Origin of the sequence: Streptomyces sp. NPDC093221 (genome assembly GCF_044753885.1) — a bacterium.
Classification (GTDB): domain Bacteria; phylum Actinomycetota; class Actinomycetes; order Streptomycetales; family Streptomycetaceae; genus Actinacidiphila.
Genome location: NZ_JBIVOA010000001.1, coordinates 398,532 through 454,864 on the forward strand (window position 1 = coordinate 398,532; position 56,333 = coordinate 454,864).

At 70.1% G+C, this 56,333-nt stretch carries 52 protein-coding genes and 3 pseudogenes (2 of these 55 cut by a window edge); 29 read left to right on the plus strand and 26 right to left on the minus strand.

Going from position 1 to position 56,333, the window contains the following annotated elements:
* A protein-coding gene (locus tag ACIQCJ_RS01780) for a DUF6907 domain-containing protein (RefSeq protein ID WP_402710382.1) crosses the window boundary here: on the minus strand, positions 1 to 477 show its 5' portion. It extends 108 nt beyond the left edge of the window; only the first 477 of its 585 coding nucleotides appear in the window; the start codon lies at positions 475 to 477; its stop codon lies beyond the left edge, outside the window.
* Positions 478 to 488: 11 nt separating this feature from the next.
* Positions 489 to 1,016: an ATP-binding protein gene (locus tag ACIQCJ_RS01785; protein ID WP_402710383.1), complete on the minus strand. Its 528-nt coding sequence runs from the start codon at positions 1,014 to 1,016 to the stop codon at positions 489 to 491.
* A gap of 206 nt (positions 1,017 to 1,222) precedes the next feature.
* Between ACIQCJ_RS01785 and ACIQCJ_RS01790 the strand changes: the two genes are divergently transcribed.
* The 3 genes from ACIQCJ_RS01790 (at position 1,223) to ACIQCJ_RS01800 (ending at position 10,195) form a co-directional block, all read left to right on the plus strand.
* A complete protein-coding gene (locus ACIQCJ_RS01790; RefSeq protein WP_402710384.1) occupies positions 1,223 to 2,467 on the plus strand; it encodes an XRE family transcriptional regulator in 1,245 nt (414 codons plus the stop codon).
* Positions 2,458 to 3,000, plus strand: a complete 543-nt coding sequence (locus ACIQCJ_RS01795) for a GNAT family N-acetyltransferase (RefSeq protein ID WP_402710385.1) — start codon at positions 2,458 to 2,460, stop codon at positions 2,998 to 3,000. Before ACIQCJ_RS01790 ends, ACIQCJ_RS01795 begins: the two co-directional genes overlap by 10 nt.
* 313 nt (positions 3,001 to 3,313) lie before the next feature.
* On the plus strand, positions 3,314 to 10,195 hold the full coding sequence (locus tag ACIQCJ_RS01800) for a glycoside hydrolase domain-containing protein (protein WP_402710386.1): 6,882 nt from the start codon (positions 3,314 to 3,316) through the stop codon (positions 10,193 to 10,195).
* A 98-nt stretch (positions 10,196 to 10,293) separates the two neighbouring features.
* Here ACIQCJ_RS01800 and ACIQCJ_RS01805 read toward each other — a convergent pair whose 3' ends face one another.
* The 13 genes from ACIQCJ_RS01805 to ACIQCJ_RS01865 all read right to left on the minus strand — a co-directional run bounded on the left by ACIQCJ_RS01805 (position 10,294) and on the right by ACIQCJ_RS01865 (position 24,914).
* Complete coding sequence (locus ACIQCJ_RS01805) at positions 10,294 to 10,785, minus strand: hypothetical protein (protein WP_355336453.1); 492 nt, start codon at positions 10,783 to 10,785, stop codon at positions 10,294 to 10,296.
* Positions 10,769 to 11,260, minus strand: coding sequence for a sigma-70 family RNA polymerase sigma factor (locus ACIQCJ_RS01810; protein WP_391042400.1), 492 nt, complete (start codon positions 11,258 to 11,260; stop codon positions 10,769 to 10,771). Before ACIQCJ_RS01810 ends, ACIQCJ_RS01805 begins: the two co-directional genes overlap by 17 nt.
* A gap of 244 nt (positions 11,261 to 11,504) precedes the next feature.
* On the minus strand, positions 11,505 to 12,116 hold the full coding sequence (locus ACIQCJ_RS01815) for a class F sortase (protein WP_402710845.1): 612 nt from the start codon (positions 12,114 to 12,116) through the stop codon (positions 11,505 to 11,507).
* Positions 12,117 to 12,292: 176 nt separating this feature from the next.
* Positions 12,293 to 12,664, minus strand: a complete 372-nt coding sequence (locus ACIQCJ_RS01820; RefSeq protein ID WP_355336451.1) for a sortase-dependent protein — start codon at positions 12,662 to 12,664, stop codon at positions 12,293 to 12,295.
* Positions 12,665 to 12,787: 123 nt separating this feature from the next.
* Complete coding sequence (locus ACIQCJ_RS01825; protein ID WP_355336450.1) at positions 12,788 to 13,432, minus strand: dihydrofolate reductase family protein; 645 nt, start codon at positions 13,430 to 13,432, stop codon at positions 12,788 to 12,790.
* Between the two features lie 192 nt (positions 13,433 to 13,624).
* The gene (locus tag ACIQCJ_RS01830) at positions 13,625 to 15,424 is read right to left on the minus strand and encodes a choice-of-anchor P family protein (RefSeq protein WP_402710387.1); all 1,800 of its coding nucleotides are present in this window, start codon (positions 15,422 to 15,424) and stop codon (positions 13,625 to 13,627) included.
* Between the two features lie 463 nt (positions 15,425 to 15,887).
* The gene (locus tag ACIQCJ_RS01835) at positions 15,888 to 16,133 is read right to left on the minus strand and encodes a hypothetical protein (protein WP_402710388.1); all 246 of its coding nucleotides are present in this window, start codon (positions 16,131 to 16,133) and stop codon (positions 15,888 to 15,890) included.
* Between the two features lie 115 nt (positions 16,134 to 16,248).
* The gene (locus ACIQCJ_RS01840) at positions 16,249 to 20,838 is read right to left on the minus strand and encodes a DUF6531 domain-containing protein (RefSeq protein WP_402710389.1); all 4,590 of its coding nucleotides are present in this window, start codon (positions 20,836 to 20,838) and stop codon (positions 16,249 to 16,251) included.
* A 233-nt stretch (positions 20,839 to 21,071) separates the two neighbouring features.
* Positions 21,072 to 21,575, minus strand: coding sequence for a hypothetical protein (locus tag ACIQCJ_RS01845; RefSeq protein WP_401718370.1), 504 nt, complete (start codon positions 21,573 to 21,575; stop codon positions 21,072 to 21,074).
* Positions 21,572 to 22,141, minus strand: a complete 570-nt coding sequence (locus ACIQCJ_RS01850) for a SigE family RNA polymerase sigma factor (RefSeq protein WP_355336418.1) — start codon at positions 22,139 to 22,141, stop codon at positions 21,572 to 21,574. The genes ACIQCJ_RS01845 and ACIQCJ_RS01850 overlap by 4 nt, the downstream gene beginning before the upstream one ends.
* A gap of 99 nt (positions 22,142 to 22,240) precedes the next feature.
* Positions 22,241 to 22,756, minus strand: coding sequence for a hypothetical protein (locus tag ACIQCJ_RS01855; RefSeq protein WP_402710390.1), 516 nt, complete (start codon positions 22,754 to 22,756; stop codon positions 22,241 to 22,243).
* Between the two features lie 122 nt (positions 22,757 to 22,878).
* A complete protein-coding gene (locus tag ACIQCJ_RS01860; RefSeq protein WP_402710846.1) occupies positions 22,879 to 23,889 on the minus strand; it encodes a serine hydrolase domain-containing protein in 1,011 nt (336 codons plus the stop codon).
* A gap of 104 nt (positions 23,890 to 23,993) precedes the next feature.
* Entirely contained in the window at positions 23,994 to 24,914 is a 921-nt protein-coding gene (locus tag ACIQCJ_RS01865) for an IclR family transcriptional regulator (protein ID WP_355335815.1), read from the minus strand.
* A gap of 54 nt (positions 24,915 to 24,968) precedes the next feature.
* On the opposite strand from ACIQCJ_RS01865, the gene ACIQCJ_RS01870 reads away from it, so the two are divergent.
* Genes ACIQCJ_RS01870 through ACIQCJ_RS01890 form a run of 5 tightly spaced genes read left to right on the plus strand, consistent with a single transcriptional unit; the run spans position 24,969 to position 30,163 of the window.
* Positions 24,969 to 26,543 (plus strand): ABC transporter substrate-binding protein, encoded by a 1,575-nt coding sequence (locus ACIQCJ_RS01870; RefSeq protein ID WP_401850989.1) that lies wholly within the window; start codon positions 24,969 to 24,971, stop codon positions 26,541 to 26,543.
* The gene (locus ACIQCJ_RS01875; protein WP_355335820.1) at positions 26,540 to 27,544 is read left to right on the plus strand and encodes an ABC transporter permease; all 1,005 of its coding nucleotides are present in this window, start codon (positions 26,540 to 26,542) and stop codon (positions 27,542 to 27,544) included. The genes ACIQCJ_RS01870 and ACIQCJ_RS01875 overlap by 4 nt, the downstream gene beginning before the upstream one ends.
* Complete coding sequence (locus ACIQCJ_RS01880) at positions 27,541 to 28,449, plus strand: ABC transporter permease (RefSeq protein WP_402710391.1); 909 nt, start codon at positions 27,541 to 27,543, stop codon at positions 28,447 to 28,449. The genes ACIQCJ_RS01875 and ACIQCJ_RS01880 overlap by 4 nt, the downstream gene beginning before the upstream one ends.
* A complete protein-coding gene (locus ACIQCJ_RS01885; RefSeq protein ID WP_402710393.1) occupies positions 28,446 to 29,342 on the plus strand; it encodes an ATP-binding cassette domain-containing protein in 897 nt (298 codons plus the stop codon). The genes ACIQCJ_RS01880 and ACIQCJ_RS01885 overlap by 4 nt, the downstream gene beginning before the upstream one ends.
* A complete protein-coding gene (locus ACIQCJ_RS01890) occupies positions 29,339 to 30,163 on the plus strand; it encodes an ATP-binding cassette domain-containing protein (protein WP_355335829.1) in 825 nt (274 codons plus the stop codon). The genes ACIQCJ_RS01885 and ACIQCJ_RS01890 overlap by 4 nt, the downstream gene beginning before the upstream one ends.
* A 74-nt stretch (positions 30,164 to 30,237) precedes the next feature.
* On the opposite strand, the gene ACIQCJ_RS01895 is transcribed toward ACIQCJ_RS01890, so the two are convergent.
* Positions 30,238 to 31,209 carry an ROK family protein gene (locus ACIQCJ_RS01895; RefSeq protein WP_355335832.1) on the minus strand — a complete coding sequence of 324 codons (972 nt, stop codon included), beginning with the start codon at positions 31,207 to 31,209 and terminating at the stop codon, positions 30,238 to 30,240.
* Positions 31,210 to 31,250: 41 nt separating this feature from the next.
* On the opposite strand from ACIQCJ_RS01895, the pseudogene ACIQCJ_RS01900 reads away from it, so the two are divergent.
* The 3 genes and pseudogenes from ACIQCJ_RS01900 to ACIQCJ_RS01910 form a co-directional block, all read left to right on the plus strand.
* Positions 31,251 to 32,009: pseudogene (locus ACIQCJ_RS01900) on the plus strand (creatininase family protein); the annotation flags it as partial.
* A gap of 139 nt (positions 32,010 to 32,148) precedes the next feature.
* Positions 32,149 to 33,276, plus strand: a complete 1,128-nt coding sequence (locus tag ACIQCJ_RS01905; RefSeq protein WP_355335835.1) for an enolase C-terminal domain-like protein — start codon at positions 32,149 to 32,151, stop codon at positions 33,274 to 33,276.
* Complete coding sequence (locus tag ACIQCJ_RS01910) at positions 33,273 to 33,653, plus strand: Rid family hydrolase (RefSeq protein WP_355335837.1); 381 nt, start codon at positions 33,273 to 33,275, stop codon at positions 33,651 to 33,653. The genes ACIQCJ_RS01905 and ACIQCJ_RS01910 overlap by 4 nt, the downstream gene beginning before the upstream one ends.
* Positions 33,654 to 33,848: 195 nt before the next feature.
* On the opposite strand, the gene ACIQCJ_RS01915 is transcribed toward ACIQCJ_RS01910, so the two are convergent.
* The 4 genes and pseudogenes from ACIQCJ_RS01915 to ACIQCJ_RS01930 all read right to left on the minus strand — a co-directional run bounded on the left by ACIQCJ_RS01915 (position 33,849) and on the right by ACIQCJ_RS01930 (position 39,713).
* Positions 33,849 to 34,574, minus strand: a complete 726-nt coding sequence (locus ACIQCJ_RS01915; protein ID WP_402710394.1) for a hypothetical protein — start codon at positions 34,572 to 34,574, stop codon at positions 33,849 to 33,851.
* A gap of 396 nt (positions 34,575 to 34,970) precedes the next feature.
* Positions 34,971 to 35,091 (minus strand): annotated as a pseudogene (locus ACIQCJ_RS01920) (IS5/IS1182 family transposase); the annotation flags it as partial.
* Between the two features lie 63 nt (positions 35,092 to 35,154).
* Complete coding sequence (locus ACIQCJ_RS01925) at positions 35,155 to 38,397, minus strand: TIR domain-containing protein (RefSeq protein WP_402710395.1); 3,243 nt, start codon at positions 38,395 to 38,397, stop codon at positions 35,155 to 35,157.
* Positions 38,398 to 38,405: 8 nt separating this feature from the next.
* Positions 38,406 to 39,713 (minus strand): helix-turn-helix domain-containing protein, encoded by a 1,308-nt coding sequence (locus ACIQCJ_RS01930; RefSeq protein ID WP_402710396.1) that lies wholly within the window; start codon positions 39,711 to 39,713, stop codon positions 38,406 to 38,408.
* Between the two features lie 251 nt (positions 39,714 to 39,964).
* On the opposite strand from ACIQCJ_RS01930, the gene ACIQCJ_RS01935 reads away from it, so the two are divergent.
* The 12 genes from ACIQCJ_RS01935 to ACIQCJ_RS01990 all read left to right on the plus strand — a co-directional run bounded on the left by ACIQCJ_RS01935 (position 39,965) and on the right by ACIQCJ_RS01990 (position 49,601).
* The gene (locus ACIQCJ_RS01935; RefSeq protein ID WP_402710397.1) at positions 39,965 to 40,978 is read left to right on the plus strand and encodes a hypothetical protein; all 1,014 of its coding nucleotides are present in this window, start codon (positions 39,965 to 39,967) and stop codon (positions 40,976 to 40,978) included.
* Positions 40,978 to 41,532 carry a hypothetical protein gene (locus tag ACIQCJ_RS01940; RefSeq protein ID WP_355335850.1) on the plus strand — a complete coding sequence of 185 codons (555 nt, stop codon included), beginning with the start codon at positions 40,978 to 40,980 and terminating at the stop codon, positions 41,530 to 41,532. The genes ACIQCJ_RS01935 and ACIQCJ_RS01940 overlap by 1 nt, the downstream gene beginning before the upstream one ends.
* Before the next feature lie 92 nt (positions 41,533 to 41,624).
* A complete protein-coding gene (locus ACIQCJ_RS01945) occupies positions 41,625 to 42,248 on the plus strand; it encodes a hypothetical protein (RefSeq protein WP_355335853.1) in 624 nt (207 codons plus the stop codon).
* A gap of 27 nt (positions 42,249 to 42,275) precedes the next feature.
* A complete protein-coding gene (locus ACIQCJ_RS01950; RefSeq protein WP_355335855.1) occupies positions 42,276 to 43,661 on the plus strand; it encodes a hypothetical protein in 1,386 nt (461 codons plus the stop codon).
* On the plus strand, positions 43,658 to 44,461 hold the full coding sequence (locus tag ACIQCJ_RS01955) for a hypothetical protein (protein ID WP_355335857.1): 804 nt from the start codon (positions 43,658 to 43,660) through the stop codon (positions 44,459 to 44,461). Before ACIQCJ_RS01950 ends, ACIQCJ_RS01955 begins: the two co-directional genes overlap by 4 nt.
* Positions 44,458 to 44,979, plus strand: a complete 522-nt coding sequence (locus ACIQCJ_RS01960; protein WP_355335860.1) for a Pycsar system effector family protein — start codon at positions 44,458 to 44,460, stop codon at positions 44,977 to 44,979. The genes ACIQCJ_RS01955 and ACIQCJ_RS01960 overlap by 4 nt, the downstream gene beginning before the upstream one ends.
* A 452-nt stretch (positions 44,980 to 45,431) precedes the next feature.
* Entirely contained in the window at positions 45,432 to 46,127 is a 696-nt protein-coding gene (locus ACIQCJ_RS01965; RefSeq protein ID WP_402710398.1) for a Crp/Fnr family transcriptional regulator, read from the plus strand.
* A gap of 97 nt (positions 46,128 to 46,224) precedes the next feature.
* A complete protein-coding gene (locus tag ACIQCJ_RS01970) occupies positions 46,225 to 47,049 on the plus strand; it encodes a hypothetical protein (protein WP_402710399.1) in 825 nt (274 codons plus the stop codon).
* Between the two features lie 2 nt (positions 47,050 to 47,051).
* A complete protein-coding gene (locus ACIQCJ_RS01975) occupies positions 47,052 to 47,399 on the plus strand; it encodes a hypothetical protein (RefSeq protein WP_402710400.1) in 348 nt (115 codons plus the stop codon).
* Positions 47,399 to 48,154: a hypothetical protein gene (locus ACIQCJ_RS01980; protein WP_355335869.1), complete on the plus strand. Its 756-nt coding sequence runs from the start codon at positions 47,399 to 47,401 to the stop codon at positions 48,152 to 48,154. The genes ACIQCJ_RS01975 and ACIQCJ_RS01980 overlap by 1 nt, the downstream gene beginning before the upstream one ends.
* Complete coding sequence (locus ACIQCJ_RS01985) at positions 48,151 to 48,459, plus strand: helix-turn-helix transcriptional regulator (RefSeq protein ID WP_402710401.1); 309 nt, start codon at positions 48,151 to 48,153, stop codon at positions 48,457 to 48,459. The genes ACIQCJ_RS01980 and ACIQCJ_RS01985 overlap by 4 nt, the downstream gene beginning before the upstream one ends.
* The gene (locus ACIQCJ_RS01990; RefSeq protein ID WP_402710402.1) at positions 48,456 to 49,601 is read left to right on the plus strand and encodes a hypothetical protein; all 1,146 of its coding nucleotides are present in this window, start codon (positions 48,456 to 48,458) and stop codon (positions 49,599 to 49,601) included. Before ACIQCJ_RS01985 ends, ACIQCJ_RS01990 begins: the two co-directional genes overlap by 4 nt.
* Before the next feature lie 20 nt (positions 49,602 to 49,621).
* Here ACIQCJ_RS01990 and ACIQCJ_RS01995 read toward each other — a convergent pair whose 3' ends face one another.
* Both ACIQCJ_RS01995 and ACIQCJ_RS02000 read right to left on the minus strand, forming a co-directional pair.
* The gene (locus ACIQCJ_RS01995) at positions 49,622 to 50,305 is read right to left on the minus strand and encodes a nitroreductase/quinone reductase family protein (protein ID WP_402710403.1); all 684 of its coding nucleotides are present in this window, start codon (positions 50,303 to 50,305) and stop codon (positions 49,622 to 49,624) included.
* A gap of 236 nt (positions 50,306 to 50,541) precedes the next feature.
* A complete protein-coding gene (locus tag ACIQCJ_RS02000; RefSeq protein ID WP_402710404.1) occupies positions 50,542 to 50,673 on the minus strand; it encodes a hypothetical protein in 132 nt (43 codons plus the stop codon).
* Between the two features lie 119 nt (positions 50,674 to 50,792).
* Between ACIQCJ_RS02000 and ACIQCJ_RS02005 the strand changes: the two genes are divergently transcribed.
* Positions 50,793 to 51,221: a MarR family winged helix-turn-helix transcriptional regulator gene (locus ACIQCJ_RS02005; RefSeq protein ID WP_402710405.1), complete on the plus strand. Its 429-nt coding sequence runs from the start codon at positions 50,793 to 50,795 to the stop codon at positions 51,219 to 51,221.
* 301 nt (positions 51,222 to 51,522) lie between these two features.
* On the opposite strand, the gene ACIQCJ_RS02010 is transcribed toward ACIQCJ_RS02005, so the two are convergent.
* The 3 genes from ACIQCJ_RS02010 to ACIQCJ_RS02020 form a co-directional block, all read right to left on the minus strand.
* A complete protein-coding gene (locus ACIQCJ_RS02010) occupies positions 51,523 to 51,915 on the minus strand; it encodes a nuclear transport factor 2 family protein (RefSeq protein WP_402710406.1) in 393 nt (130 codons plus the stop codon).
* Between the two features lie 825 nt (positions 51,916 to 52,740).
* A complete protein-coding gene (locus ACIQCJ_RS02015) occupies positions 52,741 to 53,010 on the minus strand; it encodes a hypothetical protein (RefSeq protein WP_402710407.1) in 270 nt (89 codons plus the stop codon).
* Positions 53,010 to 53,138 (minus strand): hypothetical protein, encoded by a 129-nt coding sequence (locus ACIQCJ_RS02020; protein ID WP_402710408.1) that lies wholly within the window; start codon positions 53,136 to 53,138, stop codon positions 53,010 to 53,012. Before ACIQCJ_RS02020 ends, ACIQCJ_RS02015 begins: the two co-directional genes overlap by 1 nt.
* Before the next feature lie 260 nt (positions 53,139 to 53,398).
* Here ACIQCJ_RS02020 and ACIQCJ_RS02025 point away from each other — a divergent pair, with 260 nt between their 5' ends.
* Together ACIQCJ_RS02025 and ACIQCJ_RS02030 are read left to right on the plus strand one after the other, a co-directional pair.
* A complete protein-coding gene (locus ACIQCJ_RS02025; protein WP_402710409.1) occupies positions 53,399 to 53,806 on the plus strand; it encodes a hypothetical protein in 408 nt (135 codons plus the stop codon).
* 11 nt (positions 53,807 to 53,817) lie between these two features.
* Complete coding sequence (locus ACIQCJ_RS02030; protein WP_402710410.1) at positions 53,818 to 54,309, plus strand: hypothetical protein; 492 nt, start codon at positions 53,818 to 53,820, stop codon at positions 54,307 to 54,309.
* 102 nt (positions 54,310 to 54,411) lie between these two features.
* On the opposite strand, the gene ACIQCJ_RS02035 is transcribed toward ACIQCJ_RS02030, so the two are convergent.
* Complete coding sequence (locus ACIQCJ_RS02035; RefSeq protein WP_402710867.1) at positions 54,412 to 54,699, minus strand: hypothetical protein; 288 nt, start codon at positions 54,697 to 54,699, stop codon at positions 54,412 to 54,414.
* Positions 54,700 to 54,732: 33 nt separating this feature from the next.
* Between ACIQCJ_RS02035 and ACIQCJ_RS02040 the strand changes: the two are divergent.
* The 3 genes and pseudogenes from ACIQCJ_RS02040 to ACIQCJ_RS02050 all read left to right on the plus strand — a co-directional run.
* A pseudogene (locus ACIQCJ_RS02040) lies at positions 54,733 to 54,846 on the plus strand (IS5/IS1182 family transposase); the annotation flags it as partial.
* A gap of 252 nt (positions 54,847 to 55,098) precedes the next feature.
* Positions 55,099 to 55,848, plus strand: a complete 750-nt coding sequence (locus ACIQCJ_RS02045) for an NPP1 family protein (RefSeq protein ID WP_391042437.1) — start codon at positions 55,099 to 55,101, stop codon at positions 55,846 to 55,848.
* 367 nt (positions 55,849 to 56,215) lie between these two features.
* Positions 56,216 to 56,333: the beginning of a protein kinase gene (locus ACIQCJ_RS02050; RefSeq protein WP_402710411.1), read on the plus strand. It continues 1,580 nt past the right edge of the window; 118 of the gene's 1,698 nt are visible here — the first part of the coding sequence; the start codon lies at positions 56,216 to 56,218; the stop codon falls past the right edge of the window.

A 56,333-nucleotide genomic window follows, 5' to 3' on the forward strand; every position in this document is an offset into this window, starting at 1 on the left:
CAAGGCCGGACGCACCTCGCGTATGAGGAGTTCGGCCTGGTCGAGGAGGCGCGCGGCGATCTCGGCGACTCCGTCCGGATCGAGACCGGCGATCCAGTGCTCGGGGCACACCTGGATGTTGACGACCGGGAGACGAAACCGTGGATCGGAGGCGTACGGAGCGCAGTCGATACTGCCCCCGAGAACCACCTCCTCCTCCGCGGCGTTTCCCGGCCACGTTTCCACGAGGCTCACCGTCTGGCCCTCGAAGAAGGTGCGATGCTCGATGTGCGTCAGCCGGAGTGGCAGCAAGTCGAACGGCACTCCGGACTCGCTCGGATCGTCCTCCGCCCAGTCGGGCAGGTAGCCGGAGACCTCCGGGCCGTTCGGCGTTGTGATCGTCCACCGTCCCGGCACGCCGAACGGCCTGGACTGTTCCCCATTCGGGTGGGCATCGCCGGCCGGGCCGACGGGATTTGCTCCGGCCTTGATGCTCATGTGTTCACCACTCATGCGCTCACCGCCGCCAATAAGCCCGCGTCCGCGGTGAGCAGTCGCTGGAGCGTCGGTTCCATCAAGGCCACCGTCGTGTCCCCTTGCCCCGGCGGGCTCAGCACCGCGTAAACCAACTTCCCGTAGCCCTGCGACAGGTAGGCGTATCCCCACCTCGCACTGAGCGCGTCGACGAGTGCCAGGCCACGTCCGCCGTCCGACTCCAGTGACGACTTCTGCTGTACAGGCGGCCGACGCATCTGGTCGTAGACGGCGACGACGAGTCCGCTGTCCGCCATCCACAGGCCGACCGCGAACCGGGACCCGGTGCCGTGCCCTCCGTCGCAAGCCTCTGCGGAGTCATCGGCGGCGTGCTGCACCGCGTTGGTCGCCAACTCGGAGACGATCAGCACGGCGTTCTCCACGAGAGCCTCAGGCGCTGACCAACTGCGCAGGACACCCTCCGTATGTGCACGGACCCAGCGAACCGACGTCGGCTGGGAGTCGAGCTCCAGCCTGCTCTGGTAGCCCCTGCCGAATGTCATTGGTCACGCCTCTCGCCTGTCCGTGCCGATGCCATGGGACCGTCCGCCCCTGACGGCGGCTCAACCGCCCATGGACAGTCAACGCAGAGGCCGAGCGGCCGGAAAGGAAAGTCCGGGGGCGCCCGGCTCGGCGCCAACCGGAAAGTTCGAGGCGCGCGCACCGCACTCGCCTTCACCGAACGCTGAGGCGCGGCTACGGTGAGTGTGTGACGGGCAATATGCGACTCCGACTGCGGATGGCCGAAGTCGGCTTCACCCAGGCGGGTTTGGCCGAGGCCCTGAACGAATGGCTGCGCGCCGCAGGACACGAGGGCACGGCCACCGACCGGGTGGTCCGGTACTGGCTGACCGGAAAGACCCGCTGGCCCTATCGCCGTATGCGGCTCGCGTTGCAGGCAGTATTCGGGTGTTCCATGGAGGAACTCGGCTTTCTCCAGCCGCCACCCGCCAGCCCGTCACGCACCGCGGAGCAGCCCGTGAACCGTAGATCGTTTCTCGCTTCCACCACGGCCGGCGCAGCCGCCCCGTTACTGACCTCGCGCTCCACTGTCGGCACGACCGACGCCGAGCGCGTCCGCAGCAAGCTGGACGTGTTGAACGCGCTGGACGACCAGACGGGCGGCACCACCAACTTGGAGGACAGCGCTTTGGCCGCGGCCAAGCAGGCGCTCGCCCTGCAGAACGGCGCGGCGACGCAGCGGGTGCGCAACCGCCTGTTCGGTCTGGCCGCGGATCTGACGGCCACCGCCGCGTGGGTCGCCCTGGACGCGCGGCAACTCGCACGCGCTCGGGCGCACTTGGACCAGGCGCTGAGCCTCGCCGGTATGGCGCAGGACTCCGTCACGCAGTTCCGTGTCTGGAACACACTCTCGATGCTCGGCTACAACAACCGCCACTACTCCGAGGCACTGGCCGCCGCGCAGGCAGCCCAACGGGTCGGCATTACCCGACGGGACCCCCTCTTCGCCTCCCTCGCCCATGCGCGTACGGCCATCGCTCACGCCGTCGTCGGGCAGAAACAACCGACGCTGCGCAACCTGGGCTACGCGCAGGAATCCCTCGGCAAGGCCGGGAGCGAAGCACGTCCGAGCTGGGTCGCCTTCTACGGGGCGGCGGAGCTCCACTCGCTCACCGCCATCGCGGAGGATCTGCTCGGCCGACACGAGGAATCCGAGGCGGCCTCCTTCAAGTCGTTGGCGACTCTTCCCCAGCGATTCCGCAGGAACCGGGCACTCGTCACTGCACGCCTCGCGCTGGCGCAGGTGCACCAGGGAGACATCGAACAAGGCTGCGCCAGTGCCGAGCAGGTCTTCACCCTCATGGATGGTGGCCCTTTGCCCGGCCGTCTACGATCCGTGATCGGCGACTTCTACCGTGATCTGCTCACCGCCGCGCCGGACGCGAGGAGCGCGTACGAGTGGGGCGACCGATACCGCACCGAATGGAGCTGACTGTGCCCGACGTCATCGAGTTGCGCCCGTTCACGAGCGACGACCTCCCGACGGTCCGGCAGCTCCTGATCGACGTGCACGCCGACGCCTACGCCGACCAGATGGACGACGAATTCCACCAGCGCTTCCCCTGGTTCGTCGACCACTGGGGTGCGATGAACGGCTTCACCTGCGTCGTGGCCTACGACGGTGACGAACCCGTCGGCTTCGCGTACGGCGCACCTGCCGGTACCGGCAGGGAGTGGTGGCGCGAGTACCTCGTCCCCGCACCGGAGGACCCCTCCACCTTCTCGGTCTCCGAGTTGATGGTTCGGCCCCAGTGGCGGAAGCGGGGGATATCCGAGCGCCTGCACCACTCCCTGCTGCGAGACCGCCCCGAAGCCCTCGCCGTATTGCTGGTCGACACCACCCACCGCCGTGTCGAGGCGCTGTACGAAGCCTGGGGATACCGCCGTGTCGGCACGCAGCGCCCCTTCGCGGACTCGCCGCTCTACGCCGTGATGGTGGCTGAGCTGCCGTTGATCCAGGACTGAGACCGGTGGCCGTTGTGCCACGTGTGCGATGGACTCGACGTACAGGCATCGTCGAGCCGCTACACGCGGCGCCGGACTGCGGATGTCCGGTCACCGCGCCCACGCCCCGGCCCGTGCGCCCGGAGCGCACCTTCTGTGCGGATTCCGTTTGTCCCCCGTACGCCTTTCCCGTGTCTGATGGTGGACGTCCGTGGGCGCTTGCGGGAATACTCCGGCGTGTCCACCGCCATCTCACTCTGCACGCTCCAGTGTTGGGTTGACAACGTTGTCGTCCCGGGGTCGTGCGTGCGTTCCGCGACTCCGGAGAGGCCACATGCCCATCAGATCCCACGCCCCGACGCCGCGCGTGACGCCACCGGGAGCCGCCCGCGGGCACCACGGCCGCCTGCGCGCCACGGTCGCGGCGCTGCTCACCGGGTCGCTCGCCTTCGCCGCGCTGGCGGGCGCCGGTACGGCCGCGGCGGCACCCTCGGCCAAAGCGTCCAACACGTCCCACACGTCCGGCGCGACGAGCGGCACCGACTACACCAAGCTCGTCGACCCCTTCGTCTCCACCGCGGGTGACGACGGCAACGACCTGCCGGGCGCCGAGGCGCCGCACAGCCTCGCCAAGGTCAACCCGCTGACCACACCGGGCCGCAACCACACCGGGTACGACTACAACGAGAGCCGCATCGCCGGGTTCACCGCGACGAATCTCGACGGCGTCGGCGGCTCGGGCGGCGGCGGTGACCTGCTGGTCGTCCCGACGTCCGTGCGCTACGACAAGCGCCCGGCGCCCAGCACGTACGCGCACCCGTACAGCCACAACGACGAGACGGCGACGCCCGGTTACTACCAGGTGGGGCTCGGGTCGGTCTCCGGGACCGCCTCGGCGGTGACGCGGGACGCCGGGACCGTCAAGGCCGAGATGACGGCGACGACGCGTACGGCCCTGGAGCGCTACAGCTTCCCGGACGGCGCCGAGCCCCAACTCGTCCTCGACCTCGCGAACAACTTCACCAGCCGCACCCGCACGACGATGAAGGCGACGACGCTCCCGAACGGGACGACCTCGATCACCGGCCTCATCGCGGGTTCGTTCAACGGCGCCTCGTACCAGCTCTATTACGCCGCCACGACCAATGTCCCGGTGACCTCGCTGAAGAGCTGGGGCAACGACGGCACGCTGGGCGACGCGACCACGCGGGACGGCTCCGACGCCGGAGCGGTCCTCGGATTCGACACGGCGGACGGGCGCGACGTCGAACTGCGCGTCACGCTCTCGCCGATCAGCGCGGAACAGGCCGTGACCGACCAGCGCAACGAGGTCGGCGGCCTCACCTTCGACCAGGCGCGCGCACGGACGAAGGCGGAGTGGAACAGCACGCTCGGCGCCGTCGCCGTCAGCGCGTCCGCGACGTCCGACCCCGGGTCGACGCTCACCAAGGAGTTCTACACGCACCTGTACCGGATGTACGGGCTGCCGGTGAACGCCACGAGCACCAGCGGGACCTACCGCGGCGCGGACGGCGCGGTGCACACCGCGAACGGCTTCACGTACTACGACGGCTGGTCCACCTGGGACGACTTCAGGAAGTACTCGGTCGAGGCGTACATCGACCCGGCCACGTACCGGGACCTGGTGCAGTCGCTCATCGTGCTCTTCGCCGACGCGCACGCCTCGGGCAAGAGCCTCGGCAGCCTCACCCACTCGGTGCCGACCGTGCGGTGGGAGCGCTCGGCGGTGGTGATCGCCGACGCGCTGTCGAAGGGGTACAAGAACTTCGACCGGCTGGACGAGGCGTATCCGGCGCTGCTGTCGTACTCCGGGTTCTACACGGGCGCGCAGTTGCGCCAGGGATACGTCACCGGTGATCCCGGTACGACGGTCCAACGCGGTTACGACCAGTGGGCGTTGTCCGTCATCGCGGGCGCGCTCGGCAAGGACGCGGACGCCGCCAAGCTGCGCACGCAGTCGACGATGGCGATCGACAACCTGGTGAAGTCCGGTGCCTGGACGGCCGGTGACGGCACCAAGGTCGGTCTGCTGACGCCGCGCGCGTCCGGCGGCGACTGGCAGAGCGCCGACCACGAGAAGTTCGAGGCGGCCGGTCTCTACCAGGGCACGCTCTGGCAGTACCACTGGTACGACGCCTACGACATGGGCGGCCTCATCAAGGCCATGGGCGGCGCCAAGGCCGGAAAGGCCGCCGTCGACCACATGTTCGGCGAGGACTCCGCCCTCGACAACGGCTCGACCATGCTGCACTCCAACGCGAACGAGATCGACCTCCAGGCCCCGTACCTCTTCAACTACGTCGGCGAGCCCAGCCTGACGCAGAAGTGGGTGCGCGCCATCTACACCGGCTCGACCTGGAACCGGTACATCGCGACGGGCTCCACCAACGAAGCCCCCAGCGGCGGCGGCGAGTTCACCCCGCCGGTCAAGACGCAGGTCTACAAGCTCGCCCCGAACGGCTTCCTGCCGACCATGGACAACGACGCGGGCACCATGTCGACCATGTTCGTCGCGGCGGCCCTCGGCCTGTTCCCGGTGACCGCGGGCTCCAGCCAGTTCCAGATCGGCAGCCCGTTCTTCGACTCCACGACGATCACGTACGCCAACGGCTCGCGCTTCACGGTGAAGGCCGGCGGGGTTTCGCCGACGAACTACTACGTGCAGAGCGCGACCCTCAACGGCAAGCGTTTCGGCGACACTTGGCTGGACTACTCGCAGATCATCGCCGGCGGGACCCTCGACTTCACCATGGGCGCCAAGCCCTCCCGGTGGGGCGTCGACACCAAGCCCGCGTATTCGCTGGACACCGACACCGGCCACGGCGGCACCGGAACGGGCAGCACCGGCACCGTCATGTCCGCCCGCCCGGACACCGTCGCCACCGCCGCCGACGGCACCGTCCACGGCAGCGTGAAGCTCACCCTCTCAGGACCGGCGTCCTTCGCCGCCCGCAGCGGCACCAGCCTCACCAGGACCGGCGCGGCGAGCGTGACCGGCCTGCCCGGCGGCGTGACGGCCGACCTCCGCGTGACCGGCTCGCGTACGGCGACGCTGTCGCTCACCGGCACCGCGAAGGTCGACGCGCGCTACGGCATCACCTTCCGCGACGCGGCCTTCGCCCACGGTGTGCGCGCCTCCACGGTGAGCGGCACCGGCATCTCGGCGACCGACCCGCTGACCGTCTCCGCCGCCGCGGTGTACCGCGCCTCGCTCGGCGCGCTCGTCGGCCAGGCGTCCCTGGTGCGCGGCGGCAACTACTCCGACGGCTCCTGGACGCTGTTCCGTTCGGCGCTGGAGCGCGCGCGGACCGTCCTCGCGGACACCGCCGCCAGGACGGGCACGCTCATGGCGGCGCAGGACGCGCTGCGTTCGGCCGCCGACGCGCTCACCATCGACGAGGGCGGCTACGCCGTACTCCAGGCCGAGGCCCCCGACCAGATGGAGGGCCCCAGCCTCGTGAAGGAGGCGTACTACTCCGACGGCGACCTCGGCGGGGTCACCGAGGGCGCCTGGGAGCGGTACAACAAGCTGGACTTCGGCGGGGTCGCCCCGCGCAGCGTCGCGGTCCGCTACGCCAACTCGCAGGCCACGAGCGCGAAGCCGAGCAGCGTGGACGTGCACGCGGGCGCCGCGGACGGCCCCGTCGTCGCCACCGTATCCCTTCCCGGCACGGGCAGTTGGCAGACCTACACCACCGTGCGGGCGGCCGTCACCGACCCGGACGCGCTGCTGGCCGCGTCCGGTGCGACGTTCGTCTTCCACGCGCCGTCCGGCCAGCAGTGGGTGTCGAACTTCGACTGGTACCAGTTCTCGCCCGAGGCGGTCTCCTCGTCGCCCTCGACCACGCTCGCCACGCTCACGGCGGCCAACAGCACCACGACCGGCGGCGGTTCGCTGCCGCTCAGCCTCGGCAACGGCATCTTCGAGAACACCACGAACGGCGCGTGGGCCCAGTGGAAGGCCGCCGACCTCAAGGACGGCACCGACACCGTCACCGTCAGCTACGACAAGCCGCAGTCGCGCGCCGCGTCCGACTCGCACCTCGAACTGCACCTCGGCTCGAAGGACGGCGAGAAGGCCGTCGACATCCCGCTCGACTACACCGGCTCCGGCTGGGGAACCCTCGCCACCGCGACCGTCCAGCTCGACCCGGCGGTCTTCACCGGCGTCCAGGACGTGTACGCCGACTTCGTCTCCAGCACCCAGTCGTCCTCGCAGCCGTACGTGGCCAACGTCTACTCGCTGACCCTGACGCGCACCGCCGACGCCCCGGTGGGCTTCGACGCCACCGCGTTCGACTCCAACAGCGGCGGCGGCCTCAAGAGCGAGCCGGTCGGCTGGACCGGCTCCGGCTCCACCACCGACCTCGGCGGTACGTACAACGGCGCCTGGGCCGGCTACGGCGCCGTCGACTTCGGGTCCGCCCCGAAGAACACCGTCACCTTCACCTACGTCAACAACTCCGCGCGCTGCGGCACCGGTTCCGCCGTCCAGCTCTACCTGGACTCCTTCGACGCGGCCGATCCGGGGACGCCGTACGCGACCGTCCCGCTGCCGGTCACCGGAAGCGCGTGGTCGTCGGGAGGCACGACGAGCCTGACGCTGCCCACGCCGGTCACCGGCACCCACACCGTCCACCTGCGGCTGCTGACGACTCCGGACTCCTCGCACCCGTACGTCGCGAATCTGGGCCGGATCACCTTCAGCCATGTCGACACGCCCGCCGCGACGGACAAGACCGCGCTGCGCGAGGCGATCGACCGGTACGCGGGACTGTCCGGTGACGCGGCGCGCTACGACACGATCGACTTCGGCGTGTTCCGGCGTGAACTCGCCTCCGCGCAAGCTCTGTTGGCCGCCGACGACGCGGCCCAGCTCGAAGTCGACACGCAGACCCGCAGTCTCACCCTCGCCGCCGACCAGCTGATTCCGCTGCCCCGGCTGCGACTTGAGAACCTGGTCGGCACGGCGTCGGCCCTCGACAACGCGCGCTACACGGACGCGTCGTGGAAGGCGTTCACCACCGCGCTCGCCGCGGCCAAGGCGGCCGTCGCGGACGACAAGGCGACGGACACGGCCCTCACCGCGCGCTACCAGGCCCTCGACCGCGCGATGTCCGCGCTCAGGACGAAGCCCAAGACCGTACCGGCCGTGCCCGGCGCGGTGTCGGCGACCTCGTCCGGCGCGAGTGTGACCGTCGCCTGGGCCGCGCCGCAGGACACCGGCGGCTCGCCCGTCACCGGCTACCGGATCAGCCTCGGCGACGGCCACCAGGTCGAGATCCGCGACCCGAACAGCCGCGGCACGGTGTTCACCTCACTGCCCGTGGGCCGCTCGTACACCGCGCGCGTCCAGGCGCTGAACGCCGTCGGCGCCTCGCGGCAGAGCGCCGCGACCGCGCCCGTGGTGACCGGCGGCGGCAAGCCGCAGAAGCCGCACGTGACGGGGGTGACCACGGACGGCAGCCACGTCCGGGTGACCTGGCGGGCGGCCGGAGACGGCGGATTCCCGGTCATCGGCTACACCGTGACCCTCGACGACGGTTCCACCGCGCACCTTCCCGCCACGATCGGCACGGCGCTGCTCACGGTCTCGGGGAATTCGGCGGCCAAGTCCGAGGGCAACACGGAGGGCAACACGGAGGGCAAGGCGGCCAAGGCCAAGGCCCACTCGGCCACCGTCACCGCGGTGACGCTGGCCGGGACCTCGGACGACCCGGCCGCCGCCCAGGACGCGGCGACCCCGGCGTACACCCCGTCCCCGTTCCCCGACGAGACGCTGAAGGCGAGCTACGCGTCGGACAAGTGGCCCGCGACCGGCGACGGTTCCGACTACTTCACCAACCTCCTCAGCGGTTTCGACCACCTCCCCTCCAGCGTCCTCGGCGCCAACTCCAAGGTCGCTAAGGGCGCGCCGATCACCGCGGAGAACGACGAGATCGCGGTGCGCGTCAACAACGCGGCCACGCAGAAGGAGGTCGACAGGGCCGAGGTCGACGCGACGCACAGTGCCACCGTCACCCTGGCGGACGGCCTCGGCTCCCGGCTCGGCGCGATCTACAGCGACGCGCTGAGCGGCGGCCAACTGCCCAAGACCAACGCCCTGTTCGGCCGGGTCACCCAGGGTCTCGACACCCACGACGCGGCCAAGGACCACTACGGCTACCTGCGCCCGTACGTCCGGCTCGGCTTCGTCGGCGACGGCGGGGACGTCTACGAGTCGCAGGACGGCTCGTACAGCGGCCTCGCCACCAGCGGCTCGTACCCGAGCGGTCACACGTACGGCGGATACGAGGCCGGGACCGTACTGGCCACGCTCCTGCCGGAGTTGGCGCCGTCGATCCTCGCCCGCACCTCGGAGTACGGCGACAACCGGGTCATCCTCGGCTTCCACTACCCGCTCGACGTCATGGGCGGGCGCATCACCGGACAGGCCACCGTGGCCCACCGGTGGGCCGACCCCGACTTCGCGCAACTGCTCACACAGGCCCACACCGAGATCGAGAACGTGCTGCTCGCACAGTGCGAGAAGCGGGGATACGGCGACACGCTCGCCGCCTGCGCGGGCGACTCCTACGGCGGCCTCACCACGGCGCAGGACATCGACGTCTACACGCAGCGCCTGACCTACGGCTTCTCCCGTACGGGCAAGGCCGGTCAGCCCCTCACGGCGCCGGCCGACGCGGCGGCCCTGCTGGTCACCGCGTTCCCCGACCTCACCGCCGGGCAGCGCACCCAGATCCTCCAGCAGACCGCCACCGACTCGGGCTACCCGCTCGACCTCACGGCGGACGGCGCACCGAGCTGGGAGCGGATCAATCTGGCCGCCGCGATGGCCGCGCGCGTCGTGGTCAACCACGACGGCTCGGTCACCGTCACCAACCACGCCGACGCCACGAAGGCGAGCGTCGCCGACGCGAGTGCCCTCAAGGTCGGGGGAGTCGCCGTCGACGGCTTCGACCCCGAGGTCTCCACGTATGTCGTCGACCTCCCCGCCAACGGCAAGGTCCCGGCGGTCACCGCCGTCCCGGCCCAGCCCGGCACCCGGGTCAAGGTCACCGACGGAAGCGCGGTCGTCTCCTCGACCGCGCCGCGCTCCACCACCCGCACCGTCACCCTGACCTCACCCAACGGCTCGGTGACCCGTACCTACACCGTCGCCTTCCACCGGTCCGCGCGGGGCAACGGGCACTGACCGCGTCCCGATCCGCCTAGCCCCGCGGGGCCCGACCGCATCCTGGCCGGGCCCCGCGGTGTGTTGCGGGGCTCGCGGACGCAACACCCCTGCGCGGCCTACCGGTTCGAGGTAGCGGGACCGTCCGAGGAACGGTCCGTCGGGCGGGCCGTGGTGGGGGTCGGAGTGGGCGAGGCGGAGGCGGATTTGGAGGGCGGTCCGGTCCGCGTGGCGGCGCTCGGGGACGGGGCCTGGGCCGTGGGCCGGGTCTTCGCCGTGGCGGGGGCGTCGGTCGGCGCGGGGCGCGGCGTCGGGGTGGTGGCGGCGGGCCTGGCCGCGGGGCCGCTCGCGGGCGGCGTGCCGAGCGGGATCGCGGGCGCGGCGGGCGACTGCGGTCCCGCCATGCGCAGCGGCAGCGCGACGAGGACGGCGACGGCGCCGGACAGGCCGACCCCGACGGCGATACGGAGCAGGCGGCGGCGGGCCGCGCCCCGGCGGATCTTCTCGTACCGGCCGGGCGGCAGCCCGAGATGGTCGGGGGCGGGCCGCAGGATGACCGTCAGCGGGTCCTCGGGGTCAAAGTCCTGACCGTCGTCAGACTGTGTGATCAAGGCTTCTCCTCAAGTGGGCGCGCAGCAGTTCCCTGGCGGTGTGGAGGTCGGACATGACCGTCCCCTCCTTGCGGCCGGTGAGCAGGGCTATCTCCCGGATCGGGAGGTCGGCGTAGTAGTGCAGCAGGATCGGCACGCGCAGGCGTTCCGGCAGCGACTGCACCAGCATGCGCAGCGACGGGTCGGTCTGCTCGGCCGGCGGCCGTACCGCGGCTTCCACGGTGGCCCGGCGTACGGCCCTGCGCTCGCGCTCCAGCTTGCGCCAATGATCCCGTACGAGATTGGTCGCGGTGACGTACAGGAAGCCGCGCGGCTCGGCCACCGCCGTCCAGCGCGCCCAGAGCCGGGTGAACGCCTCCGAGGCGATCTCGTGGGCCGTCTCGTCGTCGTCGACCAGGCGGCGGCACCAGCCGGCGAGGCGCGGATAGAAGGCGGCGAACAGCTCGGACGCTGCCTTCTCGCGGGACCGTTTCAACGCTCTCCATGTCGGGGGCAGGGTGGTGCTGTCGCGGACTTCTTGCGGGTCGTGCGGGTCGTCGCCGACTCTCGCGGTCGTTTGGTTTCTTACGGTTCCTTATGTTTTCTTACGGTTCCTCGCGGTCCTGGGTGGCCGCTCGGGGAGGGTCCCGGGCCGCCGACGTACGGGGATCGGCGGCGGCCCGGGACTCGGGGAAGGCGTCAGGAGACCGCCTTGGCCATGGTTCGTCGTGACGCGCCCGCTACGGGATCAGCGAGGCGAAGACGATGACGTTGTCGCGGTAGCCGGTGCCTTCGCGCGGGCCGCCGCACGTGATGAGCCGCAGCTCGGGACGGTTCACGTCGCCGTAGACCGCGTCCGTCGGGAAGTCCGACTTGGCGACCGTACGGACGTCGGTGACGGCGAACCGCGCCGCCTCGCCGTTCTTCAGGCGTGCCACGATCCGGTCGCCCGCGCGCAGCCGCGCGAGGTGACGGAAGACCCCGTCCCCGTACGCGCCGACCGTGACGTGGGCGAGGATCACCGAGGGGCCGGTCTGGCCCGGTGTCGGCGAGCCCCGGTACCAGCCCGCGCGGTCGTGCGCCGTGATCGGCGGGACCTCCACGGTGCCGTCCGGGGCCAACCCCAGTTCCATGACCGGGGTGTTGACCCCGATGGCCGGGACCTCCAGCCGCACCGGGACCGAACGCGCCAGCGCGCGTACCGACTTCGCGGCGGGCCGCGAAGAGGGCGGTGCGCCGGTGGGACGTTCGGTCACGGCGGTACGGCGCGAGGTGTCACCCGAGGCGTCGCCCGCTGCGTGGCCCGCGGCGTGATGGCCGCCGCAGCCGGTGAGCAGGAGGGCGGCCGTCACCGCGGTGACGAAGGCGCGCCGGGGGCCGGTGAGTCGGAAGCCCGCGGTCCGATCGCCCGCGCTCCGGTCGCCCGCGCTCCGGTCGCCCGCGCCGCGGTCGCTCACGTCTCGGAAGCCCGTGTCTCGGAATCCCGCGCCGCGGTCGCCCGCGCTCCGGTCGCCCGCGCGGCCGGAGGTCACGCCCCGGTCGCCCGCCGGCGGCGTACGAGGAGGACCGCCCCGCCGCCGAGCGCGAGCACCGCGGCCGCGCCTCCGCCGATCAGGCCGCCGTCGTTTCCGCCGTGCGAGGCCACCGGCGCCTCACCGGTGTTCGGCGCTCCCTTCGGCACCGCGGGGACCTGGCCCGACGTCGCCTTGGTCGGCGCGGGGGACGCGGAGGGCCGCGCGGACGAGGTGGCGTCCGAAGGCCCGGTCGACGGCGCGGCCGACTGCGTCTTCACGCTGGTCGGGGTGGGGGTCGGGGACGCCCCGTCGGCGAACGCGGGCACACCGCTCGCCAGCACGGCAGTGCACGCGAGTGCCACGGCGCTCAGAACAGTTCGGCGCATGAATCGCTCTCTTTCGTCGGCCCGCCCGCGCGGTCACGCGCGGGCTGAGGTGCGGATCGACTGAAAAGACGAGACGCGGGCGGAACGGATTGTAAAGAGCTGGCAAAGCCGCCGAACGGTGCTTCAGGCGCCCTGCCCGGCGTCGCGGTCGACCGCGCTCATGTCGCCGGTGCCGGGGACGCCGTCGGCGCGCGCGTACCGCAGGTGCACGGTGCCCTTCGGGCTGGCCACGGGCGGTGCGAGCAGGGTGACGTTCGTGGGGACCGCGCCGCCGTCGAACACCTTCTTCCCGACGCCCAGCATGATCGGGTGCACCCAGAGGTCCAGCCGGTCGAACAGCTTCTCGCGCAGCAGCGTCTGCACCAGGTTCAGGCTCCCGACCACCTTGATGTGCTCGTGCCGCTCCCGCACCTCGCGCACCGCCGCCACCAGGTCCGGCCCCAGGTGCGTCGACCCCGCCCACGACAGATCGGGCGTACCCCGCGAGGCCACGTACTTCGGCACGCTGTTGAAGAGCGTGGCGAACCCCCCGTTGTCCCCGTCCTTCTGATGCGGCCAGTACCCGGCGAAGATGTCGTACGTCCGCCGCCCGAGCAGCAGCGCGTCCGTCCCCTCGTACGCCGCGTCCACCTGCGCCCCGGCCACCTCGTCCAGCATCGGCACCTGCCACCCCCCGTACGAGAACCCCTCCGGATCCTCCTCCGGCCCCCCGGGCGCCTGCCCCACCAGGTCCAGCGTCGTGAACAGCTCGATGTGAATGAGACCCATGACGTACTCCCGATCGGTGTCTTTTCCCCGTCCAAGAGGTAGACCCCCACCACCCCCCGAACTCATCGCCCGGATTCGGGCCGCTGCCGGCTGACCGGGTCCGGTCCGGGGGCCTTCTCTCGGCGCGGAGCCGCCCTGCCCGGGGGTGTCCGCGCGGCCCCGGGCAGGGCGGGTGGGTCGGGTTGGGTCGGGTCAGGTGGCGGGGCAGGGGTCGGTGGAGGTGAGGAGGGCGGCGGTGCTCTGGGCGATCGTGACGTGGACGCCGGTGAGGAGAGTCAGGGAGAGGGCGGTGACGGTGATGCCCTTGCCTCCGGCGACGGTCGTCTGCTGATTGATGACGAGGGAGCCGACGAGCGGCAGGGCGATGGTGGTGTTGGGCGCGGCGTTGGCGGCGACGGTGACACCGGCGACGCGGAGGTTGGTCAGGACGGTCGAGCCGGTCGAGGAGACCGGTCCCGGCCCGGTGTCGGTGAGGGACTGCCGTGCCCGGGCCGAGGTGCCGACGAGGTCGGCGGTGATCAGGCCGCCGAGGAGATTGACGCCGGTGGTCTGGGCGTGGGCCGCGGCCGTACGGGTCCCGTCGCTGTCGACGGTCCCCGAGGCGTCGGTGGTCAGGACACCGAGGTTGCCGACGGTGCCGAGCCCGGCGCTCACCACGGAGTGGCTGTCGCTGCCGGGCAGCGGCGTGCAGGAGTGGGCGGACGGTGCCAGCGGCCCGATGTCGAGCAGCGGCGAGGTGAGCCGTACTCCGTGCGCGCGGGCGTCGAAGACGGGCGCGGTGAAGGTCACCGAGGCGCAGCCCGGCAGGTCGACGCCGACCGGGGCGGTGATCGACGAGCCGCAGATCTGGTACGTGCCACCGTCGTTGGAGGTGAGCTTGACGGTCGCGGTGCAGGACTGCTGACCGGCGGCGAGGTCACCGCTCACGGTCACCGTGCCGTCCGCCGCGTTCGCGGTGGCCGTTCCCGTACCGCAGTCGGTGGTCGCGCTGCTGCCGTCCAGCCGCAGCCCGTCGGGGAGTTGGGCGCCGAAGGACCAGCCGTTCTTGGCGGCCAGCTCACTGGTGTTGGTGACGGTGAAGGTCAGGGTGGTGGGCGCGCCCACGGGCAGGTGCGCCGGTGCGAAGCCCTGGTCGAGCTGCGGAGTGGCGTCCAGCAGACGGACGTTGTCGATCGCGCCGTCGTTGCCGTTGCCGCTGGCCTGCTCGTTGACCAGCCGGATACCGGCCGAGTCGCCGCTGAACAGCACCGAGCCGTTGCTGGCGTACGTACCCACCGAGGTGCCGCCGATCACCGAACCGGGGTTCTGGCACGGGTCGATGGGGGAGGTGAACGCGGCGCGCGCGGTGCCGCCGTCGAGCAGGTAGAAGGCGAGCAGGGGGTGGCTGGCGAAGCAGTTCTGGGCCGCCGCGTCCACCGAGAAGGTCAGGAACCGGTGGTTCGCGCTCAGCGGGATCGGCCGTACGGTCTCCAACTCGGTGCGCCCGGCGCCCGGATCGCCCGAGGTGTAGGCGGTGAGCGAGTGGTTGGTGGACGCGTTGCCGCCCGCCCACGTGCCCAGCGCGACGGCCATCTGCTTGTTCGCGTTCCAGAAGCCGCCGCAGTTGACGCCCGGCGGGGGACTCGCGGGGCCCTGCTGCGAGACGAGCAGACCGTTGCAGGAGGTCAGCCACGCCGGATCGGCGGTGTACGTCTCCGCCAGCGGCGCCGCGCCCGTGTAGTCCGGCAGCGTCGTCACCGCCGGGCCCTGACCGTTCTCGAAGTCCTCCGTGAACACGCTCGTCGGCGCGCTCGGCGTACCGGGCTGACCGGGCGTGTTCGCCTGCGCCGGGCCGCCCGCGACCAGCGATCCCGTGGCCAGCACGGTCACCCCTAACAGCGCCGTGGCCACCCGCCTGCGCCACCGCCGGTCCGCCCGGCCACTGGCCCCGCCGCTCCCTTCGCCGCGCCGTCTTCCGTCGATACCGGTATCTGCCAGGCCGAAGCCTCTCATCGACAATCTCCTTCGTACGGGCACGCCGGTGCGCCGTCCGATCGCTCGTCAACAGGCCCGCCGTGCCGACGCGTTGCGCGTCTGCGGTCACCCTCCCCGCCCCCCGCCCCTGCGCACATCGGCGCGCGCCGCCCCGCTTGATGCACACGAGGTCCCGTACGCCGCACAAGCCGGTGCGTACTGCCGCAAGCCCCCGGTCTGTGCCCGGCCGACCGATTCGGGAGGTTTGCCGAGCCGTTTCCCGGCGGTCACGCGGTCCGCCGGACGGCACAGGCGGGCGCAGCACCTCCGCCAATCCGCCCGACCGGCACCGCGCGTCCCGGATACCAGCCGGCTGACCGTGCGACACGCTCGGTCAGCGCGGACCAACGCGGCGGGACGGGCCCGCCGCCCGGCACCGGCCGACGCCGGTCGCCCCCGTGGATCGGCCTCTCCAACGCCCGGCCCCGTGTTCCGCGAGCGGTCAGTCGCCGAAGTGCTGGGGCAGGTCTCCGGCATCCCAGAGCGCGTCGAGCTTGGCGAAGAGCGATTCCAAGTCCTTCAGGAGGATGTCGCGCGCCGCTTCGGGGAGTTGGAGGAGCGGGTCATCGAAGCTCGGCCCGGCGTCGGGGCCCGTCCATCCTTTGTGGCGCCGACAGGACGCGCACCACATGTAGGTGATGCGTACGGTGCGGTGGGGTCCCACCCGCCGGTAGACGTACGTTCGCACCGCGACGGCTCCGCATGCCGGGCAGGCGCGCTCACCGGGTTCATCGACGAATCTCGGGCCGGCCAGTAGCTGCTGGACCTGCTCCGCATCGAATTCCCGCACCGCTCGCCCCTCGTCAGCCTGTCCTGGACTTGAACAGCGACAGCATACGTTGGCCGTATTCCTCCGCCGCGTCCTCCGTGCCGCCCCAGATATGACTGGGCGCGACGGTCTCGCCCCACAGCGGCTTCGAATTGAGCGACAGCCGGAACTGCTGATGGTGGTAGATCTCGTGGAAGACGGTGGCGACGCCCTCGTCCATGCTGCGCAGACCCAGGTCGGAGATCTGGATCAACGGCAGCCCCCGGGGCCCGAGTTGGGGTGTGCCGGACACCAGGTGCGGGCTGTTGCCGAAACCGAGTCCGGTCGGCGTGTGGATCTCGGGAACGTGCACGATGTCGTAGTGGCTCACGGACATGTCCGCCTTGCCCAGCGCCATGCGCAACTGCCGGATGCTGATGGGCGCACCGAGCTGGCCGCCGGGAAGGCCCTGCGACGGGCCCCGGAACACGTTGATCAACGAGGAACAGGGTGAGAGGCCGAGCGGATCGGCCAGCACCGTGGGGTTGATGACATCGGCGTAGTCGTCGGGCCCCGGAGCCAGACCGAGCGGATCGGGGCTCAGGTAGCGTCCGGTCTCGGGGTCGAAGTAGCGGTGGTAGTTGTAGTCGAGGCCGGTCTCGGGGTCGTGGTAGCGGCCCGGACTGCGCAGCGGGCAGTCGACCGGGTCCCCTGCGGCCGTCTCCGACGCGGCAGCCGCGGTTTCCTCTTCCGCCGTCCGCGTGGTCTCCGGCAGCCACGGATGACCGCGTCGCCGCCAGGCGACGGCGCCTTCAGGACCGACGAGTTCGGTGGGAGCACCGGCCAGGTCCGTGATGACGGCGAGGAACCGGCGGTCGATCTCTTCCTGCGGCAGGTCCGCCACCGCCTCGGCCGTACGCCTGCTGTGCACCTGCGCGACCGCGCGCGGGCCCTCTCCCAGCAGGCACTCCCAGGTGGTGACCGCTTCCTGGGACCCGGTGACCACGGTGTCCGCCGGCGCGGCCGGGACGCGCACCTGCTCCGCGAGGACCTCTCCGTCCCAGGCGAACCGGACTTCCCCGGCCGCACTGCCGTCCGCCGTCACCAGCTTCTTGGACGTACGGCGTCCCAGCGCGTCGTAGGCGTACGCGGCGACACTGCCGTCCGGGTTGGTGACCGACCGGAGCCGGTCCTCCGCGTCCCACCCGAAGGTCCAGCGCAGCCGACCGCCGGACAGCAGCATCCGGGTCTTGACGGCGACGCGGCCCCGCTCGTCGTACGTGTAGCGGACGCGGCCGGAACGCAGCACCCGCGATCCCGACACCTCAGGAAGCGGCGGACGCCGGTCGTCCGGCCCGGCACCGCGGGGATCACCGGTGTCGACGTCAGTGATCCGCCCGGCGGCATCGAGCGTGAACCGGTGCGTGCCGCCGACGAGTTCGGCTATCTCCGTCGGATATCCGTCGGGCCGGTAGCGGTACCTGCGCTCCTGGACCGGGCGCCCGCTCGCCTCGTCCACGAGGGACTGGACCGTCAGGCGGCCGACCGGGTCCCAGCTCTGCCGCAGCCGGGCCGTCTGCCCCAACCGCCGCTCGGTCTCCCGGCCGTCGCGGTCGTAGGTGAACTGGAGCGACTGGTCGCCCATCCGCAGGCCCACCGGTCGGTTGCCCTCGTCGTAGGTCCACGCACTCTCGACGCCCGAGGGAGTCCGGCGGCCGATCCGGCGTCCCATCGCGTCGTAGCGGCTGGTCATGACCAGCCCGTCGCAGCTCTCGGCGACGAGCCGACCGCCCTCGTCGTAGGTGAACTCCACGACGGCGGAGGCGTTTTCGGCGCGCAGCATGCGACCGGTGGCCGAGTAGGCGAAGACCGCGTCGCCGTCGGGCGTGACCATCCTGGTCACTCGTCCGCCCGCGTCCCGCTCGTAGCCGGTCGTACCCCCGTGGGCGTCGACACTGCCGATGAGCTGCCGCGCGGCGTCGTAACGGTGCGTGCGCGTACGCCCGTTGAAGTCGGTCTCACTGACCAGGTTGCCCACGGCGTCGTAGGTGTACGACCAGGTCAGACCGTCGTCGTCGCGCACCTCGGTCAGTCGCAGCTCGGTGTCGTAGGTGTAGCGCAGACGTGATCCGTCGGGTGCGGTCCGCTCGGCCGGGAGACCGAAGTGCGTCATCGTGAAGCGGTGCACACCGCCCGCCGGATCGCGGTAGGCGACAAGGTCGCCCTCGGCGTCGTACTCCCACTCCTCCGCCGAACCGTCCGGCCGCCTCCGCCACAGCGGCCGGCCCTCGGACGACCAGCCGGTCCTGACGGACTGTCCCGTGTGATCGGTGACCTCCGCGACACGGCCGAAGGCGTCACGGACGTACGCGGATTCCCCGCCGTCGGGGTCCACGACCGCCACGGGCAGCCCGGCCGCGTCGGTCCGTATGCGCCGGGTCGCGCCGAGAGCGTCGGTGACCGACGTCAGCGCGCCGCGGTCGTCGTACGTGTACGCGGTCGTCGCACCGGCCGCGTCCGTGGTGTCCAGCAGATTCCCGTGCGCGTCGAACCGCTGGCCGACCCGCGCCCCGTCCGGATCGACGGCCCGTACGGGAAATCCGAGGTCGTCGTACTCGATCCGTGCGACGGCGCCGTCCGGATAGGTGATGCCGGTGCAGTGGCCCAGGCCGTCGTACGTGTAGCGCGTCGTGCGTCCCAGCGGATCCGTACGGCTCAGCAGCCGGTCGTAGCGGTCCCACGCCGATGTCGTGCTGTGCCCGAAGTGATCGGTCTGCCGGATCAGTTGGCGAGCGACGTTGAACTCGTAGGTCGTCGTGGCGCCGACCGAATCGGTGGCCACCGTCGTCCCCGGCGCGCTGTCGTAGACATAGCTGTAGGCGAGGACGCCGTCGGTTCCCCCGGTGCGGACGCAGCGGCCCTGGTCGTCGTAGGCGTACGTGTACCAGGTGTCGTTGCGGTCCTGCCAGCGGGTGATGCGGCCCCGGTCGTCGTAGCCGAAGGTCAGGGGCACGCCGGAGGAGTCGGTGACGGCGGTGAGGTGGCCGTCGGTGTAGCCGAACGCGCACAGGGCGGGCCGGTCATCGGCGGAAGCCAGGTGGAGGGCGGTGATCCGGCCGTCCGCGGTGCTGACGGCGACGCGGTAGCCGCCGCTGTGGGTGACGTCGACGGGGGCGCCGAGGTCGTCGTACGTGATCACGATCCTGTTGGCGTTGCGGTCGGTGATCTCCGCCAGGGCCAGCCCCCCGCGCGGCTGCGCCCGGAAGTGCAGGGTTCGACCGGTGTCGGGCTGGGCGACGGTCATGGTGCTGCCGGGGGTGCCGTCCCAGGTCAGGGGCCAGCGCGGGCCCTCGACGGGGAGCAGTGGGTGGCCGGGCTCAGGTACCGGGTAGTGCAGGACCATGCCGTCGGCGGTGGTGAACCGCACGCCCTGGTCGTCCAGGACCAGCCGCTGGTCCAGCGTGGACGCCCAGGTCGGCCCGAACCACCGGCCGCCGCGGAACCCGGTGCGATGGGCGCGCTCCAGCAACAGCGGGAGGATGCCGGGCAGATGTACGTCGGTGGCGGACATGACCATCTCACCGGTGGCCATGTCGATGGGGTCGCCCGAGGTGAACAGGCCCTTGATAGTGCGGCCGGCGTCCCGTATCGCTCCCGCGCCCTTGCGGACGCTGTTCGCGATGTTCTCCAGGGCCTTGCCGGATTTGAGGAGGGCGGGGAGTTCGCGGGCCATCTTCAACAGGCCGCCGGCGGTGGTGAGGCCCTTGAACATCGGGATGCAGTCCAGGGCCGCGAACAGCACGTCCCAGAGGCTGGCTTTGCCTTGTAGGTATTTCATGACGGTGTCGGCCAGGACCAGGACGGCGGCGGCCAGGACCAGCCACGCCAGGGGGCCGCCGATGATCAGGACGACGATGCCCAGGACCGCGACGATCACCTTGCAGACCGCGATGATGTCGTCCCAGTGGTCCGCGACCCAGTCGACCGCCTTCTCCCACCAGTGCTTGTTCCTGATCCCCGCGTCGCTCGCTTCGTGCAGCGCGTGCTGGGCTGTGGACGCCGCGTCGTCCCTGAGCTGGGCCGCGTCGGCGGCCAGTTGCTTGGCCGCGTCGAGTTTGGCCTGCGCGCTGTGGACGGCGGTGGAGGCGGTGGTGTGGGCGCTGTTAGCGTCCGTGGCATTACGGGCCGCCGCACGCACCTCCTCCGCCGACGGCGGCGGCACGTCCGGCTTCGGGTCCTCCTGGTAGGACGTCGACTTGTCCTGCGCCCGCTTCACCCACGCATCAGCGTTCGTCAACTGGCTTTGCGCGGTGTCCAGTTCCTGGCGGGCGGTGCGCCCCTGCGCCAGCGCCCGGTCCGCGTCCCCCTGCGCGGTCTCCAGCTTCGGCCAGTAATCATCCAGGGCCCCCGACGCGAGGCGGTAGGACCGCTCCAGCTTGTCCAGCTCACCGGGCAGATCCCCGAACTGCCGCCGGTACGCGTCCCCCGACAGCCCCGCCCACTCCTGGACGACGGTGTCACCGCTCAGACCCCGCACCGACCGCAGCGCCGAGGCGACATCATCGGCGAAATCCCCCAGCTTCCGCGCGAGTTCCCTCACCTCGAACGGATCACCCGGCACCGGATCCCGGTCCAGATCCAGCACATCCCAATCCGTCGGACGCCCCGTCACCCCGCCAGCACCCCCATCAGCCTCGGCGAACGCCCCCATCCTTCCAACGGCCCACAGCCCTCGAAAGACGCCCCTGCTCACTCCGACGTCCCACGGGCAACTCATAGTTCCCGGCGCCCCGGCCCGAGCCGGTCGCTCCGTAGCATGGGGCAGGGGTGGTGGCCCCGGTATCGGCGGGGCCACCACCCCTGTGATGATCCGTCAGATCATCCTGCGCAGAGGGTCAGATTGACGGTGTCGCCCTTGTGGACGACGGTCGGGGCGTGCGGGGAGACGGCGATGACGGTGCCCGGCTTGCAGCCGGGGGAGGCCACCTTGATGACCCGGCCGATCTTGAGCTGGGCCTTGTCCACCAGGACGGGCCTGGCCAAGTCGAGCGTGAAGCCCGCCAGTTGGATGGGGATCTCGCCGTACTGCACGGTGGTGCGGTTCTTGTCGGTCGTGGCGGACGTGTGGGCGGCGGGCCGCGAGTCGTGCGAGCCGCCGGTGGTACCGATGGCCAGGGCGGTGCCGGTGCCGGCCACGACGAGGGCGGTGGCGATACCGGCGATGGCCGTGGCCCGCTTGCGACGGGCCCCGCGCGCGATCGCCGCGGTGTCGAAGTGCGGCGCCTCGGCGCCGTTGACGAAGTCGTTCATGGAGTTCACCAGTTCCTGCTCGAAGGGTGTGTAACCCGTGCAGCCGGAAGGCCGCGAACCGTGTGACGTCATCGTGTTCCTTCCGTGGGCTGCGGCGGCGAAGGGGCGGAGGGCGCGGGGAACCGGCCTCTGAGCTTGTCGATTCCGCGAGTGAGCTGGGACCGTACGGTGCTCAGCGAGATCCCCAGATCGGCTGCGATCTGGGCGTCCGACAGGTCGTGGAAATACCGCAGCACCACGACCGTCCGCATGCGCATCGGCAGACCCTGAAGAGCGCGGACCAACTGGTCCCGGGTGTCCACCTGTCCGTACTGGTCCCCCGGAGCGGCCCTGTCGACGCCGTCCTGATACGGGACCGTACGGCGGAATCTGCGCCATCTGTCGTTGGCCAGATTCACCATGATCCGCCGTACGTACGCGTCCGGGGAGTCCTTGGCGGCGATGGTGCGCCACTTGCGGCACGCCCGTTCCAGAGTCTCCTGGACCAGGTCCTCCGCCGTCTGCCGGTCTCCCGTCAAGACGAGCGCGCCGTGGAACAGTACGGCCGACCGGGCGACGACGAAGGCGTGGAAGTCGTTCTCCACCGGCTCGGGCCCGCTCAGTTCCGTACGCGGTATCCGCTCGGTTGCCAGTTCCAGATCCACACGCTCCTCCCTTCCTGTCACCCCTCCTTGACGTGGAAGCGCCCCCGTCTGCTGCACGGCCCCGGTGTGACCTGGACCACAGGCGTGTGGGTCCTACGTGGTGGGGGTGTCGGTGTCGAGGGTGTTGGTGTGGCGTTCGGTAAGGGGGCCGACGCGGAGGTCCTCGCGCATGAGTTTGCGCATGTCGGCGGCGGCTTTGCCGCGTGCTTCCCAGCGGGCGCGGTCTTCGGTGCTGCCGAGGGCGGTGCCGGCGGCGTAGCCGTCGCAGATGCGGCGCAGGCAGTGGAAGACGTTGTTGGAGGCTTTGACGACGGGTTCGGGTGCGATGAGCCACATGCGTTCCGAGGCGGTGGCGATGCCTGATTCCCGGAAGGCTTCGCGCAGCGCGAACGCCCGTGCGTCGTCGGAGGGGTGGTCCCGTCCGGCCAGGGCCCGCAGGGTCTCGCCGAGCACTTTCACGGTGCTGGTGTACTGCGTGTAGATGTCCAGCCGCAGCCGGAGGGCTTCTTTGTCGTCCTCGCGCTTCCAGCGGTTCCGGTCGGCTATGAGGGTGGCGACGATGCCGATCGCGGCGCCGGCCAGGGTGGAGAGCAGTGGCAACCAGTCCATGCGGGCCACCTTGGGCCATCGCGTGACGGCGGCGCCAGGGGACGCCGGGACAGGACCCGTTGGCCGTCGGTATCCCGCCGCCCGTCCGTATCGCGCCTGCCGTCCAAGGAGTTGACGGCCCGTCACTCCACAGTGGCCGCCGCCGTGTGGAAGGCGTGGCGGACGGCGGTGATGCCGTCGGCGGTGCGGGAGGGGTGGACGCGGTTGGTGAGGAGGACGGCGTAGCGGGCGGTGGCGGGGTCGATCCAGAGGCTGGTGCCGGTGAAGCCGGTGTGGCCGAAGGAGTCGGGGCCGGGGGAGGGGCCTACGGGGGAGCCGACCGGGTCCTGGCCCTGCCAGGCGAGGCCGCGGCGCAGGGCGAGGTGGTCGGTGTGGGGGGCCGTCATCTCGACGAAGGTCTCGGGGCGCAGCAGTTCGCGCGCGCCGCCCGCGAGCGACCGGCCGAGCCGTTCCACGTCCGCGAGAGGGGCGAACAGCCCGGCGTGGCCGCCGACTCCGCCCATGACCACGGCGTTCTCGTCGTGCACCTCGCCCGCCACCACGCGTCCGCGCCAGGGGCAGTCCTCGGTGGCGACGGCCCGCGCGCGGCCCGCCTCGTCCGGGTTGAAGCCGGTGTCCTTCAACCCGAGCGGCGCGCAGACCAGTTGCTCCACGAGTGCGTCCAGCGGTTCGCCCGCCGCGCTCTCGGCGATGAGGCCGAGCAGGATGAAGCCCTGGGAGGAGTACTCGACCCGGGTGTCGGGCGCCGAGCGCGGCGGCAGGAGGCGCAGCGCCTCCAACAGGGCCTCGCGCGTGGGGTGTTCGCGGTAGAGCTGGACCTGGCCCGGCAACCCCGAGGTGTGCGTGAGCAGTTGCCGTACGGTGAGGTCCGCCTTGTCGCCGCCCCGGTAGGCCGGAAGATACCGTCCGACGGTGCCCGCGAGGTCCACCGCCCCGCGGTCGACCAGGGCCATCACGGCGAGGCCGACGACGGGTTTCGTCACCGACGCCAGGTCCCACAATTCGTCGCCGGTGAGGGCGGGTCCGTCCCAGGCGCGGGTGCCGGTCCAGCCGCGGTCCAGCGGACCCGCCGCCGTACCGACGGACCAGGCGGCGCCCGAGTACGCGCGGCGCGTACGCCCGGCGGCGACGATCTCCCCGAGCGCGCTCCCGACGCCAGCCCCGAGCGCGCTCCCGACCCCAGCCCCGCTCCCGACTCCGGCGTCAGCCCCGCCCCCGAACTCGTCCCCGACCCCGCTCACGCCAGCTCACCCGCCTCGGTGTCCACTACAAGAAACGGCGTCGCGGGCACGCTGCCCAAGATGCCTCCCGCCGCGCCGACCGGGCCCCTGCCCGACACACCGCCCGAGCCGCCCACGCGACCCGGGCCGCCCACACCGCCCAGCCCCCCCGACACCGTCCGCGCCGCCGCCCGCACCATCGGACCGAACATCTCCACACTCCGCTCGTCCAGCGTGAAGGTCAGGCCGCGCACGCCGATCGCGCCCACCACCCGCCCCTCGCCGTCGAGGACCGGCGCGGCCACCGACCGTACGTCCGGCTCGTCGTACTCGTCGTCCACGGCGTAACCGGTGCTCGCCGCGTCCCGCAGCAGCGCGCGCAGCTCCGCGGCCTCGGTGAGGGTGCGCGGGGTGCGCGCGGCCAGCGGCCCGGCGTCCAGCAGCGCCGCCGTCTCGTGCGGCGGCAGCGCGGAGAGCATCGCGAGCCCCACCCCGCTGCTGTGCAGCGGGACCCGGCCGCCCGGCCGCCCGCTCATCCGGTACTCGCTGGCGGGCTCGGACTCCGCCAGCAGGACGGCCTCGTCGCCGTGGCGTACGGCGTACTGCGCGAGCAGTCCGGTGCGCCGCCGCAGGTCGGCCAGGACCGGGCGGGCGAGCGCGAGGTCGCGGCTGTCGTGCAGCGCGGCGGCGGCGAGCCCGAGCAGCCGGGGTCCGGCGCGGTAGCTGCCGCCCTCGGCGGGCTGGGCGAAGCCGTACTCGGCCAGCGTTCTCAGATGGCGGTGGACGGTCGGTTTGGTCAGTCCTGTGCGTCGTGCGAGATCGCCCAACCGGTGCGGGCCACCGGTCTGTACGAGCGCTTCGAGCACCTCCATCGCCTTGTCGACGGGACCCTTCGCGGGCTCTTGCTCGCTGGCTCGGGTGTTGACCGCTTTCGACATGTCGCTTAGCTTAACCCAACCGCATTCCATCTGCCGGAACGGATGTGTTGTTCAATGGAACGAATACGTCAAGGGCGGGCCGTGGACCGCAGCCGTCCGCGCCGCCGCGACGTCCTGCGCCTCGGCGGCCTGCTCGTGCCGGCCATCGCCGCGCCCGGGCTGCTGACGGGATGCGGCGCCAACCCGGCGAGCGGCGCGGGCAACGTCCTGCGGGTCTCGCAGCCGGGGGACCCGGTGACCATGGACCCGCAGAAGCAGGGCGACATGGTCTCGATGAACGCCCTGATCAACATGTTCGACACCCTCACCACCCGCGGGCAGGACAACACCCTCCACCCGCGGCTCGCGCTGACGTGGACGGCGCGCGACGAGCGCACCTGGCGGTTCACGCTCCGCCCCGGCGTGACGTTCCACAACGGCGAGGTGTGCGACGCGGCGGCGGTCAAGTTCTCCATCGAGCGGCTGCTCGACCCCAAGACCAAGTCACCGATCGTCGAACTGCGGTACGTGAAGAGCGTCTCGGTGGTCGACCCGCTCACCATCGACGTCCACACCACGCTGCACGACCCGATCCTGCCCGACAAACTCTCCCTGTTCGGCGGCGTCGTCGTGCCGCCGCGCTACCTCGCGGAGGTCGGCGACCGGGGCTTCGCGGCCCACCCCGTCGGCACCGGGCCCTTCACGTTCGTCAGTTGGCAGCGCGACCACGAACTGCGCATGCGGGCCTACCCGAAGCACTGGTCAGGCCGCCCGCACGTGGACGAACTGGTCTTCCGTCCGGCGCCCAACGCCTCGTCCTCGCTCGCCGCACTCCAGAGCGGCGGCGTCGACCTCGTCGCCGGACTCACCCCCGACGCCGCGCAGCAGCTCGACGGCTACCCCGGCGTCACCCTGGACGCCTACACCGGCATCCGCACCTCGTACCTGTCCCTGAACACCCTGGAGAAGGGGCCGCTCAGCGACCGGCGGGTGCGCCAGGCCCTCAACCACGCCATCGACGTACCCCTGTTGATCAAGGCGGTGCTCGGCGGCAAGGCGCGCGAGGTGCCCGCGATGATCCCGCACGGCGCCTTCGGCTTCGACCCCTCGGTCAAGCCGTTCACCCGCTCGGTGGAGACCGCCCGCGCGCTGCTCGCCGACGCCGGATACCCGCACGGCTTCAGCACCACGCTCACCGCCTCCAACAACGACTCCAACGTCGCCGAGGCGCTGTCCGGACTCCTCTCCAAGGCCGGTGTACGCGCCAAGGTCAGCCTTCTCGACCCCGGCACGTACGCCAGCCGGCTCACCTCCACCAACCACTCGGCGCTCGGCCCGATGTACCTGGCCGCCAGCACCATCTGGACGCTGGACGGCGAGAGCATGATCCAGTCGAACGTCCGCAGCGACCGCAGGCAGAGCCGCTGGCACTCGAAGGAGGCGGACCGCCTCGTCGACATCGAGGAACTCTCCGTCGATCCCGCCAAGCGCACCAAGGCGTTCGCCGACCTGCAACGGCTGATGCAGCAAGAAGCGCCGTTCGTCTTCCTCTACCAGCTCGACAACATCTACGCCCGCAACCGACGGCCGCGTTGGAAGCCGGGCCCCGCAGGCGTCCTCGACATGTCGAGCGCGGAGGTCTCCCGATGACCGACATCTCCCTCCAGCGGCGGCCGTCCGCCGCCGACGGCGAGCCGCGGGAACGCACCCGCGACCGCGCGGGACTGCGGCTGCTGCGCACCGTCCTGCTCAGGCTCGGCACCGCGCTGCTGGTCCTGCTCTGCACGGCGACCGTCTCGTTCTTCCTCGTCCGGCTCTCCGGCGACCCCGTCAAGCTGCTGCTGCCGCCCGACGCGACGGCCCAGCAAGAAGCCGTACTGCGCGGGTCGTTGGGCCTGGACCGGCCGCTGTTCACCCAGTACCTCGACTTCCTGTGGGGGCTGCCGCGCCTGGACTTCGGCAACTCCCTCTTCTACAACGAGCCGGTACGCACCGTGCTCGCCGACCGGCTGCCCGCCACGCTCCAACTGGCCGCCGCCGCACTGGTGGTGACGCTCGTCGTCGCGGTCCCCGCGGGCATCTTCGCGGCGATGCGCCGCGGCCGGGCCTCCGACCGCACCGTGATGACCGGCGTGCTGCTCGGCCAGTCGACCCCGCCGTTCTGGGTCGGCATCCTGCTGATCCTGGTCTTCGCCGTCGGACTGCACGCGCTGCCCGCCTCCGGCTACGGCACGTTCGCCAACCTCGTGCTGCCCGCGGTCACCCTGGCCGTGTACTCCGTCGCCGTCGTCGCGCGGCTGCTGCGCTCCTCGCTGATCGACGTCCTGTCCTCCGACCACATCCGCACCGCCCGCGCCAAGGGCTTCGGCCCGGTCAAGGTGGTGCTCACCCACGGCCTGCGCAACGCGTCGCTGCCGGTGGTGACCGTGGTCGGCCTGGAGGTCGGCAGCCTGCTGGGCGGCGCGATCCTCACCGAACAGGTCTTCTCCTGGCCCGGCGTCGGACAGCTGACGATCGAGGCCATCTCGCACCGCGACTTCCCGCTCGTCCAGGCCACCGTGCTGTTCTTCGCCGCCACCTTCGTCGTGGTGAACCTGCTCGTCGACCTCTCCTACAGCTTCCTCGACCCGAGGGTGAGGACGTCCCGATGACCGTCACATCACCGGCCGTCGCCGCACCGGCGACGACGGCGGGGCCCGGCCCGCGCACCGCCGCCCTGCGGACCCTGCTGCGCAACAAGCTCGCCGTCGTCGCGCTCGCCGTACTCACGGTCATGCTGGTCTTCGCGGTCTTCGCACCGCTGATCGCCCCGCACGACCCCAACGCCCAGGACCTGCTGCTCCGGCTGAAGCCGCCCGCCTGGCAGTCCGGGGGCAGCGGCGCCCATCTGCTCGGCACCGACCAGCTCGGCCGCGACATGCTCTCCCGCGTCATCTACGGCACCCGGATCTCGCTGCTGGTCGGCGCGGGCGCGGCGCTGCTCGCCGGAGTGATCGGAACCGCCGTCGGACTCGCCTCCGGCTACTTCGGCGGCTGGCTCGACCGCGTGCTCATGCGGCTCGCCGACGTCCAACTGGCCTTCCCCTCCATCCTGCTGGCCCTGGCCGTCGTCGGTTTCCTCGGCTCCGGGCTCTGGTACGTGATCCTCGTGCTCGGCTTCACCGGCTGGGTCTCGTACGCCCGCGTCGTGCGCTCCGAGGTGATGTCGCTGCGCTCGCGCGACTTCATCACCGAGGCCCGCGCGATCGGTGTCACCGACGGCGCGATCATGCGCCGCCACCTGCTGCCCAACGTGATGGCGCCGCTGGCCACCATCGGCACGCTGCACATCGCGGCGGCCATCGTCGCCGAGGCGTCGCTGAGCTATCTCGGACTCGGCGTGCCCAAGGAGACCGTCACCTGGGGCTCGATGCTCGCCGACGGCCAGCTCTACCTCGGCACCTCCTGGTGGGTCGCGGTGTTCCCGGGCATCGCCCTGATGGTCACCTCGCTCGCCGTCAACATCACCGGCGACGCCCTGCGCGACGTCGCGGACCCGAAGGCGTACCGCCGATGACAACCGACCGCACGAGGCCGACCGACCGCACGAGGCCGAGCGACCCTACGAGGCCGACCGACCGCACGACACGGGCCGGGGTCGCACCCGCCCGCCCCGAACCCGTTCTCGAAATCACCGATCTGAGCGTCGACTTCAGGCTCGACAGCTCCACCGTGCACGCCGTCCAGGGCGTCAGCCTCCAGGTCGGCGCGGGCGAAACCCTCGCCGTGGTGGGGGAGTCGGGCAGCGGCAAGACGGCCACCGCGCTGTCGGTGCTCCGCCTCAACCCCGAGCCGCCGTGCGTGTACGCGGGCGGCGAGATCCGCTTCGGGGGACGCGACCTGCTCGCCGTGGGCGAGAAGGAACTCCGCGCGGTCCGCGGCCACGACATCGCCATGATCTTCCAGGACCCGATGACCAGCCTCGACCCGCTCCAGCGGGTCGGCGCCCAGGTCGCCGAAGTGCTCAGGCACCACAGGGGCGTCTCCCGCGCCGAGGCCAAGGAGGCGGCCGTCGCCGCGCTGGACGAGGTCGGCATCCCCGACCCCGAGCGGCGCTACCGGCAGTATCCGCACGAGATGTCCGGCGGCCTGCGCCAGCGCGTGATGATCGCGACGGCGCTGGTCGGACGGCCGCGCGTGCTCATCGCCGACGAGCCGACCACCGCGCTCGACGTCACCGTGCAGCGGCAGATCCTCGACCTGCTCGTCGCACTCCAGGAACAGCACGGCATGGCCGTCGTGCTGATCACCCACGACCTCGGAGTCGTCGCGGAGACGGCCGACCGGGTCGTGGTCATGAACGCGGGCCGGGTCGTGGAGAGCGGGGACGTCATGGACGTCTTCGACCACCCCGCCGAGGACTACACACGGCGGCTGCTGGACGCCACCCCACGATTGGAGTCGGCATGACGCTGCTCGAACTCGACGGACTGCGCAAGGAGTTCGGCGGCAGGCCGGTCCATGTGGCGGTCGACGACGTGTCCTTGACCGTGACCGAGGGCGAAACCCTCGCCCTGGTGGGCGAGTCGGGCTGCGGCAAGACCACCCTGACCCGGCTGCTGCTCCGGCTGATGGAGCCGACCGCCGGAAGCGTCCGGTTCGACGGCCAGGATCTCGCCGCCCTCTCCCCGGCCCAACTGCGATCCGTACGGCGCCAGATGCAGGTCGTCCTCCAGGACCCGTACTCCAGCATGAACCCGCGCATGCGGATCTCCGACATCGTCGCCGAACCGCTGATCACCCACGATCCGGACGCCCGCGGCAGACGCGGCCGGGCACGTACCCGCGAACGCGTGGGCGAGCTGCTGGAGTCGGTGGGCCTGCCCGCGACGATCCAGGACCGCTACCCGCACGAGTTCTCCGGCGGTCAGCGCCAGCGCGTGTCGATCGCCCGCGCGCTCGCCCTCGAACCGAGGCTCGTGGTGCTCGACGAACCCACCAGCGCGCTCGACGTCTCCGTGCAGGCGCAGGTGCTCGACCTCCTGGCGGAGCTGCAACAGCGGCTCGGCCTCACCTATGTCTTCGTCTCGCACAACCTCGCCGTCGTCCGGCAGGTGGCCGACCGGGTCGCCGTCATGCGGCACGGCAAGCTGGTGGAGGTCGGCGCCGCGGCCGATGTTTTCGGCGATCCGCAGCACCCGTACACCCGGCAGCTGCTGGACGCCGTGCCCGTACCCGACCCGCGCCGCGCCCGCCGTACGCGGTCCCGCCCCCGTACGGAGGCGGTCTAGAGGTGGGGTCCGAAGCGGGACCGGAGATGCGGCGTGTGGTGCGTCCGGAGGCGGGTTCGGCGACGGGGCCGGGCCTAGAGGTGGGAGAGCACCAGCCCCGCGCCGCCCAGCAGCGCCACATCGTCCACGGCCGCGCCGCTCACCAGCACCTGCGGCAGCTCGGCTCCCGCGGAGGCCCCGGCCGAGGCGACGTCGGAGCGCAGCCGTTCCTCGATCAGCGTCCGGAACCGTTCACCGCCCTCGCGCGCCTCGCCGTGCAGGACGAACAGCCCGGGCGCGAACAAGTGCTGGACGTTGATCAGCCCCAGGGCGACGTTCTCCGCGTACTCCTCGACCGTCCGGCGGGCCGCCTCGTCGTCGCGCTCCACCAGCGCGGCGAGGGTGGCGCCGTCGCCGAGCCCGGCCGCCCGCGCGCGCTCGCGCAGCCAGCGCGTGGTGGCCACCGTCTTCCAGCAGCCGCGCCCGCCGCAGGTGCACGCCTCGCCGCTGGCCGACACCGTCATATGGGCGCCGCTGCGGCCGCCGGCCGGGGCCAGCACCTGGCCGTCGTACAGGATGCCGACGCCCAGCACCTCACCGGTGGACACCGACGCGAACGTACGGCGGCCACGCCCGGCGCCGAACCACCGGTCGCCGAGCACCTGGAGCCTGGCCCGGTGCTCGACCCGTACCGGGGCGCCGGTCAGCGCCGCGAGCCGGGCGGTCACCGGATAGCCGTGCAGCGCCGGTACGTCGTTGACCTCGGTGATCAGACCGGCGCCGGGATCGACGATCCCGGCCGCCGCCACCCCGACCCCGACCGGTTCGTACCCGGCGAAGACCTCGGCGGCCAGCGCGAGCGCCGCGTCGATGTCGGCGGGCAGGGCCGTGGCGGCGTCGTACGACGCCTCGGCCCGGCGCAGCACCGCGCCGGACATCGTCAGCACCGCCGCCCGGACCCGTCCGGGCACCAGTTCGACAGCTCCGAGCGTCCGCGGCGGCCGGGGCGCGACCGTCCCCGGCGCGGGCTCGGGCACCAGCCGCAACGGAGAACCTTCATGGACCATGCGCCGACTCTGCCACGACACGGTTTCCGGGAGGTAGCGCTGTGAGAGATCTGACCCGGCTGACCTGGCGCGAAGTCCGCGGGGCCGGGGCGACCGGAATCGCCCTGCTGCCCATCGGATCGCAGGAGCAGCACGCCGCCCACCTGCCGATGGGCACCGACACGCTCCTCGCCGAGGCCGTCCTCGACGCCGCCGCCGCGCTGCTCGACCGGGACCCGACGCCCTCGGAGCTCGTACGGCTGCCCGCCCTCCCGTTCGGCCACAGCCCGCACCACCTGTTCGCCGCCGCCGTCTCGCTGTCCGCCGCCACGCTCGGCGCCGTACTCGACGATGTCCTGGACTCCCTGGTGACCAGCGGTTACCGGCGGATCATGGTCGTCAACGGGCACGGCGGCAACGACGAGATCATGCGGCTGGCCGTGAAGCGCTTCGCGCTGCGCGCCGACGTCACCGTCGCGGCCTGCTCGTACTGGACGGTCACGTCCGGTGACGGCGAGCCCGACGGGGGCAGGCCCGAGGTGACTCCGGGGCACGCGGGCTGGTTCGAGACCTCCCTGATGCTCGCCGCCCACCCGGAGCTCGTCCGTACCCCGGTCGCCGCCCGCGCCCCGGTCGAACCGCCGCCGCTCTTCGACAACCCGCCGTATCCGGGCCTGACCGTGGAGCGCCACGGCGAGTGGGCGCGGGTCGGCGGATCGACCGACGACGCCTCCGGCGCGGACGCGGGGGCCGGGCGCCGGCTGCTGGCCGACCGGGCGGTGGGGCTCGCGCGGGCGATCAGGGCTTTTGACGAGGCGACGGCGGGGGCTTTTGACGAGGCGACCGCGGGGGCTTTTGACGCGGTCACCGTACCCGCGGCCGACGACGTGACCACTGTCCCCGCGGCCGACGCGGCCACCGCTGTCCCCGACGCGGCCACCATCCGAGCTGAGGAGAAGAATGAAGATCACTGACGTCGACGTATGGGTGGTCAATCTGCCCCTGCTCAACCCGTTCACCAGCTCCTTCGAGACCAAGACCGGGGAGACCAGGACGGTCGTGCGGATCCGCACCGACGACGGTGTCGAGGGCTGGGGCGAGACGATGTGGGGCCGGCCCGTGGCGGCGATCGTCCGGGCGATGGCCGACGATCTGATCGGCACCAGCCCGTTCGCCCTGGAGAGCTTCCACCGCAAGCAGCACATGGTGCCCTTCTTCCACGGCTACCTCGGGTACGCGGCGATCGCCGCCCTCGACGTGGCCTGCTGGGACGCCATGGGCCAGGCCACCGGCCAGTCGCTCACCGACCTGCTGGGCGGTCCCGTACGCGACGAGGTGCCGATCACCGCCCTGGTGACCCGCGCCGACGCGCCCGGCGCGAGCGCCGCCGCCCTGCCGGGACAGCTCGCCGAGCACGCGACGCGGGTGGTCGAGGAGGGCGGCTTCAGCGCCGTCAAACTCAAGGGCACCACCGATGTCGCGGGCGACGTGGCCATCCTGCGGGCGCTGCGCACCGCCCTGCCCGGCATCAATCTGCGGGTGGACCCGAACGCGGCCTGGTCCGTCCCGGACTCGGTACGCGCCGGGATCGCCCTTGAGGAGCTGGACCTCGAATACCTGGAGGACCCCTGCGTCGGCATCGAGGGCATGAGCCAGGTGAAGGCGAAGGTCCGGATACCGCTGTGCACCAACATGTGCGTCGTACGGTTCGAGGACTTCGCCCCCGCGATGCGGCTCAACGCGGTCGACGTCATCCACGGCGACGTCTACAAGTGGGGCGGTATCGCCGCCACCAAGGCGCTCGCCGCCCACTGCGAGACGTTCGGGCTCGGCATGAACCTGCACAGCGGCGGTGAGCTGGGCATCGCGACGGCCGCGCATCTCGCGGTCGTCTCCAGCACCCCCGTGCTCTCCCGCGCGATCGACAGCATGTACTACCTGCACGCCGATGACATCATCGAGCCGCTGCACCTCGCGGACGGCCGTCTGCGAGTACCCACAGGGCCCGGCCTGGGAGTCAGCGTGGACGAGGACAAGCTGCGCCACTTCGCCGAGGCCAACGAGCGGGACGGGGATCTGACCGGATGACCAAGGAAGCGGTACACACCGCCCACGCGCCCCAGCCCGCGGGCGCCTACAGCCAGGGCGTCGTCGCCGGCGGCTTCCTCTACACGGCCGGCTTCGGCCCCAAGGACCCCCTCACCGGCGAGGTCCCCGAACTCGTCGGCGACCAGACCCGCCAGGTCCTCCGCAACCTCACCGCCGTCCTCGCCGAGCGCGGCCTCACCCTCGACGACGTCGTCAAGGTCACGGTCCACCTCCAGCACCTCCACCGCGACTTCGCCGCCTTCGACGCCGCCTACCGCCCCTTCTTCACCGCCCCCTACCCCGTCCGCACCACCGTCGGCTCCGACCTCATGAACATCCTCGTGGAAATCGACGTCGTCGCCCTCCTCCCGACCTGACCCCGCCCGGGCTCCGCCGTCGGGTGCATACGACGGCCTTGTCCGACATGCCAGAACGTCGTTGGCCCCCGCTGAGAGCAGCGGGGGCCACGGCATGCGTTCCTGATCCGGACCTGCTGGTCAAGAGGGGGTGTGGGACTGCCGACGTAGACGCAGTCGATCAGGTAGAACATCGCCAACCGTCGTGCTTCCGGTTCAAGTCCACCGTTCTCGCGCATGGCCGAATTCGAGCGACGGAGCAGGTCGGGCTCGGCGTCGATCCGGGCGAGAATGCGGTCGATGACGTATCCGTCGAGGAGTTCGCAGCAATGTTCGCGTGCTCCGCGGACTCTTCGCCCCGCAACTCGGGCAGCCGTCGCACTCTTCAGAACCGAAGAGATCATCTGATTCCTCGTCTGCCTGCTGTGCGGACATGAAACAAGGCGCCACCCACATGATCTCCGGTTTGCTCAATTCCAAGTCGTCGGCAGACGACAGATCGAGGTCATTCCAGGTACGCGTTGCGGCCCCGTCGTCCGTTCCGCAGTCCGGGGGCGGCATCTCGGAGCGCATGAGGGATGCCAGGGTCACCAGATGCGGCTCCCAGTCGAGTGCGCTGTGCAGCAGGGTGGCGAGTCCGTCCCCTCTGCGCTTCCAGAAGATGAGGTCCTCGTCGAGTCCATTGACGAAGTGCATAACGTGGTCAGTCGGCTCGAAGTCGATCCCGGACATCTCTCCCAGGTGGGTGAGAGCGGCCTGCCTGCCCCGGTAACGTCCAGCCTGGCGTTGGGCGTGTGCGACGAACGACGCCATGGTGCCGTCAGCCAGTACCGAATTGGTGCTGACACCGATCGCCTTCGGACGCTTGAAGGGTCCGGATCGGCGGAGCTGCTGTGTTGCGTTCGCCCAGAAGAGCCTCTTGCTGTCCGGCTCATACACCACGCAGCAGACCGGGACGTTCCCGTCCGCCCATGTGTCGCCGTGGTGGCCGACAGGCACCGCTCAGCCGTTGGCGCGACGCCACTTTTCCCCGCCCTTGACCTCAAGGAGGCCGGGCACCGCGTTCACGGCCGCCTGGCCCACGCGCCGACCCATCGAGATCTTCGGCATGCTTTCCCTCCGGAGGTTCCTCTCTCGGCCTGCAGGAGCCCCGAGGCCATGTCGTCCGTGCGATCTTGCCCCACACCTCGGACAAGAGGCCCCGTCTGCGGGCAGATCACGCCTTATGACGGCTGGGGCCAGGGAGGGACGACGGTCCGGTCCTCGCCATGCGATCCGTCACCATCTGCCGGTGGTGGACGCGAGATCCGAGCCCATGAGGGGTTGCCCCCAAACTGACGGAGCCAACTGCCTCATCGTGAGATTGGTGCAGGTAACACACCACCCCCAGCAGTACCCGCTCGGCCAGCGGCAGACACCCTGGCCGCCCCAGCCGCGGCCCCTCACCGCCCCACGCCCGCTCAGCCCTCAACACCCACCCACACGGGAGGAAGGCCCCAAACCAACACTTCCGCAACGCCCTTTAGGACGTGGGCTTCTGAAGATCGTCCCGGCGCTTCGCCTCGGTGCGGATCGCGGAAGCATCAGGCAGGCCAGCCCGTTCGTGCAGGACTGCCTGGGCGAACAGGGCACTGGTGAGGACCGCTTCGTGGCTGCCCCCGCGCTTTGCGGCCTGCGCGCGTCGCAGCTCCACTGAGGCGTCGATGGCCTCGATCATGCGGTCGGTGGCCCCCTCGACGTGGCTAGCCGCCGCGGCGCGGGTATGAAGCGCCCTCGCCAGGGCCTCGACGTGGGCCTGCTCGTCGAGGTCGGGAAGCGAGCGGTAGACCGCCACGGCGTCGGCAGCGGTCTGCTCGGCGCTCGGCCACTGCTTCGCCCGAGCGAGCAGCGCCGCGAGGTTGCCCAACGCGTGCGCGAGGTCGGCCGGGCGGCCCTCCTCGTCGGACCCACGGATACGGACTGCCTCGACGGCAGCCGCTAGCGCCTCCTTGAGATTGCCGGCCGCGCCGTGCCGGGCGGCCAGCGTGGTGAGCGCGACGGCCAGGCGTGGCCGGTACACGCCGTGCAGGGCCTCGGCCAGGCGCCGGTGGGCCTCGACCGCCTCCACCGCCGAGGCGAGCGCCTCGGCTTGCAGGCCGTTCGCGGACTGCACGATCGATTGGTTGACGAGCGCCGAGGCCAGCCGGACACTCGGATTGGAAGCGTCCTCGGCGAGTCCCGGGTCCGTCTCAACGAGGCCGCGCAACAGTTCGACCGCCTCCGCGACGGGGTCGAGCGCCTCCGTGCGCCGGCCTTCCCGAACCAGCGCGGAGGCGTGATGGTTCAGCGCGTCGGCATACTTGAGCAGGTGCGCGTCCGGGTTCTGATCGGACAGGCGGCGTAATACGTTCACGCAGCGCGCGGAGACTGCGCACGCCTCGCCGGAATCGCCGAAGCGTTCCCACTGAAGTGCCAGGTTGCCGAGGGCAGTCGCTAGTTGTGCCTCGTACAGCAATGGGCGTTCGGCGGCGAGCCCTTCGAAGATTCGTACGGCCTCACGGCCAGCCGCGAGGCCATCGGCCCGGTTGCCCGTTTCGGCGAGGTCGGCACCGAGGACATCGAGCGACAGCGCCAATTCGGAAAGGTAGACGTCGCTCCGCTGGCACAGCTCCTTACGCACCTCGACGGCGCGGCGGATCGTGCGCAGACCCCGCTTCCGCTCGCCCGTCTCGTCAAGCATGACGGCGAGGCTGTGCAGGGCGCGGCCGAGGTCGGCCAGATGTGCCTGGCGGCTGGCTGCCGCGAGCTGTTCGAAGAGCCCCGCCGCCTCCTCGGCCGCGCGCAGGCCTTCTCGACGGCGCCCGCTGCTCTTGAGGTGGTAGGTGTAATGCAGCAGCAGGCGGGCGGTGGCCGCCGGGCTGATGGACGCGTGTTGTTTGGCGTTGTCCAGCGTGAGTTCGCTGGCGAGCACTGCCAGGTCCGCGAGGGCGACACTCTCGTCGGGCAGGTGGGTGAGGACCAAGCGCACAGTGTGGTCGTCGTCGTGCGCCTGGAGGCTGTCCAGCAGTGTCCGGGCGAAGACGCGCGGGTTCTCCAACTGGGGCGCGACCTCCATGCCCAGGGGGAGCATACGGTCGATGTCGTGGGCGAGCAGCGCCGCGACGGCGCGGGCCGCCACCGGGTGACGTATGGCGGCGCGGCCGAGGACGGTCAGCGCCCGGCGAGCCTGGCCGTCATCCAGCCCCGGCAGGGGGGCGGTGGCCACCTCGGGGAGGGAGGCCAGGACGTGCGAGATGTGTTCTTCGCCGAGCCGGTCGGGGCGCAGAGGGTGCAGTCCGGGGCCGCCTTGGAGGACGGCCGAGGCCCAGCGCAGATGGCGGCGCCGGAATGGCACGGATGCGTCCTCGAAGGTGGGGGTGCCCGACAGCAAGGCGAGCGCTCCCTCCTCGGTGCCGGCCCCGAAGAGCGTCGCGACCGCGATGAGCGCGTCCGCGTGCAGCGAGGTGTCTTCCGGAAGCCCGTGTACCGCCAGCAGCCTTTTCCAGTAACGGCGTTCGTGAGCGAGCACCCGAGCCACCGGGTCGGGTGAAGCCGGAGGAGCGTTGCCCAGCGACTCGTCCTGTTCGAGCAGCGCGACCATGGCGGCGGCATGCACGTCCAGGATTCGGTCATAGCGGGTGGCGTAAAGGTCGGCGGGGACCACGGCAGTCTCAGGGCGGGTGCCGGACAGGTGTGCCGAGAACTCCTGTGCCGCGCCTACGAACTCGGCCTGTCGCCGGGCCTCGGACGGTACGAGTGGGGCGAGCCGGCGTTCCGTCATGGCCCCGAACATGACGGCGACCCGGTCGTCGGCATGTTCGGCGAGCGGGCGCTGCCACTCCCCGCCAGCGCGGCTGAGCAGCAGTAGACGCACCGGCCCGGCCTCGGCGTCGCGGCGTACGCACTCGGTGGCGAGGAGGAGCAACTGCTCGGCGCGGGCCTCGGCGTAGTCGAGAACCAGCAGGAGAGGTGCGGTGCAGCGGGCCAGCACGGTGAGGTCGTCCGGCGCGCAGGACTCATCGACGAACCCGGCCAACCAGCCCCGGTCGGTCGCCTGTTGGCACAGGTGCAGGGCGAGACGGGTCTTGCCTTGGCCGCCGGGGCCGGTGACCAGACGTACGGCCGATCCCGCGGGTTCCTCGCACCAGGTGCGGAACTCCTCCTGCTCGGCCTCCCTGCCGTGGAAGGGCACCACGCCGTACTCAGCTCGCAGCAGCATGCTGGGGATGGGCTCGGGGGGAAGCTCCTCGGCGGGCAGAAAGACGCGGCGGGCGAAGGTCTGCGGTGTCAGCACCGCGAGTTCTTTGAAGAGGCGCTCCAGCCGCAGGTTCTGGTAGTGCATCCGCAGGTACTGGCAGCGTTCCAGCCTGGCCAGGTCGTCGGGAAGTTCGGCGGCCGAGGGCATCCGGATACGCCGCCCTCGGTCGACCAAAACGGGGACAACATGGATCCCGTGCAGAAAAGCGTAGGCGAGTTCGCGGCGGACCCAGTCCTCCTTCAGCTGGATCCGCGGGGTTCCGTGGGCGTCGGTGACGGTCAGCCACTCCGGTCCGATCAGCGCGATCAGGACGGAGGAGCGGGCGAGGCCCTGGGGCAGAGCCTCGGTGAAGTCGGCGGACAGTTGGATGGAGCTGCTGGCGAAGAACACCTGATCGTCGCCGAACCGGTCAGCCAGCAGACGGTGCAGTAGCGCCGCCTCCGTTTCGCAGTCGCCCACGCGGTAGTTGATGAAGATGCCGGTGGGCACGGGAGCGGTCACGCGGCCGGACGGCGGGACGCCTGACGGGCGACCTCAGGCAGTAGCTCTGCCACGGTCGAATCGCGGCGGTGCCGCGACAGGGCCCGGACACAGCCGCGCAGATCGGTGCGAAGGGTGGCGGAGTCGAGGCCCGGCGCGACTGTGAGAATGTCGCGCAGCGTGGCGCACGCCCGGTCGACGTCGTTGGCGCCGAGCGCGGCGAGCGCGACCCTGACCTCGAACCGAGCTCGGGCCCGGTGCGCGTGGGCCGGGATGCGCCGCGCCTCGGCACCCAGCAGACCGAGTGCCTCCTTGTGGTGGCCGAGCACTTGGAGGCACCAGCCCCTCGCCATGGCGGCGGGATCCGCGACGTGCCGGGTGCCGTAGCGGCTGCTCGCGTGACCGCCGGCATAAATGGTGCCCGACGCGGCGGCGAGGGCGGTCCCGGCCGGCGCCGTACCCGGAAGCGAGCCTTGAACCGGACCCGCCGGCGAACGCATGGCCGGGCCGGAGAGCAGGCTGTCCGCCTCGTCGAGCGCGCGGCGGCAGCGAAGGTCGTCGCCGTTGAGGGCGTGGCCCTGGGCCAGGCGTAGCAACGCCCGCACCTGCGTGGCCGGGGACGCCGTGAAGCACGCCGCAGCGGAGGCGAGTTCGACGGTGGCGGCGCCGTCGTCGCAGTAGAGGGCGAGCAGGGAGCGCCGCAGGACGGCGTTGGCCTCCATGTCGGGCGAGCCGACGTGCCGTGCGAGGGAAGTCGTAGTGCGCGCCCAGGCTAAGGCAGACCGTTCGTCATCGGCCTCCTGGCACATCCAGGCGATGAACTCCGCATAGCGGCCGGCCAGGGACAGCAGTCGCTCGGCTTCGGCGCCGTGGGCGTGCGCCGCCATGCCGCGCAGGGCACGCACTTGTGCGGCCGCACTCTCCAGTACGGCCCCCGGACCGGCGCTCTGCGCGGTGGCCCGCAGACCGTCCAGGACGCTTGTCAGCGCCGCGACGACCGGGGTGGCTGCACCGTCGGACAGTGTGGCGGGCAGTGCGGGCAGGGCGGCCTCGTCGGATAACGCCCCCGCGGACGCCAACCCTTCGGGGCCGCCCGCGCTTCGCGCGGTGTCGTCGGTTCGGCCCGCACCTAGCACCGCGAGGAGGCCGCCACGGGCGCTCAGCGCTGCGTCACAACTCGCTGCCAGTTCCCGAGTTGGCGTGCGCAGGCCGTTCTCCACCTTGCTCAGGTGTCCAGGAGAGTAGTGCGTCCGCGCGGCGAGATCCGACAGGGACCACTGCCGCTCGCCCCGGTACCGGCGCAGTCGCGTGCCGAAGGATTCCACGGTGCGCTCCAAGGTCTTGCCTGTTGCCGAATGACAAGGCTAGCGGGCAATACCTGGGCACGCGTGCGGTATCGGCCCATCCTGGGAGGACTGTGGATCACGGCTGACAGGTCGCGCGGGCAGTAGCCCGTAGTGCGCCGGAAAACCATCGGCGGGTACCACCTCCGACACGATGAAAGGCGCAGGTGGAATGCGAGTGGGATCACGGACCCCGGGCACCGCGGCGCCCGGACGGCGCTGAAGGGAACAGGATGCTTATCCGGGACCAGGATTACGTCTTACTGAAGGACGGCCGGATCCTGGCGGTGCACGGTCACTGCCACCCACCCGGACACGTGGTCGGGGAACTGGCCTTCGTACCGTCCTCGGCGGGCGGGTATGCGTTGTTCGGGTCTCGGTACCGCAAGGCATACGTAGCGGACGGGCGAGGGATGTCCGAGCGGAAGAGGGAGTTGGTCCGCTTTCCGACGGGCACCTGCTTCGATCACGCGCACCCCTTCTCAGCGAAGTCGATCGTGCCGCTCTCCCAGGTCGACCTGCACCTGTCCGCCGCCGTCGACCCGCGCACCGACACGGTGCCCGACTCCTTCCTGCGCCGCTACGCGGAGTCCCATCTCGCCGAGCTGGCCCGCGTCCTGGGCGACACGCTGCCTGCGGGCCCGCTCGGACTCACGGGATCGGCCCGCCTGCAGATAGGGGATCCCACCGTGAGGAGCATGCATGACTACGACGTGGTGTTCGACGTGGGTCCGGAAGCGGCCATCCGTATCACCCGACGGCTGATGGCCCACGGCTGCGCCCACCCCGAGGCCCGTCTGCGAGAGCACGGCAAGGACTGGCGGATCCGGCTGCGCACCGGTGCGGGCATCCTCTGCCCTTTCTTTCGCTACGAGGACCCCGCCGACGCGCCCCTCGCCGGCCTCACCACTGCCCGCATGCTGCTGCGGGGCGTGACGGTGAGCGGCCGGGTGGTGGCGAACGCGCACGGCGCTTATCTGCCGACCCTGCTTGGCATCGTCCCCGAACAAGTTTCGGCCGCGCTGCCCGGTGAGGTGGCCCGCCGGCTCCCAGTCCTCGTCAGTCACATGCGTGACCGTGGCGACTTCCACCAGGGCGACCGGGGTACGTTCACAGGGGACCTCTGCCATCTAGGCACCCCCGCAGGCGACTTGGTGGTCCTCTCGGTGGTTGACGGGGCAGACTCACGGCTGGACGAGTCGCCTTGGCCGATCCCCGGTCGCCCCGCGCCGTCGGAGGGTGGCTGATGACCCCGCTCTCCCCGGACCTGGCGGCGCGGGCCTGGCGACAGGCGGTGGCCGAGTGTTGGAGCGACCGCTTCGGGGCGGTTGAGGTGACACACGAACGGGTCGGTCTCCGCTGCCTCAGCAGCGTGATCGGGCTGGTCGCACCCGCCCCCTACGCATCGGCCCAAGCACTGCTACGTGCGTTCACCCGAGCCGGGATCGCCCCGTACCGGCCCGTCCTCACCGGCCCGCCCCCCGGCGGCACACTGCTGCTCGGCCCGCTGGTCGAGCGTCACCCAAACGGGTTGATGATCCTTGACGGGGTCCACCGCTGTCTGGCTGCTTTTCAGCAGGGGCTGGGCACCGTGTGGGTCTCGGTGCTCACCGCCGAGACCCATCCGCCTCCGGCAGGATCGCCCGTGCCGCTCACCGAGGTCATGCCTTCCGGGTCGGCGCGCACCCGCACTCCCTTGTTCCGGTACACCGGCAACCCCGACTTCCGACCGACCGACGACTTCCTCTCCCGGGCGCAGACCCGCGCCCAGCAGGAGATCGAACACCTGCGCGGCCCCTAGAGCGCGACCGCCCCGCAGACCGGGGAACCGCAGAACAAGAACGTCTTCGCGGACCGCGGGGACATCAAGCAGTAAGCAGAGATGAGGACCCCATGACCAACGCCGACTACTCCTGGGACCAGGACTCGGACCTCAACGACGACAGCCTGGACGCCGCCGTCGTCCCCCAGAGGTACGCGCTCACCGCCCCCCAGGTGGTTGTCAACAACGCCAGGCAGATCCTCGTGGTGGATCCGCACCCGGCGGGTACCTGGGATACCTGGATGTTCCCCTACGCGTCGCTCATCCTCACCCGTGACGAACTGGCCGCCGCCCCGGACGGCGGCACCCGCCCGGTCCTGGCGCTCACAGAGGGATCCACGTTCCGTGCGCTCTCAGAGGCATTGGAACAGTTGCGCGTCGGCCGCCAAGACGCCTACGTATCGGCCATCCAGACCGGGGTGAACAACGTCATCGCCGACCTGAACGGGACCTGGAGCGGGACACCGTTCTACACGAACTACTCCCTCAAGTTCTCCAAGACGTCGAACAGCTACACCGCCTACGAGTTCAGTTACTTCCTCAACCGTGTCGCCGCGCTCGATCTGGAGCTGCCGCATGTGTGGATCGAGCCGTCCCGACTGGCGGAGGAACTCGTCCGGTCCGAGACGCCGTTCGGTCGCAAGGTGTCGTCCAATGTGGCGGACGCGCTGCCCGCCATCCGGTCAGGTATCTGACCCCGAGCGGGCCGTGAGGGTGAACAGATGACCTACCAGGTCCTGACCGACGAAAGCCCGGGGAAGATGCCGCTCCCGGTCACCCCGTCCCAGGTGTGGATCATATCGACCCTGGAGATAGCCGTCTCCTGGCAGGACGACCACCACCTGATGCTCGTCCACCCGAGCTATCCGCTCGCAGGACAGCACAACAGCCCGCTGCACGACGAGGGCTACTGGGCACCGCCGTTCGTCGCCTACCCGGTCCCGATCGAGTTCTCGCCGCCTACGACAGCCGGGTCCCTGCTGCGGCTCGCCACCGAGGCGGCGGGCCGCATCGACATCGAGCGGGACCTCAACCACCTCGCGTACCAGATGGGACTGCGGGACACTCAACTCCGGCCTCGTAAACCGTTCCTGGAACTGAAGGTGTCCCCGCGCTCCCCGAGCACGGTGAAGGCGTACTACATCCTCCGGCACGGCCTGGTGGGCGTGGACGCCTCAAGTTCCCGCAACCTCGCCGACCCCGAGCAGCGGCGCGGCTATGTCTTCCTGCCCTTGCGGGGTTACTTGACGGCGACTGAGGTGCGTCCCGGCGAGGAGCACGGCCGGAGTGAACGCTGGTTCCTCGGCAAGCCGCTGATGAGCAACGTCGAGTACGTTCTCCGGGAGGAGATGCGCCGACTCGTCATCAGAGAAGAGGGTCTCGACGTACCGCCGGAGCTGTTCCACCGCGAGGAGCGCGGGGTGCTGTGCGTGGTGGACCTCGCCGGATACGGGACGGCGCTGCGGTACGCGTTCGAGCACATGCACACTTTCTCCACCACGGCAGACCGGGCGCAGGATGACTTCCGCAAGCGGGTCGCGCACGAACTGCACACCATGCTGGGCGACCTCGGTACCACCCAGGCGCAGTTCGCGGGCGACGGGTTCGTGGCGGCCTTCCCCGACCGCGCATTCACCAACACCACCGCGCTGATCACGAACATCGTCACCCGCTGGGAGGCTCTCGTGAGCCTCATCGAGCAGCTCAACGGCTCCATACGCGTGCCCGAGAAGCGCGTGGGCACCCGCATGGTGCTCCACCAGGGCGATTACAGCTACGGCCGGATCGCTGGCACTCGCAGTTTCGCCGCCGCGTTCGACGGCACCGCGGTGATCGAGGCGGTCCGGCTGGAACAGGGGCTGGCGACCGCCTCGAAAGAGAGGAATGCACCCATGTTCGCGTCCCTTCCTCGGCGATCGCATCTGATCGCGGTGAGCGGGCAGCTCGCGGAGCAGGTGAAACCGTCGGAGTCGGGGTCGCCGTTCGGCGACTGGGCTGCGCTGGGCGAGACGTCCCTGACTGCCAAGGAGTATGAGGGCGTCGCCTTTGTGTACCAGGTGCTGGGGGCGGAGACCGAGCGGCCGCCCACGGAAGGAGAGGCGCTGTGACCTCAACCCCGGCTGGCGACCCCACGGCCGTACCCGTACCCCTTTCCCTGTCCATACCCGAGCCGGGACGGGAGCCCGCGCACCTGAGCTTTCTTGGCGAGGCCGCCGCCGTGACCGAGGATCTGCTGGCTGGCACGGTGGCCACGATCCGGGCGGGCCGGCTGGGCCGAGGGCTCTGGCACCCCACCGGCTTCGCGACCTTCGAGATCGCCCAAGTGCCTGGGCTGGGCCTCGTCCGGGTCCACTTCTGGCCGCACGGGCTCCGCCGGGGCCTGCCCGGCCACCCGACCATCCACCAGCACTGCTTCCGTCTGTACTCCCGAGTCCTGGCGGGCGAATACCGGGAGTCCCAGTACGGAGCCGTCGACCCGGGCCCGCGTGGGGCGCCGCCCGGCGCGCGGCGCCTACGCGTCTACGAGGTCCGGCCGACGGGGATGATGGGCAAGGACGAACTGTACGAGACGGGCGAGGACCTCGATGTGGTCCCCACGCTGCGCGCCGCCCGCTTCCCGGCCGGGACCTGGCACGAAGTCCCGGTGGGTACGTTCCATGCGACGCCCATCGCGCGCAACCGGTTCTGCGCCACCTTGGCGGTACTCAGTTTGCCGGTCACTGGGGCCGCCGATGTCCTGCTCGGCCACCCTGGTGGGGGTTCTTCGGCCAGCGTACGGCGCGTGGTGAGTGACGGAGAACAGGATTTGATGTGCCGCCAGTTCATCGCCGCCACAGACTCGACCGTGTCGGAACCCGCGGCATCGGACCGCGCTTCTCTGGGACCCGCTTCCCCGGATCCGCGATGACCGGCCCGGGACCGGACAGCGCGGAGTTCCGCGCCTACGCGGGCCGACTACTGGCCGAGGCCCGCGACGAGGTCCGGCAGGCCGACGCCAAGGCGTCACTGCTGCTGGCCGGGGCGGGGGTCGCGCTCGGAGCGGCCCTCTCCACAGCACTCACGGGCCGGGTGTACGACCGGCCCGTCAACGATGTCGTCGCCTGGCTGTGGTGGGCAGGGCTGTGCACGGCGGTGGCGGGGGTGACCCTCCTCGGCTGGGCGGTCTGCCCCCGCACCCGCCGCACCACGGCGACTCCAGCGCACCTGGTGAGTTACTTCGGCGATGTCGTCGCCCGCCCGAAGGAGATGCTGGAGGATCGGCTCGTATGGAGCCTGCGGACGCCGGGCGCCTCCGTCATCGACCAGATCTATGAGGTGTCGAGGATCGCCGCCACTAAGTACACCCTCATCCGGCGCGCGCTTCTCCTCTTCGGCACGGCGGCTGTCCTTTGCACCGCTGCCCTCTTGGCGGGCCTGATCGGATAGACGCTGGATCATTTACCTGTCCTGGCACCCGGTCGACGGCGTGACGCTGGCGGATGCCTGCGTGAGCACTGCACCGGGCCCGACTCCGGGCCGGGAGCCGCGAAAGAGGATTGACGGACTGCTGGGAGCGCGGCTGAGGCCGGACTGCCGGTCAGACCCGGACGAGGCCGAATGAGACCCGAAACGAAAACGGCGTAGCGGTATCTGTTCGGACGATGGAGATCCCACCAGCCGTTGAATGCACGGGATATCGCGATCGTCGTGCGCTGTATGTGCGCCCCTGAGGTGCTCTCAGGCGCCCCAAGTCTGCACGCCTGAGGGCTAGCTTGGCATGCCCCCGATCTGTTTTCTTTGAGAGCGATCCCGGTGGTTGACGCGAACGGCGCGGGCAAAGAAGGGCCACGCAGATGACAGATCCGTCGGTAATTTCCTCAATGCGATCACGGCGAACCATGAAGCGGAAAGAAGGAGGCAATGAGACTTTCCTCCGGCGCCTTCCAGAGCTTCATCGGGGGGAACTTCTTCACCTGAGTAGTGAGCACCGATACCGCACGGGTGAGGTTCTGATGAGCGAGGGGGAGCAGCGCTCTCCGGACGTCATGATTCTGCTCTCCGGGCTGGTCAAGGTCACGAAGCGGCTAGGAAACGGCAACGAGGGGCTGTTGGCGGTCAGGGCCGATGGCGACGTCGTCGGTGAGATGGCCGCGCTGAATAAGGCCCCCCGGTCGGCAACAGTCACTGCCTGCGGCGAGGTCCACGCACGCATCGTGCGAGGGGAAGATCTGCGCACTTTCCTGAAAGCCCGCCCAGAGGCGATGCAGACAATAACGGAAATTATCATCCAGCGGCTGCGCCGTGCGAACAATTGGCGCATTGACTTCGGTAGTTATCCGGTGAAAGTCAGGCTCGCCCGAGCATTGGTGGATCTGGCCGCATTGTACGGTCGGCATGGTCGGAGGGGAATCATCATTGGGATCGCCTTCAGCCAGTCCGAACTCGCGGGACTCGTCGGGTCAACGAAGGAGACCACGCACAAAGCGCTAGCAGAATTGCGCGACGCTGGTCTTGTTGAGGTGCATTATGCTCGTCAAATCATTATGAACTTGGACCGTTTATGTCAAATCGCACGATTGGAAGATCCTGAGTAGTAGACCTTTGCGAAAGCCGCATTTATGCGGCTTTCGCAAAGGTCATCGGCTCCTGCCCGCACAGTGGTGGCGAACCCGCCCCAACCACAGCAGGCAGGTGAACAAGTTCATGGCATCGCAACCTCACGAATGGCCGAACGGCGCCATCAGACGTCATTTGTGCATAGCGGCCGACGTGGAGAAGTACAGCCATCGAGATATCCCGAGCCAGGCAACCGCCCAGCACGACCTGGTCGGGGTGCTGGAAGAAGCAACGGCGCTCAGCGGATTGGACCGAGCAGGCTGGATACGCCAAGCGCAGGGCGATCAAGAGCTCTCGGTGCTTCCCGCCGACGTCTCAGAAGCAGTGGTGCTCGGCACATTCACGAAGCACCTCTCGGACCGATTGGGCATCCGCAACGCCTCGCGGCCTCCGAGGGATCGGATGCGATTGCGGCTGGCCATCGATACCGGCGTGGCGGCCCTCGCCGCCCTGGGCCACGCGGGGCCTGCTCCCATTGCGGTGGCCCGCTATCTCAACGCACCTCAACTGAGGGCGGTTCTCGAAAAAATCTTCGCAGCGGACCTCGCGGTGATCGTCTCCGGCCGCCTCTATGAGGACGTCGTCAAATCGCGCTGTCGTGGTCTGGACCCCGACCAATACGTCCGGGCTCACGTTCGACAAAAGGAGTTCAGTGACTACGGCTGGATTCAAGTGCCAGGCCGTCATCCCGACGAAGTACGCGCTGTCGTCGAGTCCCTGGAAATCATCCAGTCGGTCGGGCCGGGTAGGCGTGAGGTAGCGGCAGAACCGAGTTCGGGAAAATACGACCGCTCACAATGGGTCGGCAAGGGTATCGCGATTCAGGATTCGGTTGTCGGGCGGGATCTGAACTTCGGTGTTCCCTCGGTTGGCTCGGATGGCCGGTCGGAGAACCTGTGATGATGGAGGGGGGAGAGGACAACTGGTCGGCGTCGCGGCTCTACCCGAATTCTTTCCGGGATGAAGAAGAACTGCGCGGCAACTGGATTGGGGGCCGTGAAAACCAGAGGCACGACAACAGCCAGCATCTGAGTCAGGGGATGGCATTCAGCGGAACGGTCTTTGGTAGTGTCAATAACCACACGGGACCGTCCATCACTTATCAGGTTCTCTATCGGCGACCTCGGCCTGTCGGCTTCTCGCCAGAGCTGTACGACGAGCTGCGCCGTCGGCTGGTTCAGTTGCAGCGTGTTTGCGGCGACGCCACCCGAGTGCTGCAGTGCGCTTTTCCCGATCGGAAGGTGTCTTGATGGCACTAATCCCATTCAATCTGCTTTCCGACGTCGTCGATGAGTGGATGAACACTGCCGCACTCACCGACGGCGTATGCCTCGTCGTTCCCGGCGCAAACGGCCCGCTGTGCCTCTCGCCGACGGAGGCTCGCAATGTGCTGTACGGCCGGCAGTCTGACGTCCGCTTGTACGGGGCCGTATGGAAAGAGGCAGTCCAGGCGGCTCAGCGGGAGACGGATCCAGCAGGGCCGTACAGGTTGCTCGTGGTGTGGTTCGCTCTTCCCCGGCTGTTCCGCACCATGCGCAAAGCAGCGGGCCGTTTCTCCGTTGAGTTGAGAGATCTGGAGTCGGACGCAGTGCTCTCTCTGCTCGAGTGCGTGAAAACGATCGACCCACGACAGCCGGGTCTCGACGGCACATTGGTGGAACGAGCATGCAAGGAACTGTGGCGCTTCGCGCGCCAGGCCCGGCGCGAGCGGCCCACGGCCGACATCGGTACGACTGCCACGACACGCGGCTTTCTCCACCCTAGCCAGGATGGTCCGCTCATAGAGGAAGACGGTTGGGCTTTGCATATCGGCTTGCCGGACCGGCCTGATGGGCTCTCGGCGCCTCTCCGCTTCACTGTGTCCCCCGCCCACGCCGAAGGGCTACGACTTGGCGCGCTGGCCGGACGGCTGGGGCTGAGCGACGTGGTCCACCGAGCGCGGAGGTCCGGAGAAGACGTCCGCGTCGGGACCTTGTCGCTGCGACGTGAGGAGGACAGAACGTGAACCTTGATCCGGGACACTCGTTGTCCTTCGCTGAGGCCTTCGACCTCCCTCTCGCGGTCGATCTCCGTACTGCGGCCCGTGCCTTCGGGGTTTGCCCTGGCACCGCGTACAAGCTGATCCGACTTGGCCGCTTCCCCTGCCCCGTGCTTCGACTCGGAGGCCGCTATCGGATTCCGACCGCCGGGATGCTTCGCGCCCTCGGCATCGATGAGCGGCCCATCTACGCGGTCGACCTCGAAGCGGGAGTCGGCCACTCCACTCATCCCCACCGTACGTACCGACCCGGAAGCGAGGATCACACATGACCGTCACGACCCCATTCGCCGAGGACGAATCCGTACAGGGGCAGGCTCCCGGGTGGAGTTGTTTTGTTATCGGGCCTATCGGCGACCGGCACACACAGGCCGGGTCCCCTGAGCGGGAAGCGTTTGAGCGGCACGTTCGGATCTTCGAGAAGGTGATCCTCCCGGCTTGCGCGAAATTCAGCATGGACGCTATCCGCGCCGACCGCATCAGCCATGCGGGAGACATCAACGAGCAGATCTGTCGGCACGTGCTCCAGGACGACCTCGTCATCGCTGACGTAACCGGCGGCAACCCCAATGTGATGTACGAACTCGGGCTTCGTCACGTCACGGGAAAGCCGACCATTCACATCGGGGAACACGGCCAGTTGCCGTTCGACATTGCCCCCATCAGGACCATCCAATATGACCTCTCCTTCAGTGGCCTCGCCGATGCGCGGACAGAGATCGAACACGCCCTGCAGGCTGGAATATCTGAAGGATTCGACCTCCTCACGCCGGCGAGGGTTCTGCGAGGTCTGCAAATGCCAGGCGTTGTGTCAGATCTTTCCGGGGAACCGGAGGACGAGGATGCTCCCGGCCTTCTCGACTCTTTCGCAGCGATCGAGGACGGCCTGGAATCGATGACGGCCGACGTGGAGGCGATCGCGAAGACGATCGAGACGATTGGGGAAATCACCGAACGATCGAACCAGAAGTTCCAGGGCTTGAACGAGAGGAGTGCCCCCATGAGCGCTCGGATGGCGGCGGTGGCGCACTACTCGGCGTCGATTGCCGAACCGTCCAAGGATCTGGACGGCACGGCACGGACCTTCGCTGAACGAATGATCACCCTGGACAGTGGGGTTCGTGCGGCGTTGGCACTGATCGAGATGACTCCGTCGGAAGAGCGTGGTGAGAGCCGGGAGTTTCTGGGTCAGTTGATGAGCCTCGCCCACGCGGCGCGGGAGAGCATCAGGGAGGTCAGTGGTTTCGGAGAGGCGGCTGAAGGAATGGGAGGAATGAGCCGGTATCTGCGTGGGCCGGTGCGGAATATTTCGTCGGCGGTGAATCGGATGGCCGCAGCCATGGCCTGCATCGACGAGTGGGAGGCCCACGCCCGTCGACTGGCCGAGGAGGACGAATCAGTCAGCATGCGCTGACCACAGCGGCTCTGACCGGATCACAGAACGTTGTTGGCCCCCACTGTGAGCAGTGGGGGCCAACAACGTTCTGTGATCCGGTGCGGGCAATGGCCGAGAGCGGCGACCGCGTTGAGGGCCCACAACGGGTGGCCGGCCGCGCCGCCGTTGGAGGCCACGACCAGCCAGGTAGCGCCGTCGCGGATACCGATGACCGGGTGGCGCAGCTCGTTTCCGGTATGGCGGCCGCGGACGGTGAGCACGAGCAGCGGGTGGCCGCCCATCGTGGCGGCGAGGCGCCCGTTCGACACTGTGACGACGCGGCGGTGCAGGCCGGTGACGGCGCGGGTGAGTGCGCGGTCGACCGAACCGATCGTGTTGCCGCGCGTGCCGGTGGGGGGCAGCTCCCTCATGGTGCGTCCTCCGTGGTGCCGTGGTGCCGTGGTGCGGTTCGTGCGCTTGCCGTCACCGCTGCCGCGCGGGTCGGTGATCGGGCTGAACTGCGATGCCGCCAGGCGCAGTTGGCTTTCCTCGCCGTTATCGCCGGCGTCACGGTCGGCGACGACGGTGACGCGGAAGTCACCCTGGGGGCGTTGGCCGCGGTGCGCGCAGTCGTGGCGGGCGTGGCCGATTCCGATCACGGTGTCCCCGTGTACGCGGATGGAGTCGAGCGTCCAGTCGAACGCGTACGTCACGAGGTCGCCGCCGCCGTAGCGATCGAGCAACTGCCCGCGGTCGAGGACGAATCCGAACGGCCGACCGTCGTGAGGTCACCGGTGACGAGCGCGGCCAGGGCGTCGGCGTCGCCGGTACGTTCGACGTCGGCTCAGCGGTCGGTGAGTTCGGTGAGTTCGGTGAGCGACGCGGCGGGGTCGCCCGTTGCGGTCGTCATGGCACTCTCCTTCGTACGGGTACGGGTACGGGCGTGGGCGCGGCGTCGACGGGTCGGTGACGGACGCCGTCAGAGCCAGTACGTGTCGTGACGGCGCATGAACTCGTCGCGCTCCGCGTCGCCCATCGGGTCCTCGGCCAGGGTGGCCAGCCGCTCGGAGTACTCCTCGCGCTGAGCGCCCGGTGAGAACAGCAGCAGCATCGAGGCGGCCTCGCCGGAGTCGTTGCGGAAGCCGTGGACGCCGCCGGGCGGGATGAGGATCTCTAAGCGTTGGATGTCAAACGATTAGGTGAGCAAGGATCCGTTGTAGACTCGCGGCCATGCCAGCGCCGCAGGGCCCGCCGTTCGGGATGCATCTCACCCGGGTGGCGAAGGTCGTCTCAGGACAGTTCGACGCGGCGCTCACCGCTGCCGGTGGATCGCTGCCGGTGTGGCTGATCCTGATGTCGCTGGAGACGACACGGTTCGGCAACCAGCGCGGTCTCGCCGCCGCCATCGGCATCCACGGCGCGACCCTGACCCACCACCTCAACGCGATGGAACGCGACGGCCTCCTCACCCGTCGACGTGCCGACGACAACCGCCGCGTCCACGTCGTCGAACTCACCGAGACCGGCCACGCGCTCTTCCTCCAACTCCGCGACGCCGCCGTCGACTTCGACCGCCGCCTCCACCTCGGCTTCACCCCCGCCGAACTCGCCGCCGTCTCCGCGGCCCTTGACCGCCTCGCCTCGAACGTCACCGACTGACCACCCGCCGCGCGGTTCCGCGGCCCCCGCCGCCATGACGGGCCGACGCCGTATTGCCCGGTGAGAGGCTGAGGACACGAGATCCGAACTCGTGGAGTGCTGCCCCCGCACGCTTTCCACGGGCCACGGCGTCGTTCACGAGGAAGCACGGGGGTTCCGACCTGCGGCGGGTGTTGGGTGGAGCGACGGCCGAGCAGACGTTACCTGCTGAGCGGGCGGCCGCCCGCGGCAACGGCGAACGCGGCATCGGGGTCCGACAAAGGGCGCGTCGCCCGCGAGTGCGTGGCCGATCCGTAAGCCCCTACCCGAGATCCGGTACGGCGCTGGCGTGGGCGGCCAGGACGCGCCAGGTGCCGTCAACGTGGATCCAGGTGCGGGTGTAGCGAAGGCGCGCCTTGAACGGATGTCCGCCGGCGGTGCCTTCAAGCCCGGCCAGTACGCGAGTGATCCCGGTGGAGTCCACCACGGTCACGTCCAGGTCCTGCTGCTCGAAGACCTCGACAGCCAGGGCCCCGGACCTGTGCGCCCCCAGGTCCTCCTCCTTCGTCACGGTGCTGCCGTCCGGCCCCGTGTAGACGACACGGTCGTCCAGGAGCACGTCCAGTGCCTGTACGTCACCTGATCGAACCGCGGCCTGCAGCCTCTGCTCGGCATCGTGAAGAGCGGCTTCAAGAGCCACCTGATCCATCCCCATCCCCATCCTCCTCGCCCTGCCGACCTGCGAATCCTCCGCCGATCGCGACGGTACCCACCTCGCCGGATCCACCGGTCCCAGCATCGAGGGGCTGGCGGAGACTGCTGGAACGGTCACCGCCGCCGTACGAGATCCGCCCCAGCCTGATCCCGGTCGATTCGCGTCGTGGCCGGCGAGCCTTCTGGAGGATATGGGTTTCGAACCGGTGAGGGGTTGCCTTCAACACGCTCTCCGACGTTCTGCTTTGGTGTGCGCCGGGGCGTGGATGGTCTGAGCTGGGCCGGGGTGGTGGCTCCAGGGCTTGCTGGACGCTCCTGGACGGGGGCGAACGCCCCCGACCTGCAACCTTCGGGGGTGCGGGCGCTGGCCCTGTCAAGCCGGTGTGTCGTGTGGTGGGCTGGGTTCAGCAATCTGGGTCTGAGGGAGATGTGGGTCTCATCCCTGCTGCTTCTGCCAGCTGCGCTCGTGGGTTGGCCGTCTGGAAGTTGGTGCGGCTAAGGCGGCCAGGTTCGCGTAGCCGGGCCCCTCTCGGTGGCCGTAGACTGGGCGACTGCATGTCGGCGCGAGGGCGGAAATACATGTTTTGCGGCTTTCTCTGAAGTTGGTTCTGTGCGGCCTGCGTCCACGCAATGACTGCAGGTCAGGCAGCCTGTTCCCCGCACGAGCGGGGATGGACCCCTCCGCCCGTGGTGGACCGGGTCGCGCGACGCGCTGCTCCCCGCGCGAGCGGGGATGGACCCCGATCTGGAGTTTCCGCCAGGCAACGGCGACGCTGCTCCCGCGCCCGCGGGGATGGGCCCGCCACCTCCCTGCACAGCGCGGTGATCAAATACCGCTCCCCGCGCCCGCGGGGATGAGCAGCCGGATCTCCGGCGTGCCGTTGACCAGCGGCAACTCCTCGTTGTGCGCGGTGGAGCCCTGCATCGGCACGAAACCGCAGATCTTCGCGGACTCGCTCTCCAGGTGGTCGCCGACGCGGGTGAAGGCAATGGAACGGGTCAGGCCCCGCATCCGCAGCGGCACCACCAGGCGACCGCCGGGCATGAGTTGGTCGATCCACGTCGGCGGGACGTCCCAGGCGCCGACGGTCACCATCAGGACGTCGACCTTCCCAGGTCGGGGATGGGCTGTGCGGCGTCGGCCGTGACGACGGTGACGCGCCCGTAGCCGTGCGCGTCCAGCGGCAGGCGGGCCCGGTCGGTCACGACGGGATCGATGTCCACCGTGGTGACCTGGCCGTCGGCACCGCCGCGTACGGCTCGTACGCCTTCCTCACGCTCACCTCGGGGGTGAACGTGTGCCGGGGGACGGCGCGCATCACGGCCTCGACCTCGGGAGTGGTGATCCACCCCTCCGCACAGAGGGTGTCCGTGACGAAGCCGGACCCCGGCTCCGCGCGATGCTCCACACGCGAGAGGCATGGGCATTGGCCGCGCTGGGCAGGACAGCGGCGTTCAACCGGGCTACGGAGCAAGCTCGGCACGTGCTTGCAGCCGCCGGTCTCGACGAGCCGTACTGGATCGGCTACTTCGATCAAGCGGAACTCGCCGGTGTCACCGGCGGTCGCTTGCTGGAACTCGCCCGGCGCGACCCTCGGCTCCACGCCGGGCATGTCGAGGAACAGAGCCGCACCGCGCTCACCCGTCGGGGTCCGGAGGCCGGGAGATCACACGCGTTGGACCGACTCGGTCTGGCCGAGGCCTATTTCCACTCCGGCGACCTCACGGCGGCCGTTGCGGAGACCCACGCAGCCTGCGACGTCGCGGAGGGCGTCCACTCCGGACGCGTGCGAGAGGGCATGGCGGAGCTGTACGCCTACACGGTGGGTCACGGTACTTCGGCACCCGTACGGGAAGCGCGCGCTAGGCTCCGCGAGCAACTCGCCGACTGACAAGGAACGCTGTGACCATCCTCGCCGTGACCGGCCACATGGACCTCACCGATGCTTCTGTCCCCCTGGTTCGCGCAGCCCTCGGCGAGTTGATGAGTGACGTGGTGGACGGTGAACTGGTCGGCGTCTCCTGCATCGCCGCCGGGGCGGACTCCTTGTTCGCCGAAGCCGTCCTCGACGCCGGCGGAAGCCTCGTCGCCGTGATCCCTTCCCGCGACTACCGCGAGACGAAGGTCAAGGATGCGCACGCCGCCCAATTCGACCGGCTTTTGGCTGCCGCCACCGAGGCAGTGGTGATGGACCACGCCACCGCCGGTCGCGACGCGTACGAAGCCGCCAACAGCGAATTGCTGCGCCGGGCCGACCGTCTTGTCGCCGTCTGGAACGGCATGCCGCCCGGCACCAAAGGCGGCGGCACCGCCGACGTCGTCGAAGAGGCCCGCGCCCTCGGCATCCCCGTCACCGTCATCTGGCCGACGGGAGCCGCACGGCGTATCGCGTGACCTCAACGCGTCCCTACTGTCGCTCCCAGCACGCGAGTTGCGAGTGGCGGGGCTACTCGGTTCGCCACCAGCTGTGTCCCGTGTGCCAGTCAGTCGCCCAGGTCAGGAAGTCGCCTGCTTGCTGATCATGTGGTGCATCGGCGTAGGGCGCGGCGCATCCGTCTCTGAGCCACCACACCTGGCCGCGTTGCGGCCCGGCCACCACCAGGGTCCAGTACGCCCCGGTTTGCCTTTGCCCAGCAGCACCGAGCCGTGCAGGTAGGTCTCGTGGAGCAGTGACGAGTGGAGGGGGTGGTCGGAGTAGTCGTACTCCCACTGCCACTCCTTGGCGAGGGGGAAGGCGATGCCGGGCACCCGTGCGGCGGTGCCGTCGAACGGCTCGGGGCTCATCCAGCCGTCCGCCTCCCAGACGAACCAGCTGCCACCGGTCTCAGACGACCAGCCTGCGGGGCACTTACCCCCACCCGGCGCACCGTCAACCGAGCCCTCGCCCAGGCACGTACCCCCGTCGAACGCGGCATCGCACGGCTAAAGTCCCCTTCCGCTATAAAGCTCAGCGTTACCTCAACGCTGTTAAGCCCGCAGATCCGCGGGTGGTGAAATGTGCTTGTCCCAAGGCGCCTTGGGAGAAATCCCGCGGATCCAGCAGATTCGCGTGAGGCAACGACTCCGAGCCCAGGGAGGAATTCAGTGGAAGGTTCTAGCGCAGTCGAACGGACCGAGGGGTCGGCTCCCAGACCTCGAACGCGGCGCGCGCCACGTGGGCGGTGGGGAGCAGCGGCGGTAAGCGTGTTCGCCGCAATCGCCTTCATCCTGGCCCTTTCGGCGCCCGCGCAGGCCAATGTGATCAACAAAATGCCGCAGAACGCAGACGGCACGGAGCAGGCATTCTCTCCCGCCTATGACTACGACGGGGACGGCTGCTACGCGACAGCGGCGATCAGCTCTGACGGATACGTCAATCCGGGACTGAAGCCGGGCGGCGCCACAAATGGGCACTGCCACGACTACGGTCAACTCGACCAGTCCAACACCTATTCGCGCAAGTGGTGCAACCACGGATGGTGCGCGATCATGTACGCCAGCTACTTCGAGAAGGACCAGGTCTCGGCATGCGTTTCCGGCGCCTGCGCTGGCCACCGTCATGACTTCGAGCACGTCATCGTCTGGGTCCAGAACAACCAGATCCAGTACGTCTCGGTCTCGCAGCACAAGGGCTGGGAGACCCACGACCGCAGTCAGGTTCGCTTCGACCCCGGCGGTCACCCGAAAGTCGTCTACCACAAGGACGGCGGCTCAACGCACTGCTTCCGATTCGCCAACAGCGGTGACGACGCGGTCGAGAACGTCACGGGCAACTGGTTCTTCCCGCGCCTGGTCGGCTGGAACGGCTATCCCAGCGTCGCTTTCCGGAACAAGTTCATCTATCACACGAGTTTCGGCAGCGCCACGATCAAGCTCGGTACCGGCACATTCGGCGACCAGCTCAACCAGGCCAGGGGAAACCGGTACATCCCCCTCGACCTCCAGGGCGCATGACGCCTGCCGCCCACGCGGAAGCGCCCCGTTAACCACGGTGCGCTCCAGAGTGGTCACCCCGGCCAGCCCTGACTACCACGACGCCCCCGCCGACGCGGGGGCGTCGTGCGTGTCGGTCCGTTGTCGAACCCGCTGGCGGCGCGGATACCGGAACCGCCGCTCCCACTTGGGCAACAGCGGCTCGATCCGCTCCCACGGCGCATCCGATACGACTCACGGCGAGGCTCCCCCGACCAGCCCAACGCCGAACTCGGAGGCCGGACTTAGGCAGCCGCAGAGGTGGCGCATATGTGCGGTCAGCCATACGAGGTGACCTATCCTGCCAGACCACGGGACAGGGCGGGATATCGGAGCGCGGGGGATAGGCATGGGCGGACAAGACGTCGTTCTGCGGAATCGGTATCGGTTAGTGCGGTACGTCGGTTCGGGGGCGATGGGTGAGGTGTGGCGCGCACGGGATCTTGTGCTGGGACGCGAGGTCGCCG

What these genes read in the sequence shown, in the direction of transcription:
- ACIQCJ_RS01785 (WP_402710383.1), bottom strand. Translation starts at nt 1,016, where the DNA reads ATGACATTCGGCAGGGGCTACCAGAGCAGGCTGGAGCTCGACTCCCAG.
- ACIQCJ_RS01795 (WP_402710385.1), top strand. Translation starts at nt 2,458, where the DNA reads ATGGAGCTGACTGTGCCCGACGTCATCGAGTTGCGCCCGTTCACGAGC.
- ACIQCJ_RS01800 (WP_402710386.1), top strand. Translation starts at nt 3,314, where the DNA reads ATGCCCATCAGATCCCACGCCCCGACGCCGCGCGTGACGCCACCGGGA.
- ACIQCJ_RS01820 (WP_355336451.1), bottom strand. Translation starts at nt 12,664, where the DNA reads ATGCGCCGAACTGTTCTGAGCGCCGTGGCACTCGCGTGCACTGCCGTG.
- ACIQCJ_RS01825 (WP_355336450.1), bottom strand. Translation starts at nt 13,432, where the DNA reads ATGGGTCTCATTCACATCGAGCTGTTCACGACGCTGGACCTGGTGGGG.
- ACIQCJ_RS01830 (WP_402710387.1), bottom strand. Translation starts at nt 15,424, where the DNA reads ATGAGAGGCTTCGGCCTGGCAGATACCGGTATCGACGGAAGACGGCGC.
- ACIQCJ_RS01845 (WP_401718370.1), bottom strand. Translation starts at nt 21,575, where the DNA reads ATGACGTCACACGGTTCGCGGCCTTCCGGCTGCACGGGTTACACACCC.
- ACIQCJ_RS01855 (WP_402710390.1), bottom strand. Translation starts at nt 22,756, where the DNA reads ATGGACTGGTTGCCACTGCTCTCCACCCTGGCCGGCGCCGCGATCGGC.
- ACIQCJ_RS01865 (WP_355335815.1), bottom strand. Translation starts at nt 24,914, where the DNA reads ATGTCGAAAGCGGTCAACACCCGAGCCAGCGAGCAAGAGCCCGCGAAG.
- ACIQCJ_RS01870 (WP_401850989.1), top strand. Translation starts at nt 24,969, where the DNA reads ATGGAACGAATACGTCAAGGGCGGGCCGTGGACCGCAGCCGTCCGCGC.
- ACIQCJ_RS01875 (WP_355335820.1), top strand. Translation starts at nt 26,540, where the DNA reads ATGACCGACATCTCCCTCCAGCGGCGGCCGTCCGCCGCCGACGGCGAG.
- ACIQCJ_RS01880 (WP_402710391.1), top strand. Translation starts at nt 27,541, where the DNA reads ATGACCGTCACATCACCGGCCGTCGCCGCACCGGCGACGACGGCGGGG.
- ACIQCJ_RS01885 (WP_402710393.1), top strand. Translation starts at nt 28,446, where the DNA reads ATGACAACCGACCGCACGAGGCCGACCGACCGCACGAGGCCGAGCGAC.
- ACIQCJ_RS01890 (WP_355335829.1), top strand. Translation starts at nt 29,339, where the DNA reads ATGACGCTGCTCGAACTCGACGGACTGCGCAAGGAGTTCGGCGGCAGG.
- ACIQCJ_RS01895 (WP_355335832.1), bottom strand. Translation starts at nt 31,209, where the DNA reads ATGGTCCATGAAGGTTCTCCGTTGCGGCTGGTGCCCGAGCCCGCGCCG.
- ACIQCJ_RS01905 (WP_355335835.1), top strand. Translation starts at nt 32,149, where the DNA reads ATGAAGATCACTGACGTCGACGTATGGGTGGTCAATCTGCCCCTGCTC.
- ACIQCJ_RS01910 (WP_355335837.1), top strand. Translation starts at nt 33,273, where the DNA reads ATGACCAAGGAAGCGGTACACACCGCCCACGCGCCCCAGCCCGCGGGC.
- ACIQCJ_RS01935 (WP_402710397.1), top strand. Translation starts at nt 39,965, where the DNA reads ATGCTTATCCGGGACCAGGATTACGTCTTACTGAAGGACGGCCGGATC.
- ACIQCJ_RS01940 (WP_355335850.1), top strand. Translation starts at nt 40,978, where the DNA reads ATGACCCCGCTCTCCCCGGACCTGGCGGCGCGGGCCTGGCGACAGGCG.
- ACIQCJ_RS01945 (WP_355335853.1), top strand. Translation starts at nt 41,625, where the DNA reads ATGACCAACGCCGACTACTCCTGGGACCAGGACTCGGACCTCAACGAC.
- ACIQCJ_RS01950 (WP_355335855.1), top strand. Translation starts at nt 42,276, where the DNA reads ATGACCTACCAGGTCCTGACCGACGAAAGCCCGGGGAAGATGCCGCTC.
- ACIQCJ_RS01960 (WP_355335860.1), top strand. Translation starts at nt 44,458, where the DNA reads ATGACCGGCCCGGGACCGGACAGCGCGGAGTTCCGCGCCTACGCGGGC.
- ACIQCJ_RS01965 (WP_402710398.1), top strand. Translation starts at nt 45,432, where the DNA reads ATGAAGCGGAAAGAAGGAGGCAATGAGACTTTCCTCCGGCGCCTTCCA.
- ACIQCJ_RS01975 (WP_402710400.1), top strand. Translation starts at nt 47,052, where the DNA reads ATGGAGGGGGGAGAGGACAACTGGTCGGCGTCGCGGCTCTACCCGAAT.
- ACIQCJ_RS01980 (WP_355335869.1), top strand. Translation starts at nt 47,399, where the DNA reads ATGGCACTAATCCCATTCAATCTGCTTTCCGACGTCGTCGATGAGTGG.
- ACIQCJ_RS01990 (WP_402710402.1), top strand. Translation starts at nt 48,456, where the DNA reads ATGACCGTCACGACCCCATTCGCCGAGGACGAATCCGTACAGGGGCAG.
- ACIQCJ_RS02000 (WP_402710404.1), bottom strand. Translation starts at nt 50,673, where the DNA reads ATGCTGCTGCTGTTCTCACCGGGCGCTCAGCGCGAGGAGTACTCCGAG.
- ACIQCJ_RS02005 (WP_402710405.1), top strand. Translation starts at nt 50,793, where the DNA reads ATGCCAGCGCCGCAGGGCCCGCCGTTCGGGATGCATCTCACCCGGGTG.
- ACIQCJ_RS02010 (WP_402710406.1), bottom strand. Translation starts at nt 51,915, where the DNA reads ATGGGGATGGATCAGGTGGCTCTTGAAGCCGCTCTTCACGATGCCGAG.
- ACIQCJ_RS02015 (WP_402710407.1), bottom strand. Translation starts at nt 53,010, where the DNA reads ATGGTGACCGTCGGCGCCTGGGACGTCCCGCCGACGTGGATCGACCAA.
- ACIQCJ_RS02035 (WP_402710867.1), bottom strand. Translation starts at nt 54,699, where the DNA reads ATGAGCCCCGAGCCGTTCGACGGCACCGCCGCACGGGTGCCCGGCATC.